Here is a 57,416-nt window from a genome sequence, read left to right on the forward strand (position 1 = left end):
ATGGTCCCGGGTGCTCGACCCGGTCCTTCGGAGGTTCCGCTCACCGCTGGCTCCCGCAGTGCATTCGAGTTGTGCAGAGGTAGTACGGAGGTGGCCGGGGTCTTCGGCCGGGTGGACGACGGCCTCAAGAGACCGCGTCCATGCTGGAAAGTGTGCCGATCATAGAGGTTGGCGCACGACGCGATCCAGCTTCACCGTCGTGATCAAGAGCACCCGGAGTTCCGTGTCGATCGTTGGCCGATCGTTTCTGCGCGGGTGTGGCCGGGCTCGGGCCCTCGGTGATCGGTCGTGACTTTGTGTAAGTCGTCGGGGTGTCGGCCCCCTCACCCTTCTGGGGCATCGAAACAGGGCATATTCGTATAAACCTGCACAAGGTGGGTGCGATGTCCCGCATCCCGCTCCCGGAGGTCGCCGTGCACGGTCAGCAGACACCCGGGGGAGTGGAGCATGTCCGGCTGCGCAGCGCGGCCGCGGCCCTCACCTCCCTCACGGCGCTCGCCGCCATCTCGCTGGTGTCCGGACCCGCGGTAGCAGCCAACGCGGAGGTGCCCTGCGCCCTGCCGAGGACGGACGCCCACCACTCGCTCGGCGTCGACACCTGGAACACCGCCTACCCGCGCCCGGTGCGCGCCCTCAAAGCGGTGATGGTCTTCCTGTCCTTCCCGGACGCGCAGCCCGCCACCGCCCCGAAGGACCTGGCCGCCGACTACTTCCCCGCCACCAGCCGCTTCTTCGAACAGGCCTCGTACGGCAAGTTCCGGCTCGACGCCGAGCCACAGCAGCAGTGGGTGCGCATGCCGGCCGCCTCGACCTCGTACCGCATAGAGCGGGACTGGGACCCGCGTCAGCGCACCCGCTATCTCAAGGACGCGATCCACGCGGCCGATCCGACGACGGACTTCTCCCGGTACGACATCGTCTATCTGGTCGCCGACCCGGACGCGCCCGGCGTCGACTCGGACGCCACGAAGGTGGTCAACTTCGACCGGCCGGTGCGCGCGGACGGCCGTGACATCAACCGGGCCGTGACGGTCTTCGAGCACCATCCGCCGGACCGCAACGTGCTGGCCCACGAGACCGGGCACGTCTTCGACCTGCCGGACCTCTACCACCGGCCGCAGGACGGCAAGAGCGGCGACTGGGACACCTACGTCGGCGACTGGGACGTGATGGGCAGTCAGTTCGGGACGGCCCCCGACCTGTTCGCCTGGCAGAAGTGGAAGCTCGGCTGGATCGACCGGCGCGAGGTCAGCTGCGTGACGGGCGACGGCACGACCAGGATCACCCTGGAGCCGCTGTCCGCGTCCCCCGCGAAGGCGGGCGCCACGGGCAAACGGCTCGCTGTGGTCCGCACCGGCGAGGACCGCGCGATCGCCATCGAGGTACGCGAACCGGCGGGCCTCGACCGGGCGAGCTGCGCCTCGGGGCTCCTGGTCTACCGGGTCCGCAGCGGGTCCGCGTCCGGCGGCGGCCCGGTCGAGGTGCTCGACGCGCACCCGGACACGGAGGGGTGCTGGGAGAAGTCGGTGTACCCGGCGCTCGCGGACGCGCCGGTGGGCGCGGGCGAGACGTTCACCGTGCCCGGCGAGGGCATCAAGATCGAGGCGGAGGGGCGGACGAAGTCGGGGGCGTGGACGGTCAAGATCTCGCACTGAAGGTCTCGCACTGAAGGTCTTTCGCGGGAATGTCCCACCGGCACGGGAATGTCCCACCGACACCCGGCGTCCGCCCTGGTCGGGACACGAAGAAGCCCCCCGCTTGCGCGAGGGGCTTCTTCCGTCTGTGCGCCGCCAGGGACTCGAACCCCGGACCCGCTGATTAAGAGTCAGCTGCTCTAACCAACTGAGCTAGCGGCGCCTGCTGACGTCGTAGACATTAGCACCCTGATCCGCGCGAGGAAAAATCGATATCCCGGGAACGTCCGCGGGCTCGTTCCGCGCGGCCCGGACGCAGGCCCACAGCAGGACGTCGGGTCCGGGCAGCCAGGGGCGGCGGGTGTCGGGGGCGACCAGCCAGCGGGCCGCGCCGGAGTTCTCCCGCTCCGGGCGCACCAGGGCCGGGACGGTGACGGCGTCGCCGGCTCCGTGGCACAGGAGCGGCGGCACCGGGGCGTCGGGGCGGTGCCACTCCTCCCACTCCAGGAGCGAGGGCAGGCGCTGCGCGGTCCCGGGCGCCGCGAACAGGAGCATGCGGCCGCGGTGGATCGCGACGGGGCCCGAGCCCGGACCCTCGGCCCATAAGCGGTCCAGCATGCGGCGCCCGAACATCGACGGCACATTGACCACGTCGAACACCGAGCCGCAGGGCAGAACGCCGGGTGCGGTCGGCCGGGCCTCCCACAGGGCGAGGGTGCTGCGCGGGTGGCCGGACGCGGACGACAGCCAGGCGGCGCCCGCCGCGGTCACCTCGCCTGCCTGGTGGCCTCCCTCGTCGCGCAGGACGGAGAAGATGTCCAGGGCGCCGTCGCCACCGGCCTGCCCGCCGCGCCGGCTCACCGCCGTGAGGGGTCCGCCACCCGTCTTCGTCTGCCGCACGCCACTGCTCCCGCCGTCGCCATCGCCGCTGCTCATGCTCTACGTCTACCGGGCGGGCGGACGCCGCCCCGGTGGCTTGGCGGAATCCGGGACAGGGCGGGGAGGGAAGGCGTATCTTGCGCCCCGGCATATGCCCCGGGCGCGTGGGTGAATCTCGGGGCGGGGCGGGGCGGGGCGGGGCGGGGCGGGGCGGGGACGGTGCCGGGCGGCGCTAGGGCGTGTCGGCGTCGCGCAGCAGGTCGCGGCCGAACTCGATCATCTTCTTCGCGTAGTCCTCGGTCCACTGCGCCCGCTCCGCCACGTCGGCCGGGGTCAGCCGGTCGAAGCGGCGCGGGTCGGCGAGCTGGGCCGCCGCGATCGCCTGGAACTCCACGGCCCGGTCCGCCGCGGCCCGGAAGGCCAGGGCCAGCTCCGTCGAACGGGTCAGGAGCGCCCGGGGGTCGTCCATGGACTCCAGGTCGAAGAAGTGCTCCGGGTCGGCGGTCGCCTCGGAAGGCTCGAAGAGCAACGGCGCCGGCCGCAGCTGCTGCCGCTCCTCGTTCCGCTCGTGCTCCGGCATGTCTGTCCTCCCAGGGCAGGTCGACACTCAAGGCTCCGGGCGCCCCGGGCCACCGTCCATTCTCCCGCCCCCGCGCAAGAGGGCCCCGCGGGGGCGATGCCGGAACCCGGACATGGGCGGCCGGGGCGGGCGCCGCGAGCCCCGGTCAGGGGCGCCAGGGGATGCGGTGTTCCGCGAGGTGGGAAAGGACCGCGTGGTTCGCCTCCCAGCCGTCCGGGAATTTCACCGTCACGCCGAGCTGGACCGGTTCCGTCGAGGGGTGGTCGTCCAGGAGGTCGGTCACGCCTGCGCGGCAGACCACGATGCAGGCGTGCCGGTGGCGCGAGGCCAGGACGCACAGGCGGCCCGTCTCCAGGTGGAAGGCCGTCGCGTCCGGGCGGCCCGAGAGCGGGTGCAGGACGACCGTCACGTCGAACTCCCTGCCCTGGAGCCGGTTCGCCGTGTCGACCGCCACCCCGCTCACGCCCAGCTCCGTGAGCGCCGCCCGGATCGAGGCGGCCTGGTCGCGGTGCGCGGTGCCGACCGCGATCCGGTCCGCGGTGAGCGGGGCCGGGTCGGGGGAGCGCTCGCTGGTCGCGGCGCCGCCCCGGTCGAGGAGGCGGCGTACGACGAGCGCGACCGCGTGCACCGCCTCCGGGTCGGTGCGCGGGGTGTGCCGGGCCGGCAGCTCCAGCAGGGCCCAGCCCGACCGGGCGGCCTCGTCGACGGCGCGGTCCGCCGCCGAGCCGTCCGGCGCGACGCCGAAGGCGAGCCGGCGGTCGCCGTGGCCGGTGCCGCTGCGGAACGGCGTGAACGGATAGAACGCGTCCGACACCAGCGGCGCCGCCGACGCGGGCAGGCGCCAGGAGACGGGCAGCCGGTGCTGCGGCAGCTCGGGGTTGTGCGCGAGGAGCGTGGAGACCGCGCTCGCCGACGGGTCGTACGACAGGCCCGCCCACTGCTCGGCGTCGGCGATCGCGAACGGGTCGAGCTGGCCCGGGTCGCCCACGAACAGTGCCCGCTCGAAGAGCCCGGCCACCGCGAGGAGGGCGTCCGAGCGCATCTGGTACGCCTCGTCCACGATCGCGTGCCGCCACGGCTCGACATCCTTCACGTGCGCCCACTTCGCGGACGTGGAGATCACCACGTCGAGACCCGCCAGGTCGCCCGCCTTCGACGACTTCCGCACGTTCTCCAAATCGTCGAGGGCCTTGTCGTACGGGTCGCTGTCGCTGCTGTGCAGACGGCCGACCGGCAGGTCCGGGGCCTTCTCGGCGAGGCGGACCACGAGGTCGTCGACCTGGGAGTTGGTCTGGGCCACCACCATCAACGGCCGTCCCGCGGCGGCGAGTTCGAGCGCGGCGCGCACCACGAGCGTGGACTTTCCGGCGCCCGGCGGCGAGTCGACGACGACGCCGCGCGACGTGCCGTGCAGGGTGTCGGCGAGGATCGCGTCGGTGGCCGCGGTCGCCGCGGCCCCGGGATCGAAGGCGGTCACAGGAGGTCCTCGGGGGTGAGCGGGTCGGGCTGCTCGGCGGTGACGGAACCGGGCGGGCCGCCGTGGGTCCAGGGGGTGGCTTCCGGGTCGGGCAGCTTGGCGGCGCCCCGCTGGTCGTGCTCGAAGAGCGTCCAGCACAGCCGGTCGCCCTTCTCGGGCACCGACCCGGGCGCGGGGTCCTTACCGCGCCCCATCTTGTCCAGGACGCGCAGCACGAGCGTGCGCTCCCCGCCGGCGCCCTCTTCCCCATCTCCCGCCGCCGACTCGTACGCGACGAACTCGGCCTTCTGCGGCTTGCCGTCCAGGGTGCGGTAGACCTTCGCGCCCTCGGCGAGATGCGGGGCGTCGTCCGTGCGCAGGCTGATCAGGGGGCGCGGGCTCGGGCGTTTGGACTCCGACCACGCCGGGGTCACCTCGACCACCTCGCCCGCGAACGCCTCGCCCGCGAGCCTGCGGCCCGCCATCACCAGCGGGTCGTCCAGCGCCTCGCCCGCTTCCAGCTCGGCCTGGGCGCGCTCGCGGCGCAGCAGCTTGGTGGCGGCGGTCACCGCGTCGTCGCGGCGCGGCTGGGGCGGCTCGCCGGCGGTGATCCGGTCGCGGTGGCCGGTGAACGACCAGCGGTCGCTCGTCCAGCGCGCGGCGGCCCGCTCGCCCTCGGGCAGCTCCCGCAGCAGGTCGAGGGCGTGCCACACCGCCGACCAGGTGGGCATGAGCTGGGCCGCGAGCAGGCGGCGGATCTCCCGCTCCGCCGAGGCCAGCCGGCCGAGCCGCTCGTCCGCGGCCAGGCCGTCCTCGGCCGTCTGCAACGCCTGGCGGGCCCGGTCGTAGCGCTCCACGGCCGGTGCGAGCAGCCCGTTGTCGAACGCCGGGTCGGTGGCCGGGCCGGCCGGCGGGCACAGGAGCTGGCCGTCGGCGCCCCGCGCCAGCTCCGCGCGCAGCGCCGCATCGGCCCCCGACGCGCCGGCGGGCGGGTCGATCCAGGCGAGCAGGGCGCCCAGGTGCTGGTCCTCCAGGCTGGACTGGCCGGTCGCCCAGTGCCGGTTCAGGAGGTCGGTGGCGGCGAGCAGCAGCGCGGCGCCGGGGGTGCGGGCGCGCTCGCCGTAGTGCGTGAACCAGCGGCCCAGCAGGGGGACCCGGGGCGGCGCAGGATAGGGCGCGTCCGGATCCTGCTCGACGGTGCGGCGAAAGCGCATCGAGCGGCCGAGCAGGCGCACGAAGTCGATGCCGGCCCGGCCGGGGACGATCAACTGCGGCGCTTCCGCGCACAGTTCGACCTCGACCTTGGTCTTCTTGCCGGTCTCCGGATCGGTCTCGGAGCGTTCGGTGAGCTCGATGTCGGCGGCGTACCCGTCCAGGTACGGCAGGACGGCCTCGGCGAGATCGGCGAGGAAGGTGAAGCGCAGGTCGCGGTCGCGGGGCTGGGGGACCACCAGCAGCGTCGGGGTGTCGCGGTCGCTGCCGACCAGGGCGCCGAGCGGCGCGCCCGCCTCGCCCGCCGTGGTGAGCGGCACGAAGACGAGCGGGCGCTCGGACAGATGGCGGTGGCGGACGGTGGTCAGCGGCTGGGCTCGGCCGCACTCGACGGCCTCCAGGCGGGCCAGGGTGGAGATCAGCGACACGACGCTCCCTCCGGGGCGGCCGCTTCCGCGGGGGCCGGTTCGGGGATGGCGGTCGTTTCGGCGGCTGCCCGTTCCGGGACTTCGTCGGACGCCTCGTCCCGGGCGGCTTCCGCGGCCGCGCGCGGGGCGGTGGTCGGGCCCGTGCCGCACGCCTCCGCGCGCAGGGCCGCCGCGCGGCGCACCGCCGCCACCGTCGGATCGGTGGGGTCGCCCGCCTCGCCGCGCGCCGCCGCGAGGACCTCGCCGACGGTCGTCAGGGCGCCGAGCTCGCCGCGCAGCGGGCGGCCGAGCGCGGTCACCACGCCCTGCTCGCGGGCCCTGCCGCGGCAGTGGAAGGCCAGCTCGCAGGCGGACAGGCACTCCGGCGCGTACACCGCGGGCACCGCCTCGACCGCCGAGGCCAGGGCCGCGCCCGACTGGCCGTCGAGGTCGAAGGTGGTGCCCGGCGGCAGGGCGTCCGCGATGTCCTCGACATGGGTGAGACGGGTCAACTGGCGCCGGGTGACCGACAGTTGCTTGCGTACGTCGACCACCGACGCGGTCGGCAGGTTGGAGAAGTCCTTCGGGCAGACGAGCAGCACCGAGTGGTTCACCGACGCGCCGTCCGTGCGCTCCGCCACCCGCTCGAGGGCGAGGACGTACACCGCGGACTGGCGGGCGGCCGCGCCGACCTTCGACGCGTCGGCGGCCGCGTCGATCATGGGGAAGGACTTGATCTCGACGACCGTCCACCGGCCGTCGGGGTGCACCACCACCGCGTCCGGCTCCAGGTAGGCGGGGGAGCCGGCCACTTCGAGGGCGAGCATCGGATGGTCGAGCAGCGCCCAGGCTCCCGCGGCCGTGGCCTCGCGCAGGGCGAGCGCGGTGCGGGCCGCGCGGCCCTCGGGGCCGGCCGCCGTCAGGTCCGGGGAGACGGCGGGGCCGGGCGGCTCGGCGCCGGAGCCCATCCGCTCGTACAGCAGCCGGAGCAGCTCGGTGCCGCCGTCGCCCTTCACCTTCGCCTCGAAGGCGTTGCCCCGCATGAACGCGAACTGGGACTGGCCGAACGCGGCCGACGGCGAGCCGATCGCCTCCGCGAGGGCGCCCTTGTCCACCCCCGCGCCGTCGAGCAGGGCGCGTCTGCGGCATCCCGGGTTCGCGGCGAGGGCCGCGAGCGCTCGGGCGTCCAGCGGCCTGGCAGGGACCGCCGGGCCGCGTAGCTCAGCGAGCCTTCGACGGAGTGCCGTCGACGGCTTCTGCGGGGATGCGGGAGGAGGTCCGCTGCCCAGGGATTGGCTCACCCGGGGAAGTCTGGCATCCGGGACTGACAATCGGGGCACGGGTGGCGGAAGGGGCGGGCGCGAAGCGGGCGCGCACGCGCTCCGCGAGCCGCAGCAACGGCCTGGAGAGCAGCAGGCCGAGGCCCATCACGGCGACGCCGGCGACCGCGTCGAGGAGGTAGTGGTTGGCGGTGCCCATCACCACGAACGTGATGGTCAGCGGGTACACGACGGCGGCGATCTTCGTGATCCGACTGCCGCCGAAGCGCCACAGCATCACCCCGGACCACAGCGCCCATCCCACGTGCAGGCTGGGCATCGCTGCGAACTGGTTGGTCATCCCGCCCATGCCGCGCGGCGCGCTCGCCTCGCCGCCCCACCAGCCGTACGAGCCGTACTGCGCCATCGTGTCCGTGAAGCCCTGCACCGCGGGCAGCAGCCGGGGCGGGCACGTCGGCAGGAACGTGAAGCCGACGAGGCCGAGCAGGGTGGACGTCATCAGCCAGCCGCGGGCGGCCCGGTACTGCCACGGGCGCCGGCGGAACAGCCAGATCAGCACGGCCGGGGTTATGAGGTAGTGCAGCGAGGCGTAGACGAAGTCGGCGGGTATGCCCAGGGCCGGGGTGTGCGTGAACAGCCGGTTCAGCGGGTGCTCGGCGTTGAGGTGGAGCGACTTCTCCAGGCGCAGGATGGACAGGCCGTGCTCGGTGGCCCGCGCCTCGTCGCCCCGTACGATCAGCCGTCCCAGCGAGTACGCCGCGTAGATGATCGCGATCAGGGGGAGTTCGGTCCACCAGCGCGGTCGCGTGGCATGGTGCTGCGGCTGCATCCGGAAGGGTCCCCCCACTTGGTCATCGGGCTGCCCTCTGGGGGCCAACGGGTTTTCGACGTGCGTTCAACCGTACGGTGTAAGCGGTCGTCTTCGCACAGCACCCCGGTGTTGGGGTCAGACGTCGGGGCCGGGCCGCTGGTTGCCTCGGGGGATCCGGGCGCCGCCCGCCCTTGGGGGTGCGCGATGATGGACGGCGGAACATTTCGTACGGGATCGGGAGAGAACACCCATGGCAGCCGCCGCACCGCGCATCCTGCTGGCCCGGCACGGGCAGACCGAGTGGTCGCTCGCGGGCAAGCACACCGGCCGGACCGACATCCCCCTCCTCGACGAGGGCCGCCGCGGCGCGAAGCTGCTCGGGGAGAGGCTGCACCGGTCGCCCTGGGACGGGCTGCCCGGCGTCGAGGTCCGCACGAGCCCCCTCGTCCGGGCCGCGGAGACCTGCGAACTCGCCGGGTTCGGGGAGCGGGCCGAGCCGTGGGACGCGCTCATGGAGTACGACTACGGGGCGTACGAGGGCATGACGCCGCCCGAGATCCAGGCGGTGCGGCCCGGCTGGTTCATCTGGCGGGACGGGGTGCCGGACGGGGAGAGCCTGGCGCAGGTCGCCGCGCGGGCGGACGAGGTGGTGGCGTGGGCGCGGTCCGCGGGGCGGGACGTGCTGGTCTTCGCGCACGGGCACATTCTGCGGTCCATCGCGGCGCGGTGGCTGGGCGAGGACATCTCCTTCGCGGCGCGGGTCCGGCTCGATCCGACGTCGCTGTCGGTGCTTGGGTGGGCGTACGGGGAGCCGGCGGTCGAGCGGTGGAACGACACGGGCCACCTGGAGCGCTGAGCCCAGCCCCATGGGGTTGTCCCGGGCCGGCATCCAGGGCTCCCTGCGGCACGGTCCCCGCGGGCGGAGGCGGGTTGGGGCGTGCGGGGTTCAGGGGGCGGCGGGCTCCTACACCGCCACCGCCGCCCTCCGTTCCAGGAACGCCGCCACCTCCGGCGCGGCCCGGTGCGGGGTCAAAAGACGGGACGTGTCCGCCAGCATCGCGTGGATGCGGGTGGACCGGACCTGGTTCAGGAGGTCGAGGACCTGCTGGCCCACCGCCGCGGATTCGGCCGGCGCTCCCGCCCGCGCGAGATCGTCGGCGAGTTCCGCCCGGTACAGCGCGAGGTTCCGCGTGAAGTAGGGGTCCTGCAGCGCCCCCGCCCGGCGCGCGTGCCGGGCCGCCCGCGACCAGTCGCCCAGCGCCGAGAAGCACTGCGCCTGGAGCATTTCGAGCTCGGCCTCGACGAAGAAGCTCATCCACTCGGGGTCGGCGCCCGAGGCGCCCCGCGCGAACCGGCTGTGCGCCCGCCCGAGCGCCTCCTCGCACGCGGAGCGGTCGCCGAGCCCCGCCCATCCGCCCGCCTCGCGCAACGCCAGCAAAGAGAGCAGCCGGGCCGAGCCGAGCCCCTGCGCCGCCCGCTCGCCCGCCTGGGCCGCCCGCATCGCCTCGCGCGGCCGGCCCATGTCCCTGGCCAGGAACGACATGTTGCAGAACGCGTGCGCCTCCAGCGCGGGGTCGCCCGCGAGGCGCGCCGTGGCGAGCGCCTCCGCATAGTGCGAGCGGGCCTCACCGAAGCGGCCCGAGTCGTGCGCCAACCAGCCCACCGAGATGGCCAGTTCGCCCGTGCCGGCATGCAGCCGCTCGTGGGTGGAGCGCCGGGCGGCACTAGCGTCGAGCAGGGCGTAGGCGGTGCGCAGCGGCTGCGCGGCACGCTGGTAGAGCGTGTCCGCGCCGTGCCGGTCGTCCAGGAGTCTGATCCGGCGCACCGCATCCTCGACGGCGTTCACCTCGGCCTCGCCGACGCGCTGGACGGAGTGTGCGGGCACCGGGTCGAGGCCCAGTGAGACGGCCGCCATCGCGGCGGTGGAGCCCGTCATGAATGCGCGACGCAGCACGTCGCTCTCCTCGTCGTTCTGGTGGTTCCGGTGGTCGTGGTGGTCGTACAGCGGGGGGTGGTCCTGCGACGGCGGGTCGTTCGGGCCGTCCGGGTGGTCGGGGCGGGGTGCCAGGCGGATGAGGGGGGCGGCGGGGGCGGGGCGCGCCCCCCGGCCCCGTACCGACTCCCGTGCCGAGAACCCCAAGTCGGCCAGGGTCAAACCCGGGAACATGTGCCGGAAGACCCTTTCGTACGCATAGTTGGGGCAGCGGATCTCGCCGTTCTCCACCCGCCCGATGTAGCGGGCGTCACAGGCGACCTGCTCGCCGATCTCGCGGGCGGCGCGGCGCACCGCGGCCGCGAACTCGCCCGGTGACCTGGCGCCCCGCACCTGCCGGAACGCCGCGTTGGGTTCCCGCGTGAGCCGGCTCGGCGTCCGCGGAGTCCGCTCGCTCACCCGGGGGTCTGCCTGGGGATCTGGTGACGGCGCCATGGCTCGACAGCTCTCTCTGGCGGGGTGGTGCGGAGCAAGAACGTACCGTCTGTGACGGCCCGTTCACACAGCGTTTGCCTACAAAACGGATATCTCACCCGCGATCCGCCATGAACTGCCATCCTTTGCGGCGGCATGCCGCCGTTCCCCTTGACGCGCAAGGGCGTTGAACCATGCGGAGAGCGCCAGACACCGCTATGCGCGGAGGGCTTGCCTTGTTGGAGGACTGCGTGAACACCGACACCCCCACCGACTTCACCGTCTCCGGCCCGCAGACGACGGCCGTCCACCGCCCGAACGCACCGCGGGAGAACGCACCGCGGGCGAACGCGTCACGGCCGAGCGCGTCGCGGCCCGGCACCCCGCAGGTCCTCGCGTGCGGCGCCGAGGACGAGCCCTGCGACCTCGTGACCGTGCCCGCCCGCCAAGGCCTAGAGGCCGTCGACATCATCCGGCGCGGCGCCGCCCCCGCGGCCGTCGGGCCGGTCCTGCACGACGGGGCCTGCGACACCCTCGGCTTCCTGGTGCCCCCCGGCACCGCCGCCGCCTGGGACGTGCCGGGCAGTGCCTGTACGGAGACCAACGGGCGCGGGCTGCGCATGTCCGGGCTCCCCGTCGAGCCGCCCGTCACCGGCTCGGGCTGGCTGCTCCCGCCGGACACCACCGAGGTCACCGACCCGGGCCTGCTGCGGGCAGCGCTGGGGGAGGCGGCCCGGATGATCGAGGCGGCCGACGGCATCTGCGAGGCGGGTGCCCGCATCGTCTCCGTGCGGGAAGGCGGCACCCGCGCGACCGGTCGATAATGGCCGGATGGCGAAGAGCAGCAGGCGGCGGGGGTCGGGTCCGGAACCCGTCGTGGAGGCGGTGGACGGCGGGCTCGCGGAGCTCATACCCGACCGGGACCGTTCGGGCGGATGGACGCTGCTGCTCGACGGGGCGCCCCAGTCGCACGTCGACCTCGACGCCCCGGAGCGCCTGACCTTCGAGTACCAGCGCAGGCTCGGCCACGTCATCGATCTCGCGGCGCCGGCCGGCCGGCCCCTGAACGTCCTGCATCTGGGCGGCGGCGCCTTCACCCTGGCCCGCTACGTCGCGGCGACCCGGCCCCGCTCCAGCCAGCAGATCGTCGAGCTCGACGCCGCGCTCGTCCAACTGGTGCGCCGGGAGCTGCCGCTCGACCCCGGGGCCCGGATCCGGGTGCGGGGCGGCGACGCGCGGGCCGGGCTCGCCAAGCTCCCCGATGCCTGGGCCGACCTCGTGATCGCGGACGTGTTCAGCGGGGCCCGTACCCCTGCGCACCTGACCAGTGCCGAGTTCCTCGACGACGTGCGCAGGGTGCTCAAGCCGGACGGCACGTACGCCGCGAACCTCGCCGACGGGCCGCCGCTCGCCCATCTGAGAGGCCAGATAGCCACGGCCGCCGGGGTCTTCCCCGAGCTCGCGCTCGCCGCCGATCCCACGGTGCTGCGCGGCAAGCGGTTCGGCAACGCGGTGCTGGTCGGCTCCGCGGTGCCGCTGCCCGTCGCCGAGCTGACCCGGCGGATCGCGGGCGACCCGCACCCCGGCCGGGTCCAGCACGGGCGGGAGCTCGCCGACTTCACGGGCGGGGCGGCGGCGGTGCGCGACGCGAGCGCCAAGCCCTCGCCCGCGCCGCCCGCCTCGGCCTTCCGGTGAGCCGCACGCGGTGAGGCGCCCGTCGGGCCCGGCGTGCCGCCGGTCAAGTGTTGTTGATCTCCACCATGGGCGGATGCCCGTTCCAGGTGCAGAACACCGAGACGGTCTCGTCGCCGCGCGTGAACGTGACCCGTATCCACTGCGCCTGGATCCAGCGGTCCATCCGCCAGCCCGACGCGGGCGTGGCCGAGACCAGTTGGGCCGAGCTGGCGCCGAGGTCGAAGACGACCCGGCCGCCCGCGACGTTGTAGCCCCGCACCGCGCCCGAATTGGCGGAATCGCCCGAAGAGCTGGACGGCGAAGGCGACTTGCTCGGGCCCGACGGCGCGCGAGTGCCCGACGGCTTCCCGTCCCCGGGCCCCTTCGACGCCTTCGGCGATGCGGAGGGCGTCGGCGCGGGCGGGCTCTCCTTGGCGCCATGGGTCGAGGAGGCGTCCGGCCCGGAGTCCTGGGTGATGCGCGCCTCGCCGCTGATCGGCAGGGCGCGCGGCGGGTCGTACGCCGTGCCGGCCATCACCGTGTGGACACCCCACCAGGAGAGCGTCACCGCCGCTCCCGTGGCGAGCGACCACGCCAAACCGTGTACGAGTCCTCTGTGCATCCGGGCCATACTGCACCACGAGCCCCACCGGTGTCCCGCCACCTCCGACTCCACTCCCACGGGGGACCGCGATCATCCGCATGGCGTACGGTGCGGGCCATGGCAAGTGTGCTCGTGGTCGAGGACGACCAGTTTGTCCGCTCCGCCCTCATCCGCCACCTCACCGAGGCCTCCCACACGGTACGGAGCGTCGGCACGGCACTTGAGGCGCTGCGCGAAGTGGCCCATATCCGTTTCGACGTGGTCATCCTGGACCTCGGACTCCCCGATCTGGACGGGTCCGAGGCGCTCAAGATGCTCCGCGGCATCACCGACGTACCGGTGATCATCGCGACCGCGCGGGACGACGAGACGGAGATCGTCCGGCTGCTCAACGACGGCGCCGACGACTACCTCACCAAGCCGTTCTCCGTGGAACACCTCTCCGCGCGGATGGCTGCAGTGCTGCGCCGGGCGCGCGCCACGGCCGGGGCCGAACCGCCCTCGCGGGTGCTCCAGGTCGGCGGGCTCCGCGTCGACCCGCTGCGCCGCCAGGCCGAACTCGACGGCACCGGGCTCGACCTGACCCGGCGCGAGTTCGACCTTCTCGCCTTCCTCGCCGGCCGGCCCGGCGTGGTCGTGCCGCGCAAGGAGCTGCTCGCCGAGGTGTGGCAGCAGTCCTACGGCGACGACCAGACCATCGACGTCCATCTGTCCTGGCTGCGAAGGAAGTTGGGGGAGACGGCCGCCCGGCCCCGCTATCTGCACACCTTGCGCGGTGTCGGCGTGAAGCTGGAGCCGCCACGATGAGATGGGCGCTGGTCAAGGTCTGCCTCGCCGTGACCGTGATGGTGGTCGTCGCCTTCGCGGTGCCTCTCGGCATGGTCATCAAGGAGATGGCCCGCGACCGGGCGTTCTCCAACGCCGAACGCCAGGCCGCGGCGATCGGGCCCACGCTGTCCATCACCACCGACCGCGACGCCCTGGAGCGGGCCGTCGCCTCCACCCAGTCCGGTGCCGAGGGCCGGATGGCCGTGCACGTGCCGGCCGACCCGGCCGTGCCGGGCAGTGCGCCGGTGGACATCGGCACACAGCGGGCCGAGGGGCAGGACCTCGAAACCACCCGCAAGGTCATCAAGGCCTCGATCTCCGACGTCTCGGGCGGCTCCACGCTGCTCCAGCCGACCGCGCTCAGCTCCGGGCAGATCGCGATCGTCGAGGTCTTCGTGCCGGAGGCCGAGGTCAGCAACGGCGTGGCGACGGCCTGGCTGGTCCTCGCCGGGGTCGGCATCGCGCTGATCATCGGCTCGGTGGCCGTCGCCGACCGCCTCGGGGTACGTATGGTCCGCCCGGCCCAGCGGCTCGCCGGCGCGGCGCAGGACCTGGGCGAGGGGAAGCTCGGGGCGCGGGTCCCGGAGGAGGGGCCCACCGAACTGCGCCAAGCGGCGGTGGCCTTCAACTCCATGGCGGACCAGGTCGTCCAACTGCTCGCCAATGAACGGGAGTTGGCGGCCGACCTCTCGCACCGGCTGCGTACGCCGCTCACCGTGCTCCGACTGAACGCGGCCTCCCTCGGGGACGGGCCCGCGGCCGACCAGACGCGGGCCGCGGTCGAGCAGCTGGAGCGCGAGGTCGACACGATCATCCGCACGGCGCGGGACGCCAAGCCCAAGACCCAGCCGGCCGGGCCGGGCTCGGGCTGCGACGCCTGTGAGGTGATCCTCGACCGGATGGCGTTCTGGTCGGCGCTCGCCGAGGACGAGGGCCGCGAGGTGCGGCTCGCGGGCGTGGACCGGCCCATCCGCATCCCGGTGGCCCGGCCCGACCTCGTCGCGGTGCTCGACGCGCTGCTCGGCAACGTGTTCCGGCACACGCCGGAGGGGACGGCGTTCTCGGTGGACGTCCACAACGGGGAGGAGGCGGTGATCGTGCTGGTCTCCGACGCGGGGCCCGGCATCTCCGACCCCCGGGCGGCGCTGGCCCGCGGCAACAGCGGGGGGCGTCCCGGGTCGACGGGGCTCGGCCTCGACATCGTCCGCCGGGTCGCCGAGTCGACGGGCGGCGATGTCCGGATCGGTCACTCCGTGCTCGGCGGCACGGAGGTGCGCCTGTGGATCGGGCTCGGTGCGGCCACCCCGACCCGCCGAGGCCACCGCCTCCGCCGCCGCGGCGCCCCCGCCTGACCCGCCCTGGGGCTCCGCCCCAGACCCCGTTCGCGCGTTTTCCCACCCTCCCGCCCGTGCGGCTACTTGAGGGTGCGGCTCCCTGGGGCTCCGCCCCAGACCCCGTTCGCGCCTGAAGGGCGCTCGTCCTCAATCGCCGGACGGGCTGACTATGCCCATGCAGCCCGGCACCGAGTAGTTAAGGGGCGCGGGGAACTGCGCGAGACGCGGGCACGGTCCGCACACGAACGGGGGTTTTGGGGGCGCGGGGAGCTGCGCGAGAAGCGGGCACGGTCCGCACACGAAGGCGGGATTGAGGGGCGCGGGGAACTGCGCGAGCAAGCCGGCACGGTCCGCACCCGAAAGCCGGCCGTTCAAGGGGCGCGGGGAACTGCGCGAGACGCGGGCACGGCCCGCACACGAAGGCGGGGTCAAGGGGCGCGGGGAACTGCGCGAGACGCGGGCACGGTCCGCACACGAAGGCGGGGTTGAGGGGCGCGGGCTTAACCTCCCCCCATCGGATCCTTAAGGCGGGCCTAAGATCCCCAAGCCCCGCCCAGTACTGGGCATTTGTCCGGATCCCCCGGGCTAGCGTGCTGCCCGCACCCCGGAATTCCCCCGCAACGCAGAGGCAGGCACGGCATGGCCACCAGCACGCATCGCCGCACGACGAGCGGCAAGACCAAGGTGATCGGCGGTCTCGTCGCCGCGGCGGTCGTCGGCGGCGGAGCCCTCGCGCTCACCGGCACAGCCCAGGCCGCCTCCGTCGGCGCGGCGTACACCAAGACCAGCAGCTGGACCGGTGGTTACACCGGGCAGTACGTCATCACCAACGACACCGCCAAGCCCCTCACCGACTGGACCCTGGAGTTCGACCTGCCGGCCGGCACCACGCTCTCCTCCCTCTGGAACGGCGACCAGACCGTCAAGGGCCGGCACGTCACCGTGAAGCCCCCGAGCTGGAACAAGGGCGGGCTCGCCGCGGGCAAGTCGGTGACCATCGGCTTCGTCACCGCCGCCGCCGGTACCGCCGGCGACCCGACCGGCTGTCTCATAGACCAGGAGAAGTGTTCCGTCGACTCCGGCGCCACCCCGCAGCCCAGCGGACGCCCCACCGAGCGGCCCACCTCCCAGCCCTCCCAGCCGGCGAGCACCAAGCCCAGCTCCAAGCCGACCACCAAGCCGACCGCCACCCCGTCCAGGACGGCCACCGCGACGCCCACTCCGAGCAAGCCGTCGGGCAGCGGCACCGCGGGCGGCGGCGCCGGGTTCTCGCCGTACGTCGACACCTCGCTCTACCCGACGTACGACCTGGCCGGCACCGCCGACAAGACCGGCGTCAAGCAGTTCACCCTCGCCTTCGTCACCTCCGGCGGCGGCTGCGCCCCGCTGTGGGGCGGAGTCACCGACCTGCCGGGCGACAAGGTCGCCTCGCAGATCGGCGCGCTGCGCGCCAAGGGCGGCGACGTCCGGGTCTCCTTCGGCGGCGCCTCCGGCTCCGAACTCGGCCTGGTCTGCAAGAGCGCCGACGACCTGGCCGCCGCGTACGGCAAGGTCGTCGACGCCTACAAGCTCACCAAGGTCGACTTCGACATCGAGGGTGCCGCGCTGCCCGACACCGCCGCCAACACCCGCCGTGCGCAGGCCATCGCCAAGCTCCAGCAGTCCCACCCCGGGCTCGACGTCTCGTTCACGCTGCCCGTGATGCCCGAGGGGCTCACCCAGCCCGGCGTCGACCTCGTCGCCGACGCCAAGAAGAACGGCGTCAAGGTCTCCGCCGTCAACATCATGGCGATGGACTACGGGCCCTCCTACAGCGGTGACATGGGCGACTACGCGATCCAGGCCGCCACGGCGACCCAGGCCCAGATCAAGGGAGTTCTGGGTCTGACGGACTCCGCCGCATGGAAGGCCGTAGCGGTCACGCCGATGATCGGCGTCAATGACGTCAACGTCGAGAAGTTCACCGTCGCGGACGCCACCAAGCTCGTCGGCTTCGCCCAGTCCAAGGGCCTGGCCTGGCTCGCCATGTGGTCCGCCGCCCGTGACCAGCAGTGCTCCGGCGGCGCCAAGAACTCCGCCGACCCCACCTGCTCCTCGATCGCCCAGGAGCCGCTCGCCTTCACCAAGGCCTTCGGCGCCTACAAGTAGTCCCAGAAGAAGTAGTCCCAGAAGAAAGGGACTTGACCTCACTGGACCAGCGTCCCGGCCGGTACGCACCTTCCCCCACGTCGGCCGGGGCGCCGCAGTGCGTCCACGCCCGGGTCAGCAGGGCCAGCACGACGACCGCCGCCGTCACCGCGGCCACCACACCCCACCCGACCGTCCCGAACGCAGCGAGCGCGCACAGCAGCGGCACCACGATCAGCAGGTACGGCAGGAGCGAGTACCGGTTCATCCTCGGCCCGTTCATCCTCGGCCCGTTCGTCCTCGGCCCGTTCTTCTTCGTCCCGTTCATCGTGCCGCCTCCAGGTACTCCATCAGCCCGTCCCACTGCCCCGGCCTCGCCGACGCGTCCCCGGACAGCGCCGCCGGATCCTCGCGCCACGCGGCCCGCACGCCCGCCGAGAGCGTCCGGTCACCTCCGCCGAACAGCGCGCTCAACTCGTCCATCCGGGCCACAAGACCGCGTACGCGCGGATCGGTCGGCTCGGTGCCGGCCACCCTCAACTCCTCGGCCCGTCGGTACAGTTCGGGCCACTCGACCTCCAGGAGGTAGTGGGCGGCCGGGCCTGCCGCCGCGCCGTGCCGGCCGAGCGCCCGCATCTGCTCGTCGTCGAGGTGGCGGCGGACCGCCCCTTCCGCGGCGCCGGTCGCGCGCAGCGCGTCGAGGACCGCCGAGGTTGTCGGGGGCCGGCCGTCCGCCAGCTCCTCCTCGATGTCCGTGAGCCGGTCCCGCAGGGCGGTCAGCGCGGCGAGGTGCGCCTCGACGCTCTCGCGGTGGTCGCGCAGAACGCGCGCCGGATCGACCCCGGAGTCCAGACAGACGGCGATGGTGTCGAGCCCGAGGCCCAGGCCGCGCAGGGCGAGCACCTGGTAGAGGCGCCCGACGTCGGACTCCGTGTACGCGCGGTGGCCGCCCGCGGTGCGGCGGGACGGCGAGAGCAGGCCGATGGTGTCCCAGTGGTGCAGGGTGCGGACGGTGAGCCCACTGGCCTCCGCCAGGGGGCCCACCTTCCAGGTGGATTCACTCATGCCGTCACTGTGCATCCTCACGCCACGTGAGGTTCAAGCCCCGCGGCCCGCTCGCCGGACGCGTCACGCGCGCGACGTCCGCCACTCCTCCGCGTAGTCGTTGAAGATCGCCCGCAGGTGGTGGCCGATCTTCAAGTAGTCCAGGTCGTCGAGGTTGGCGAGCGAGACCCGTACCGACCACTGAGGTCCCTCGAAGCCGCCGCCGTTGAGCAGCACCACGCTGGTCTGCTCGGCCAGCCGGAACAGCGGGTCGACGGGCTCGTAGGTCTTCTCCAGGAAGGCCGCGAAGTCCTTGCCGTGGACGCGTTCGGCCTCGGCGAGCAGATCGAGCTCGATGTAGTAGCACGCCCGCTTCGGATCGTTCGCGATCTTCATCTGGGCGCCCTCCAGGAGGAGGTCGAGCCGCTGGTTGACGATCGCGCGGATGCGGTGCTTGTACGCCTGGCCCTCCTCCAGGAGGTCGAAGAGCGAGAACAGGCTCATCATCACCTGCTGCGGCAGCGAGAGGCCCGCGGTGTGGTTGAGGGCGACCTGGCGCGAGTCGGCGACCAGACGGTCGATGAACCGGATCTTGGACGGTTCCAGGGTCAGCGTCCCGTACCGCTTGTCCAGGCGCTCCTTCTCGGACCGCGGCAGCGCGGCGATCAGCTCGTCGATCACGTTGTCGTCGTGCAGCCCGATCACACCGAGCCGGTGGCCGGTGCAGCCGTAGTGCTTGGAGTACGAGTAGACGAGCAGGGTGTTGCGCGGCACCTCGGCGGCGATGGAGCGGAAGCCCTCCACGAAGGTGCCGTACACGTCGTCGGTGACGATGAGGAGGTTCGGGTTCGGCCCGGCCACGATCTCCTTGATCTGCTGGGTGACCCGGTCGCTCAGCGCCAGCGAGGGCGGGTTGGACGGGTTGACCAGGCACACCAGTTTCACGCTCGGGTCGGCGAGCTTGGCGACCTCCTCGGGGGGATAGCGCCACTCGCGCACCCCGCTCTCGGCGAACAGGCTCGCCTCGACGCGCACCACGTCGAACTCGTAGGTGTCGAGCTCGGGGATCTCGATGTACGGCGTGAACACCGGCACCATCAGGGCGATCCGGTCGCCCTTCTTCAGGATCCCGTTCTTCATCAGGGAGTCGAAGATGTAGCACATGGCCGCCGTGCCGCCCTCGGTCGCGAACAGCGACAGGGTGTCCTGCGGAGGCCGCTTGTCGAACATCTCGTCGGCGAGGTAGCCGCGCACGATCTTCTCGGCGTGCACCAGCATCCGGTCCGGCACCGGGTAGTTGTCGCCGATCGAGCTGTCGGTGAGCTCGTGCACGAACTCGTCCCGGTCGAAGCCGAACCGCTCGACGGCGTACGCGATGCACTTCTCCAGGAGCTCGATGCCGGGCAGGTCCGGGTGCTGGCGCACGTACGCGTCGAAGCGGCCGGCCGCGCCCTGCTTCTCGGGCATGCCGCCGAGGTTGTCGGCGGTCCACACCCGGCGGGACTCCGACAGGGCGAAGTAGCCGAGCGCGTAGAAGGCTTCGCGGGGGCCGGTGGCCACCCAGTTCGGGTTGCCGCGGCCCGCGTTCAGCATCTGCCGCGCGGACTTCTCCTTCTGGCCCGGCTCGTCCGCCTGTACCGCCTGGGCGATCTGGATGAACTTGTCCTTCAGCTCGAACGGCGAGAGCTGGGCGAAGGACTGGATTTCCTCACGGGTGAAGGTGGTCTTGGGCACGGGACTTCCTTACGTACGTCAGCGGTTGAGGCGTCGGACAGTGAGGCGCGTCAGTGGTTGAGGATGATGATCACGGCGCCCCAGATGGTGAGCAGGACGTTGCTCATCGCGTAGGGGATGGTGTAGCCGAGCGTCGGGATCTGGGATCTGGACGCCTCGTTGACCGCGCCGAACGCGGCCGTCGTGGTCTCGCCGCCCGCGAGGACGCCCATCAGGACCGGGAAGCGGATCTTCTGGATGTAGTGGCCCACCAGGAAGCCGACGAGCAGCGGCACGACGGTGACCACCACGCCCCACAGGAGCAGGCTCCAGCCCGCCGTGGACAGGCCGCTGGTGAAGCCGGGCCCGGCGTTGATGCCGACCACCGCGATGAACAGGCACAGCCCGAGGGTGTCCATGAACCACTGGGCGCCGGGCGGCACGTTGCCGTACGTCGGATACTTGGAGCGGATCCAGCCGAAGACGAGACCCATGATCAGCGCGCCCCCGGAGGTGGAGAGCGAGATCGGGACGCCGCCCGCCTTCAGGGCGGGGATGCCGATCAGCGCGCCGAGGAAGATGCCCAGGCACACCCACACCATGTCGGTGGCGAAGCTGGTCGGCACCGGCTTGCCGATCGCCTTGCCCGCCGGGCCCACCAGGCGCTTGGGCCCCGTCAGGATGAGGGTGTCGCCGCGCTCGATCGGGGTGGAGAGCCGGTAGGGGAACTCGGTGCCCGAGCGGTACAGCTTGTCCACGTACACCCCGACCATGAACGGCTCCTGCCGCAACTCGCCGATGGTCTTGCCCAGTTGGCTCTTCTCGGAGGCGACCACGTGCAGCGTCTCGGTCTGGTAGCCGAGCAGCTCCACGTCGTCGGCCTCGCCGCCGACGCGGGTGCGGGCGTCGTAGGTGACGAGGTCGCCGCGGATCGCGCTGATCGCGACGGTGTCACCCAGGTGCAGGACCGTCTGCTGGTCGTGGTCGAGGACCGTGCCGTCGCGCCGCACCCCGGTGATGTAGACGCGGCGGCCCAGCTGTTTCTGCTGCTGCTCGAAGTCGTCGATGGTGCGGCCCACGAGGTCGGGGCGCTCCACCTTGTAGGCGCGCAGCACCACCTCGTAGTAGCCGGCGCCCAGGTCGGGGTCGTTGCCGGGCGCGTCCAGCTCCTTGGCGAGCTTGGCGCTCTCCTCGGCGAGGTTCTTGCGGTAGAGCCGGGGCAGCACCGAGGCCAGGAGCAGGGCCGCGCACACGGTGCCGAGCGGATAGCAGACCGCGTAGCCGATGGCGACGAGGTTCTCCTCGCTCTTGACCTGGGCGGGGCTCAGACCCGGCAGGTTGCCGATGGCGTCCTGGGCGACACCGATCACGGCGGACTGGGTGAGCCCGCCGCCGAGCAGCCCGGCCGAGAGCCCGGGGCCGTAGCCGAGCATCGAGGCGAGGCCCCAGGACACCAGCAGGCCGGTGACGCAGACGATCAGCGCGTTGGCGACCTGCGGCAGGCCGTCCTTCTTCAGGCCGCGGAAGAACTGCGGGCCGACCCGGTAGCCGAGCGCGAACAGGAACATCGTGAAGAAGAGGTTCTTCACGGTCGCGTCGATCGGCACCTTGAACTGGGCCCCGAGGAACAGGCCCACGATCAGACAGCCGGTGACCGCGCCGAGCCCGATCGCCTTGTAGCGGACCTTCCCGAGCAGGAAGCCGAGCGCGATGGTGACGAACACCAGGAGCTCGGGGTGCGGATGGAAGATGTTCCGGTTGATGAAATCGATCATGTTCAGGCTCCGAGTACGCCGACGAGGACCGGGCCGGTCAGGGGGAGCAGGAAGTTGGAGAGCGTGTACGTGATCGTGTAACCGAGCATCGGTACGGAGCTCTGGGCGACCTGGGTGATGGAGGTGATGGCGGGGGTCGAGCACTGCTGGCCCGCGATCGCGCCGATGAGCAGCGGTTTCTCGATCTTCAGCAGGGCGCGTCCGACGACGAGCGACAGAGTGGCCGGGATCAGCACCATCGCGATCCCGGCGAAGGGGAGCAGCGCCCCGTACTGCTTGAGCAGCGGCCAGGCCTGCGGCCCCGACACGAGGCCGGTGCAGGCGATGAAGACCGCCAGGCCCATGTCCTTGAGGGTGGTCGCGGCCTGCGGAGGGAACGCGCCGAAGGTCTGCTTGCGCGAGCGGAACCAGCCGAAGACGAGCCCGGAGATCAGACAGCCGCCACCGGTGCCGAGCGACAGCGGGATGTCACCGGCCCGGACCACCACCTGCCCGAGCAGCGAGCCGCAGACGATGCCGAAGCCCAGATAGATGAAGTCGGTGGCGTCGTTCTTGACCACCGCGCCGATCTTCGCGACCAGCTTGGTGAGACCGGACCTGGCGCCGACCAGGGTGAGGACGTCGCCGCGCCGCAGCACGGTGTCCGGGGTGGCGGGCAGGTGCTGGTCGTTGCGGATCACATCGGTGACGTACACGCCCTGCTTGATGAACTCCGGGTGGTCGTGCTGGAGTTGATCGAGGCTCCTGCCGTCGGCGGACTTCTCGGTCATCGCGACCTGTGTGGTGGCCAGTGGCGAGTCGAGGCCCGGGATGCCGGGTGTCTCGGGGCCGATCTCGCGGCCCGCCTCGATGGTGTTGGCCCGCCGCCCGACGACCAGGACGAGATCGGACAGGGTCAGCTCGACGTGCGGTTCGGGGGCGATGGCGCGGCTGCCGCGGCGCAGCGCCTCGATGGTGATCCGCCCGCCGAGCGAGGACTCCAGGTCGCCGATGGTGCGGCCGTCGGCAAGCGTCACCAGATAGGTGCGGCCCACCAGGCCCGGCAGCGCCTCGCGCTCGTCGGCCTCCAGGCCGTGCTCGCCCCCGCCGCCGCGCATCTTCTCCCACAGCTGCCGCGAGGCGTCGCGCAGGTTGATGCGCAGCATCATCGGCATGATCTGGCTGGTGTAGATGACGATGGTGATGAGGCCGAAGAGGTAGCAGACCGTGTACGCGGTGGCGACGTGGCCCTGGTAGTCGCTGACCTGGGCCGGGGTGAGGCCGCTCAGCTTGCCGATGGCCTCGGTGGCGGTGCCGACGACCGCGGACTCGGTGGCGGCGCCGGCCAGGATGCCGGACGCGGTGCCGACGTCGAGCCCGAAGGCCTTCGCCAGGCCGTACGCGATGCCGAGCACGCAGACCAGCTCGATCAGGCACAGCGTGAAGAAGCGCAGGCTGCCGCGGTTGAGGTTGGCGAAGAACTGCGGGCCCGCGAGATAGCCGAGCGAGAAGATGAACAGGGCGAAGAAGACCGTCTTGACGTCGCCCGAGACCTGCACCTTGGCCCACGCGCCCATCAGGAGCGACACGATCAGGGTGCCGCAGATCCCGCCGAGCGTGATGGGCCCGGCGCGCAGCTTGCCGACGAGGTAGCCGAGCGCGAGGCAGAGGAAGAGGGCGAGCTCCGGGTGATCCTTGAGGATGCCCATCGCGGCTCAGCCGAGCCGGGGTGCGACGTTTATGGACAAAAGGCGCATAGAGGCGAAATTAACAGCGGTCGGGGGCGGCGGCACCCCGGTCCGTCACCCCCGCCACCATCCGCGCACCGCCCCCGCGCCGCCCCGCCGTGGTGTCAGTCCCCGGGCGCCGGAGGCAGTTCACCCGTACGGGCCAGCTCCGCGTACCAGCGGGCGCTCGACTTCGGGGTGCGGGCCAGCGTCGCGTAGTCCACGTACACCGCGCCGAACCGCTTGCCGTACCCGAACGACCACTCGAAGTTGTCCATCAGGGACCACAGGTAATAACCCCGCACGTCCGCGCCCGCCTCCATCGCCCGGCGCACCGTCGCCAGGTGGCCGTGCAGATAGCGGATGCGGTCCGGGTCGTGCACGGCCCCGTCCGGGCCCGGCTCGTCGTCGCAGGCCGCGCCGTTCTCGGTGATCAGGAGCGGCAGGCCCGGTGCCTCCTTGGTGTAGCGGAGCAGCAGGTCGTACAGGCCCGACGGGTCGATGGTCCAGCCCATCGCGGTGCGCTCGCCGGGCGGCTGGTGGAAGGCGACCCCGTCGGCGCCGGGCCACGGCGAGTGCGCGCTCGCGCCGTGGCCGTCGGCGCGGGCGCCCGCAACGTCGGCGTCCGCCGCGGACACCAGCGAGGTCGTGTAGTAGTTGAGACCGAGCGCGTCGAGCGGCTGGTGGATCGCGCGCAGATCGCCGTCGTGCACGAACGACCAGTCGGTGACGGACGCGGTGTCCGCGAACAGCCGGTCCGGGTAGGCGCCGTGCAGCATCGGCCCGTGGAAGACGCCGTTGGCGAGGTCGTCGATCCGGCGCGCCGCCTCCAGGTCCGCCGGTTCCTGGGAACGCGGCCTCACCACGGCCGAGTTGAGGCTGACGGCGATCCGGTTGCGGGCCGGCATCGCGGCACGCAGCGCCGAAGTCGCCTCGCCATGAGCGAGGTTGAGATGATGCGCGGCGCGCAGCGATGCCGCGGGTTCGGTGCGCCCCGGTGCGTGCACGCCCGACGCGTACCCCAAGAAGGCGCTGCACCAGGGCTCGTTGAGGGTGATCCACTGCTCGACGCGGTCGCCGAGCGCGGCGCCGACGAGCGCTGCGTACTCGGCGAAGCGGTGCGCCGTCTCGCGGGCGGGCCAGCCGCCCGCGGCCTCGAGCTCCTGGGGGAGGTCCCAGTGGTAGAGGGTGAGCGCGGGCTGGATGCCGTGGTCGAGCAGCGCGTCGACCAGGCGCCGGTAGAAGTCGAGGCCGAGCTGGACGGCGGGCCCGCGCCCGGTGGGCTGCACCCGCGACCACGACACCGAGAAGCGGTACGCGGTCAGGCCCATGTCCGCCATCAGCGCGACGTCCTCGCGCATGCGGTGATAGTGGTCCACGGCCACGTCCCCGGTGTCCCCGCCGTCGGTCCTGCCCGGGGTGTGGCTGAAGGTGTCCCAGATCGAGGGGGTGCGGCCGTCCTCGGCGGCCGCGCCCTCGATCTGGTAGGCGGAGGTGGCGGCGCCCCAGAGGAACCCGGGCGGAAAACGGTCGGACATACGACACTCCCAACGAGCTGATGTGTAAGGGGAATTGGGACCGCCCGGTGGGGATCAGCCCTTGACCGCGCCCTGCATGATCCCGCCCACGATCTGCCGCCCGAACAGGACGAACGCGAGCAGCAGCGGAAGCGTGCCGAGCAGAGCACCGGCCATGATGACCGACTGGTCGGGGATGTAGCCGCGGCCGAGCCCGGTCAGGGCCACCTGAACGGTGGGGCTGCCGTTCTGGGTCAGCGCGATGATCGGCCAGAAGAAGTCGTTCCACGCCATCACGAAGGTCAGCATCCCGAGCACCGCCATGGCCGGCCGGGCCACCGGGAACACGATGTGCCACACCACCCGCCAGCTGCTCGCCCCGTCCACCCGGGCCGCCTCGACCAGCTCGGTGGGCAGCGCCTCCACGAGGTACTGCCGCATGAAGAACACCCCGAACGCGCTGACCAGGGTGGGCAGGATGACGGCTTGCAGCTGGTCGGTCCAGGACAGCTTCGCGACCATCATGTACAGCGGTACGACGCTGAGCTGCGGCGGCACCATCATCGTGCCGATGACCAGGATCATCAGCAGGTTCTTGAAGCGGAACCGCAGCTTGGCGAAGGCGAAGCCGGCCAGGGTGGAGAAGAACACCGTGCCGGCCGCGATGGAGCACGCCACGATCGTCGTGTTGAGCAGGGCCGTGCCCATGTTGGCGTCGGTCCAGGCGATCCGCAGGTTCCTGAACAGGTTCCCGCCGAACCAGAACGGCGGCGGTGTCTGGGCGAGCCGGGTGTTGGTGCGCGACGCGGCGACCGCCGTCCAGATCAGCGGGAAGAGGGATCCGGCGGTGAACACGGTCAGTACGGCGTAGGTGAGGCGGCCGCCGTGCAACTGGCGGCCGGCACGCTGGGCCATCAACTCGTCTCTCCCTTGCGCATCATGCGGGAGACGAACCAGTTCACCGCGCCGATGAGGAGCAGGATCAGGAACATCGCCCAGGCGATCGCCGAGGCCCGGCCCAGGTGCAGGTTCACCCAGCCCTGTTCGTACAGGTAGAGGCCGAGCGTCTGGAACTGGTGGTCCGAGCCGCCGGTGGCGCCCGCGGCGCCGTTGAACAGGAGCGGCTCACCGAAGAGCTGGGTCGCGCCGATGGTGGAGACGACCGTGGTGAACAGGATCGTCGGGCGCAGCGCGGGGATCGTCACATGGCGGAACTGCTGCCACCGCGAGGCCCCGTCGAGCGCGGCCGACTCGTACAGGTCGGCGGGGACCGCCTGCATCGCGGCGAGATAGATCAGCGCGTTGTAGCCCGTCCACCGCCACACGACGATGGTGGAGACGGCGAGTTGCGAGGTCCAGGTGCCGTTCTGCCAGTCGACGGGCCCGAAACCGACCAGCCCGAGCGCCCAGTTGATCATTCCGTAGTCGCGCCCGAAGAGCAGCACGAACACCAGGGTCGCCGCCGCCACGCTCGTGGCGTACGGGGTGAGGACGGCGACCCGGAAGAACATCGAGCCGCGCAGCTTGTAGTTGAGCAGATGCGCGATGCCGAGCGCGACCATCAGCTGCGGCACGGTGGACAGGATCCCGATGGTGACGGTGTTGCGCAGCGCGTTCCAGAAGAAGTCGTCCGAGAGCAGCCGCGAGAAGTTCCGCAGACCCACCCACGTCATGTCGTCCGGCGCGGTCAGCTCGACCTGGTGCAGCGAGGCCCACCCCGTGTAGAGCAGCGGGAACAGGCCGAACGCCGCGAAGAACAGGAAGAAGGGCGCGACGAACGCGTACGGACTCCAGCGCATGTCCCGCCGGTAGCGGCGGCTGCGGCGCTCCTCGGCGCCGGCGCGGCCGGGGGCCGTGCCCTCCTGCCCGGGAGCGGGGGAGGGCACGGCGGCCGTGGTGTCGCTCGCCATCGTCACTGATCCAGGGCGTTGTCGATCGCCTTCACCGCGGCGTTCCAGCCCTGCTGCGGCGACGTGCCCTTCTGGTCGACCTGGAGCATGCCGACGTCGGAGAGGTTCTGCTGGATGATCTGGTCCTTGGGCCCGAGGATCTGCACCGGGGTGCCCTCGGCGGCCTTCGCGAAGATCTGCCCGATGGGCGCGCCCGCGAAGTAGTCGTGCTTGGCGTTGGCGACGGCGGGCAGTGCGTACGCCGCCTTCGCGCTGGGGAAGCTGCCGCGCTTCTCGAACAGGACGGCCTGCTGGGCGGGCGCCGTCAGCCACGCGGCGAGCTTGGCGGCCTCCGCCTTGTGCTTGCCGGCGGACGGCACGGTCAGGAAGGAGCCGCCCCAGTTGGAGGGCTTGGGGGCGGCGGCCACGTCCCACTTGTCCTTGCCGGCCGCGCCCGCCTTGTCCTGGATGTAGCCGAGCATCCACGCCGGGCAGGACACGGTGGCGAAGGAGGCGTTGGCGAAGCCCTGGTCCCAGGTCGGCTGGAACTGCTGGAGCTTGGCGGTCAGACCGTCGGTCGCGAACGAGGCCGCGGTGTCCCAGGCCTGCTTGATGGCCGGGTTGGTCTTGTAGACGACCTTGCCGTCGGCGTCGTAGTAGCGGGTGGCGCTGGACCCGGTGATCGAGTTCAGCACGCCGGACGCGGAGTCGACGAAGGCGGCGCCCGAGGGGACCTTCGCCTTGAACTGGCGGCCCACCTCCAGGTACTTGTTCCAGTCACCCGCCCACAGCTTGCCCACGGCATCCCGGTCGGTGGGCAGCCCGGCCTTGGCGAACAGGTCCTTGCGGTAGCAGATGCCGGTCGGCCCGGTGTCGGTGCCGAGGCCCACCGTCTTGTTGTCCTTGGTGGTCGCCTCGGCCCACTTCCAGGGAAGGAAGTCGTCCTTGTTCACCCCGGACGCCTTCCCCAGATCCTCCAGCTTGCCGCTCTGCGTCGCGGTGACCTCGGCGATGTTGCTGACCTCGACGGCCTGGATGTCGGCGAGCCCGCTGCCGGAGCCGAGGTGGGTCAGGAGCTGGGGGTAGTAGTTCTCGTTCCGCTCGATCGACGTCTGCTTGATCGCGATGTCCGGGTGCAGCTTCATGTACGCGTCGTAGAGCCCGGCCTCCTTCAGGCCGAACGCGCCGAAGACGCCGACGGTGAGGGTGGTCTTCGCGCCGCCGCCCCCGCCCCCGCCGGAGGAGCCGCCGGCCGCCGGGTCCTTGCCGTCGTCGGCGCAGCCGGCGAGCAGCCCGGTACCGAGCGCGGCCACGGCCGCGAGAGCCGCGAGGCGTCTGGACATACGTGTACGCGTGCGCATGTGCTTCCTCCAACTGTCGTCCGGGCCAAGCCCGTTGGGGCGGTCGGCGCGGGCGGAAGGGATGCGAAAGGTGTAGGGACCTACTACTGTGGGAGCGCTCCCAGCCGTGATGTGTTGAAGGTTCGCGGCTCACTGTTGGACTGTCAAGGGACCGCGCAATGAATGGGGATGGCGTTCCCGGCCCGGCGGGGGCTGTTACTTTCACCGTCAGTTGCGCGAGTTGGGGAGGCAGACGTGACAGCAGCTCGCACGGCCAGGGGCCGGAGCGCGGGGCGGCCCACCCTCGAAGAAGTGGCGGCCAGGGCCGGCGTCGGCCGGGGCACCGTGTCCCGGGTGATCAACGGCTCGCCCCGGGTCAGCGAGGAGACCCGCGCCGCCGTCGAGGCCGCCGTCGCCGAACTCGGCTACGTACCCAACCGCGCGGCCCGCGCGCTCGCCGCCAACCGCGCCGACGCCATCGCCCTGGTCGTCCCCGAGCCCGAGGCCCGCTTCTTCGCCGAGCCGTACTTCTCCGACATCGTGCGCGGGGTGGGCGCCGCCCTCGCCGACACCGAGATGCAGCTCCTGCTCACTCTGGTCGGCGGCGACCGGGAGCGGCGCAGGCTCGCCCAGTACCTCGCCTCGCACCGGGTGGACGGTGTCCTGCTCGTCTCGGTCCACGCCGACGACCCGCTCCCCGACCTCCTGGAACAGCTCGGCATCCCCGTCGTCATCAGCGGCCGCCGCAGCGAGGACGAGCCGCTCGCCTCGGTCGACTCCGACAACTTCGAGGGCGCCCGCACCGCCGTCGCCCACCTCGCCGCCCGGGGCCGGCGCACCATAGCGACGATCGCCGGGCCCCTCGACGTGTACGGCGCCCGCCGCCGCCTCGACGGCTACCGGTCGGCCCTGGCGGAGGCTGGCCTGGCCGAACTCACGGCCCACGGCGACTTCACCGAGGAGGGCGGCCGCCGCGCGATGACCGAGCTCCTGGCCCGCGCCCCGCACCTCGACGCGGTGTTCGCCGCGTCCGACCTGATGGCCTCCGGCGCCCGCCAGGTCCTGCGCGAACACGGCCGCCGCATCCCCGACGACACGGCCCTGGTCGGCTTCGACGACTCCTCGATCGCCCGCCACATGGACCCGCCCCTGACCAGCGTGCGCCAGCCGATAGAGGACATGGGCCGAGCCATGACCGAACTGCTCCTGACCGAGATAGCCGCCACCGCCCCGACCCGCCGAAGCCTGATCCTGCCCACGGAACTGGTGGTGCGGGCCTCGTCGTAGGCGGGCAACGCGAAGAGGGCGGGCAACGCGAAGAGGGCGGGCAACGCGAAGAGGGCCCGCTCCGTTGTCACGGAGCGGGCCCTCTTCGTTCAGGGTGAGTAACGGGACTCGAACCCGCGACATCCTGGACCACAACCAGGTGCTCTACCATCTGAGCTATACCCACCATGCATGACCGGACTGTTGTGGTCTTGGGAAGTCCCTGGGGGCTTCCCTACCGGCCGAGAAAAAGTGTACAGGGTCCGAGGGGGTGCTCGCGCACATGTTTCGCGGCACCCTCCCGGGCCCCCTGGGGAGCGTTACTCCGCAGGCAGGACGTACTTCGCCGCGATGGTCTTCGCGGTGTCGGAGTCCGGGCCCGGCTGCGGGACGAAGACCGCCTCGCGGTAGTAGCGGAGCTCCGCGATGGATTCACGGATGTCCGCCAGCGCCCGGTGGTTGCCGTTCTTGTCCGGGCTGTTGAAGTACGCCCGCGGATACCAGCGCCGGGCGAGCTCCTTCACGGAGGACACGTCCACGATCCGGTAGTGGAGGTGGGACTCCAGGCTCGGCATGTCCCGCAGGAGGAAGCCGCGGTCGGTACCGACCGAGTTCCCGCACAGCGGCGCCTTGCCCGGCTCCTTGACGTGTTCACGTACGTACGCCAGGACCTGCTCCTCGGCGTCGGCCAGCGTGGTGCCGCCGGCCAGCTCGTCGAGGAGCCCGGAGGAGGTGTGCATGGTGCGCACCACCTCCGGCATGGTCTCCAGGGCGGCGTCCGGGGGACGGATCACGATGTCCACCCCTTCGCCGAGTACGTTCAGCTCCGAGTCGGTGACCAGTGCGGCCACCTCGATGAGTGCGTCGTCCGCCAGCGAGAGCCCGGTCATCTCGCAGTCGATCCACACCATGCGGTCGTTCATGTGTCTCACCCTACGGGGCGCTCCGCTGGCCGGGCAGACTCGGACGCCCACCGGTGTAGCCGGAGGCGTACAGATCGGAGCTGGGCTTTCCCGCGTCCGGCACGGTGTGCGAGGTCGCGGAAGGGCCCATCACCGCACTGGCCGCCGCCGTCCGCCGGACCTGGGGGAGCGCCTGGGACGGCACGGTCTCCGGCACGGGGGCCGGCATGGCCACCGCGACGGGGCTCCCGTTCGGTTCCGGTTGCGGACGCCGTGCCCGGTAGGCCGCCCGGTAGGAGGCCGGGGACGAGCCGAGCTGGCGGCGGAAGTGCCCGCGCAGCGCGACCGGCGAGCGGAAGCCGCAGCGGCCCGCCACCTCGTCCACCGAGTAGTCCGACGTCTCCAGGAGACGCTGGGCCTGCAGGACCCGCTGGGTGATCAGCCACTGGAGGGGGGGCCGACCCGGTCAGCGAGCGGAAACGACGGTCGAAGGTGCGGCGGCTCATGTACGCCCGCGCGGCCAGGGTCTCCACGTCGAACTGCTCGTGGAGGTGCTCCAGCGCCCAGGCGACGACCTCGGCCAGCGGGTCGGAGCCGATCTCCTCGGGTAAAGACCTGTCGAGATAGCGCTCCTGTCCGCCGCTCCTGCGGGGCGGCACGACGAGCCGGCGGGCCAGCGCGCCGGCCGCCTCACTGCCGTGGTCCGTCCGCACGATGTGGAGACAGAGATCGATTCCGGCCGCGGTCCCGGCCGAGGTGAGGACGTCCCCGTCGTCGACGAAGAGCTCCCTCGGGTCCACGTGGACCGACGGATACCGCTTGGCCAGTGTCGGCGCGTACATCCAGTGCGTCGTCGCCGGACGGCCGTCGAGGAGACCGGCCGCCGCGAGCACGAACGCGCCGGTGCACAGCCCGACGATCCTCGCCCCTTCCTCGTGTGCCCGGCGCAGCGCTTCGAGCGCGGCGGCGGGGGGCGGCGAGGTGATGGAACGCCACGCGGGCACCACCACTGTTCCCGCCCTGCTGATTGCCTCCAGGCCGTAGGGCGCGGTGAGTTCGAGTCCCCCTGTGGTCCGCAGGGGTCCCTCCTCGCCGGCGCACACCAGCAGCCGGTAACGCGGAACTCCCGCGTCCTGACGGTCGATGCCGAACACGGAGAGCGGAATGGAACTTTCGAAGATGGGGCCGCCACTGAACAGCAGCACGGCGACGACTTCCCGTCGTCGGCGGCCGGCCAGCTTCCTTGCGGTCTCCGGTGATGCGGCAGCGGAGTCCTGGCTCATGGCGCTAAGCCCCCCTCGGTGTTCGCGGCTCCCCGTTCTTGTCGGGCTTGTCGCTCCTGCACTTTTCCCCTCGGTTTTGCACGAGTCCCCAGCCTTCGATAGGCAAGATCGAATCTACTGCGTCCCGTGGCGCCGGCGTGACAAATCCGGCACTCAGCGCTATGTCGACAAGGCAACTTGGCGCGAAGCTTTCGATCACGAGCGTTTCACCCGTGGGCCCCGTAGGGGAAGTGCGCCTGCTGGGGATGGCCCGTACCCGTAGGGTGCCGGAGCCCGCATGAACCCTTTCCTCCCTGGTGGCAAGGGGGTTGGCAGGCCATTTGGCCAAGCGATCCGCCACCCGGGGAAGTTGGCCGAAAACAGATGGGTCCAGTTGTGCGATCGACTCACCCTTCGGGTGTACAGCCCCCGCCGTGACGCCGCCCGTGGTGCCCCGTGGGGGCCCCTCGGCCGCGTCGGGTCTGCGCCATAACCGACCGCAGTGCCCGTTCTTCGGCGGCCGCCCGCTCGGACTGCCGCAAGAGCAGGCGGCACACGGCCGTCACGGCCGTGAGGCCCGCCGCGGAGCCGGCCGCTCCGGCGAACGAGGACCCGTAGACGACGAGGACCACGGGCACGAGCAGACAGCTGAACACCGCCCAGCGCAGGACGTCGCCCGCCGGGTCGCCCGACGACCCTGTGGTGGCGGACCATACTGGTTCGGTGTTCACGGACCGGTTGGTACGTACGGTTTCAGCCGCGGACGGCGATCCTGGCGACCGGTGTCGGGAGCCGGCCGGGTTGGCGGAGGCGGACGGAGGGGCGACCGGGGGAGGGGGCACGAGGGGGTGCTTCCTGGATCGGGGTCTGGGTGATCGCGTGGCTAACGCGGAAGCGGCCGCTCCGGTCACTGGAAGATCATCAGTATGGAGGCGCCACGGAGGCTCCATGGGGGAGCCATGGGGGTGTCATGGGGGCCGTCGGGCGGGTCCTGTCCGGTCCGCGCGGAACCGGCCGTGGCCGAGGCTCCGGGCGGCCCGGGGCGCCCGGCGGGGGACGGCTGTACAGGGCAACGGGCATTGCCATCCGGGGCCGCCTCGTGCATGCTCCGGGGAACGCCGAGTAGGTTCGGCGGCCCTGGGCAGGAGAGGAGTGTCGCCGTACCCTTGGGGGTATGGGGTCGGGAAGAGGATTCCCGGACACGGCTCCCCCGGACACAGCTACGCCGCCGACTCGTTGTTGCTCACCAGTCCCCGCTGTCCCTCGACTGAGGATCTCTTTCGCCGAGACACCCATGGCCGGTCACGAATTCTCCGAACCCGCGGACCGCAAGCAGGTAGCCGACCCCACGGCGGACCTCCAAGCGGCGACAGAACCACGTCATTCCTGCGATCCCGCCTTCCGTCACGGCGTCGTCGTCGGCTTCGACGGCTCGACGTCCAGTGAGCGGGCCCTCGCCTACGCCATCGGCATGGCCAAGCGCTCCGGCTCCGGACTGATCATCGTCCACGTGGCCAACCGGCTGCCCACCACGGTGTGGGCGGGCTGCGAGCCGCCGGTCTTCGTGGACGTGCCGGACCACCGCACCGAGGTCCTCGGCCTCGAACTCGCCTGCGCCGACTACCTCGCCGAGGTCCCCTGGATCCTGGTCGAGCGCGGCGGCGACATCTGCCACGAACTGGAAGAAGTCGGGCGGGAGTACGCGGCGGACGCGATCGTCGTCGGCTCCACGCACGGCCTCGTCGGGCGGATCTTCGGCTCGGTCGCGGGCCGCCTCGCGCGCCGGGCGCAGCGCCCCGTCGTCGTCATCCCGTAATCACGCGGTGCATCCCGTCATCGCGCGGTGCACCCCGTAGTCACACGATGCATCCCGTCATCGCGTGGCGCATCCCCTCATCACGCGCTGCCCCGGTCGAGACCCGGGACGGGTTCGGCCGGCGTTTTACTGACGTGACGTCAACTCCCTTGCGCCGTGGCCGAATCTACCCGCGCGTAGGGGTGGATTGTGTACTTGTGAAGGGTAGATAAGGGTCGCTGGGAAGCAGCACAAGCGCACCTGAAGGGAGCCCGCCGTGGACAATGAAGTTCCCGCGGGAAGCATCACCTCCACCCTCGGCCACCTCGCACTCGGTCTCACCCTGCTGGCCTTCGGCATAGGCAACACGCGCGTCGTCCACGGCGTGACGGTGGCCGACTCGGTCTCCGTCGCCACCTACGTCGGCGGCATCGGCCTGTTCGTCCTCGGCGTCCTGGCCTTCCGCGACCAGGACGCCTTCACCGGCACCGCCTTCGCCGGCCTCGGTGCCTTCTGGTTCACCTGGGCGGCGGGGGGCGACACCAAGGTCTCGGCCAACGCGGCCGGCCTCTTCCTCGTCCTGTTCGCCCTGCTCGCGCTGAGCCTCGCCGCGGGCTCGGTGGGCGCCGGGATCTTCCGGCAGGGCACGTACGGACTGCTCTTCCTGGCCCTGGTGCTGCTGGCGATCGGCCAGTTCGCCGGGAGCGCCTCGCTCGGCAAGGTGGCCGGCTGGGTCGCCGCGGTCGCGGGCGCCGTGGCCTGGTACGGGGCCACGGCCGCGCTCGCCAAGTGGCCGACCGCCATGCCGCGACGCGCCGCCGGCCGGGGAGTGACGGCCACCGGCTGAACGGCGGCCGCGTGCCGGTGCGTGGGCAGCACGGGCACGCACGAGGGCGACCCCCGCCGAGAGGCAGGGGTCGCCCTTTTCCGTGCGCGGTGCCGGTCCGTACGGACTATTCGACGGTGACCGACTTCGCCAGGTTGCGCGGCTTGTCGATGTCGCGGCCCATCGCCAACGCCGTGTGGTAGGCGAAGAGTTGGAGCGGGATGCCCATGAGGATCGGGTCCAGCTCGTTCTCGTTCTTCGGCACGACGATGGTGTGGTCGGCCTTCTCCTGGTTCTGGTGCGCGACCGCGAGGATGCGGCCGCTGCGGGCCTTGATCTCCTCAAGGGCGGCGCGGTTCTTCTCCAGGAGGTCGTCGTCCGGGACGATCGCGACCGTGGGCAGTGCCGGCTCGATCAGCGCGAGCGGGCCGTGCTTCAGCTCGGATGCGGGGTAGGCCTCGGCGTGGATGTAGGAGATCTCCTTGAGCTTCAGGGAGGCCTCCAGGGCGACCGGGTAGCCCCGCACACGCCCGATGAACATCATCGACTGGGCGCCCGCGTACTCCTGGGCCAGCTTCTCGATCTCCGGCTCCATGGCCAGGATCTCCTCGATCTGGCCGGGCAGCTTGCGCAGGCCCTCGATGATCCGCTTGCCGTCGGCGACCGACAGGTCGCGGATGCGGCCGAGGTGCAGGGCGAGCAGCGCGAACGCGACGACCGTGTTGGTGAAGCACTTGGTGGAGACCACGCAGACCTCGGGCCCCGCGTGCACGTAGGTGCCGCCGTCCGCCTCGCGGGCGATGGCCGAGCCGACCACGTTCACGACGCCGAGGACGCGGGCGCCCTTGCGCTTGAGCTCCTGCACCGCCGCGAGCACGTCGTACGTCTCACCGGACTGCGAGACCGCGATGTACAGGGTGTCGGGGTCCACGACCGGGTTGCGGTAGCGGAACTCGGAGGCCGGCTCGGCGTCCGCGGGGATGCGGGCCAGCTCCTCGATGAGGCCGGCGCCGATCATGCCCGCGTGGTACGAGGTGCCACAGCCGAGGATCTTGATGCGGCGCACGCCGCGGGCCTCGCGGGCGTCCAGGTTCAGGCCACCGAGGTGAACGGTCGAGAACCGGTCGTCGATGCGGCCGCGCAGGACGCGGTCGACGGCCTCGGCCTGCTCGCTCATCTCCTTGTGCATGTACGTGTCGTGGCCGCCCATGTCGAAGGAGGCGGCCTCCCACTCGACGGTTTCGGGGGTGGCGTTGGTGAGCGTGCCCGACGTCGTGTACGTCCGGAAGTCGTCGGCCTTCAGGGTCGCCATCTCGCCGTCGTTGAGGGTGACGACCTGGCGGGTGTGGGCGATCAGGGCGGCCACGTCGGAGGCGACGAGCATCTCCTTCTCGCCAATGCCGAGGATGACGGGCGAGCCGTTGCGGGCGACCACGATGCGGTCGGCGAAGTCGGCGTGCATCACGGCGATGCCGTAGGTGCCCTCGATGACCTTGAGCGCCTCGCGGACCTTCTCCTCCAGGGAGTCGGCGGGCGAGCGGGCGATCAGGTGGGTGATGACCTCGGTGTCGGTCTCGGAGGCGAAGACGACGCCCTCGGTCTCCAGCTTGGCGCGCAGGTCGGCGGCGTTGTCCACGATGCCGTTGTGGACGACGGCGACCTTGTTCTCGGGGTCGAGGTGCGGGTGCGAGTTCACGTCGGAGGGGGCGCCGTGGGTGGCCCAGCGGGTGTGGGCGATGCCCGTGGTGCCGGCGAAGCGCTTGGGGACGCGGGCCTCCAGGTCGCGGACGCGGCCCTTGGCCTTGACCATCTTCAGGGCCCCGGACTTGGGGGTGTTGACGACCATGCCGGCGGAGTCGTACCCCCGGTACTCCAGCCGCGCCAGGCCTTCCAGCAGCAGCGGAGCCACATCACGCTTACCGATATAACCGACGATTCCGCACATAAGGTCTCTGCCCCTCCATCGACGTACAACGTTCGTGTGTGCCGCTCGGCCGCGGGCCGCCTCAGCCGTAGACGATGCGGCGCAGCTGCCGGAGCGAGAGCTCCGGTGGCGCCACGGCCCGGTGCGGCAGCTCGGCCGCGATCCGTTCGAAGATCTCCGCGTTGACCGCGCCGCCGGACTGCAGTTCACGGTGGCGGCGGCGGACGAATTCCTCGCACGTCTCGTCGAAATACGCCAGCACATCGAGCACCACCCGGGCCGCTTCACCGCGCGGGAGCGCGGTGCTGCGCACCAGATGATCTACGAGGTCGTCGTGAGACGACGGGCTGCGGCGTTCGAGCACCCGTCGATATTGCGGGCTATCGGGTCCTTACGCAAGAATCCTGCCCGATTCCGGGCAGGATTCGCATGATCACGCTCATGGTCTGGACCAGGGTGGCCCCGGTGGCCGTCTCACAGCCGCTTCAGGACCGCCCGCTTGGCCATCGCGAACTCCTCCTCCGTCAGGACCCCGCTCTGCCGCAGCTCGCCGAGCTCACGCAGACGGCGCAGCAGCACGTCGTGGTCCTCGGCGGGCGGGGCCGCCGGCCCTTCGAGCGCCCCGACCGGCGCGGCGGACTCCAACTGCCGCCGCGGCGCGTGCGGATGCGGCATCCGCGCCACCACGGCCGAGGCGAGCAGCGCCATCAGCGGATCCTTCTTGAAGCCGTTCAGCTCCACCGCGAGCGGGTCGCTGCCGGGGGCGAGCCGTGGGGCGTTCGGCGTGGTCACGAAGCGCAGGTACCCGTCCACCAGTCCCCGTGCGGGCTGCCAGTGCACCGCCTTCACATCCTCCAGGTCGAGGCTGACCGGGCCGGCCGCGGTCTTCTTGTCGTCGGTGTGCCAGGTCCACTCCAGGCGTATCGTGCGCCCGTCGAAGCTGACCGTGCCGTCGCCCGCGCCCACCGTCATCGGCAGCGCGGGCCCCGGCAGGAGATAGCCGTCGACCGGGCCGTCCGGCACCCCGTCGAGCAGCAGCGCGGTGCGCACCTCGTCCACCAGGTACTCCGCCACCGCCGCCGTCCGCGTCTCCACCGCCAGGACGTACGGGTCCGAGCCGTCCGGCAGCTTGCCCGCGGTGACCTGGGTCAGCGGGCACGCGCCGTCCCGCAGCCGCAGCCTGAGCCGCCCGCTCCTGCGCCCCGGCTCGTACGCGATGCCCGCGAGCGCCCCCAACGGCACGGCTGTTTCGCCGAGCGTCCGGCGCAGCAGACCGACCGACTTGTCGCTGCCCGGCACGATGCGCAGCGTGTCGCCGTCGAACGCCCAGGTGCCGTCCTTCTGGATGATTTCCGCCATGGCAGGATTCTTCCACCGCACGATGAGGCGATGATCGCCTTACGGACGTCCTGCCGTGCGAGCCTGCCCCTGCCCTCCGGCCGGTCCGCACCTTGACCCCGGACGGGGTAGCCGGGTCCCATGGAACGTGTTCGGTTGCTCGGCCCCCACAGTTGCGTGCGCCCTTGGAAGGGAACCGCTTGTGAGACAGAGACAGCGCAGGACATTCGCCCGGCTCTTCGGCTCCCTGGTCCTGGTGGCGGCCGCCGGGCTCACGAGCGTCGGAACGTCGGCGGGCCCCGCCGCGGCGGCCGGACCCCGCCCGCTCGGCCAGATCGTGCCCGCCCCCGCCGACGTCTCGGCGGGCGGCACCCCGTACACCATCGGCTCCGCCACCCGGATCAGGGTCACCCCGGGCTCGCCCGAAGTGCAGCGCATCGGCGCCTACCTGGCGGGCGTCCTGCGCCCCTCCACCGGGTACGCCCTGCCGGTCACCGGCGCCGCGGGCGGGGACGGGATCCGTCTGCTGCTCGGCGCCGACGACGAGGGCCTCGGTGACGAGGGCTACCGGCTCACCTCGGCCAAGGGCTCCGTCACCGTCGCCGCGAACACCCCGGCCGGGCTCTTCCACGGCGTGCAGACCCTGCGCCAGTTGCTGCCCGCGGACATCGAGAAGAAGACGAAGCAGACCGGCCCCTGGAAGATCGCGGGCGGCACCATCACCGACGCGCCGCGCTACGCCTACCGGGGCGCGATGATCGACGTATCGCGGCACTTCTTCACCGTCGCCCAGGTCGAGCGCTACATCGACCAGCTCGCCCTCTACAAGATCAACGAGCTGCATCTGCACCTCAGCGACGACCAGGGCTGGCGCATCGCCATCGACTCCTGGCCCCGGCTGGCGACCTACGGCGGCCAGACCCAGGTCGGCGGCGGCAAGGGCGGCTCGTACACGAAGGCGGACTACCGGGCGATCCTCGACCACGCCGCCTCCCGCTACATGGAGGTCGTGCCCGAGATCGACACCCCGGGCCACATCAACGCGGCGCTCGCCTCCTACGCCGAGCTCAACTGCGACGGCGTCGCGCCCCCGCTCTACACCGGCACCCACGTCGGCTTCAGCTCGCTGTGCGTGCCCAAGGAGGTGACGTACAAGTTCTTCGACGACGTGGTGCGCGAGATCGCCGCCATGACGCCGGGGCGCTACGTCCACATCGGCGGTGACGAGGCGCAGTCCACCTCGAAGGAGGACTACGACACCTTCATGACCCGGGCCCAGCCCGTTGTCCACAGGTACGGCAAGACCGTGATGGCCTGGCACCAGATCGTCGACGCCACCCCGATCCCGGGCGCCGTCGCCCAGTACTGGGGCACCACCGGCGACGAGGCGGAGGTCGCCGCTGCGGCACAGGCCGGCACCAAGCTGGTGATGTCACCCGCGAACCGCGCGTACCTCGACATGAAGTACGACGCCAAGACGCCGCTCGGCACCAACTGGGCCGGCTACGTCGAGGTCGACAAGTCCTACTCGTGGGATCCGGACACCTTCGTCCAAGGGGTACCCGCCAACGCGGTGCTCGGTGTGGAGGCGCCGATCTGGTCGGAGACGCTCAGCACCAGCGCGCAGATCGAGTACATGGCCTTCCCGCGGCTCCAGGGAATCGCCGAACTCGGCTGGTCGCCGGCCTCGACGCACGACTGGACGGCCTACAAGACCCGGCTCGCCCAGCAGGGCCCCAGAATGACGGCACTCGGCATCAACTACTACCGCTCGCCGCAGGTGCCCTGGGTGTGATCCCGGCCCGTGCGGCCCGAAAGGTACTGGGGCCGGCAACAAGGGCCCCGCCCCGGACCCGAGGAGCGCGCCCCGCGGGCGTGGACGGCGGCCCCCGCTACGCATACGTCGTAGCGGGGGCCGCCGTCCAGCAACTGCCATTCGCCCCCCACTTCGACGAGGCCCAGGAACGCGTCGAGTGCTCCGGCCGCCGGTGGGCCCGGGGCCCGCAGGCCCGTCGCAAGCGCTCTTCGAGCACTGTTCTCACTCACGTATTGTTCTGACGGTCATATGAACGAGTGGATGGCCTGGGCGAAAAGGGTGAATGGGAAAGTGTCGGCAATCGTGCCTGAGGTGAAGGCGTCAGCGCCGTCCACCCCGGATGCTTTCGCGGTCAGGCCTCGTGGCCGGATCTACGTGCTCGACGGGCTGCGACTGCTGGCGGCCCTCATGGTCGTCGTCTACCACTTCGTCGCTCGCCAGGGCGGCTGGTCGGTGGACGCGAAGACCCTGTTCCCCGGCGTGTTCACACCCGCCGCGTACGGCTGGCTCGGTGTCCAACTCTTCTTCCTGATCAGTGGCTTCGTCATCTGCATGAGCTGCTGGGGCCGGACCCTGGGTGACTTCTTCACCTCGCGGGTCATACGGCTCTTCCCCGCTTACTGGTTCGCGGTGCTCGCCACGGCCGCGGTCCTCACGCTCACTCGTGGGAATGGTCCCCGGCTGTCGTTGAGTACGGTCCTGACCAACTTGACGATGCTCCAGGAGCCGCTCGGTGTCGACCACGTCGACGGGGTCTACTGGACGCTCTTCGCCGAGATGCGCTTCTATCTGCTGTTCGCGGCGCTGGCCTGGTGGGGCCTCACGTACCGCCGGGTGCTCGTGTTCTGCTGGGCATGGGTAGTGGCGAGCGCGATCTTCTGGCAGTACGACGACGGTCCGGTACGGCTGCTCGTGATGCCCGACTACAGCTGGTACTTCATCGGCGGCATCGCCTTCTATCTCATCCACCGTTTCGGCCTGAACCTGCTGCTCGCGGGACTGGTGCTCGTCTCCTTCGGGGGCGCACTGCCCGCGCTGCACTCCAGCTGGAGCCATGTGCCGGGATACGTCGGCCACGCGCTGCCCTACTGGCCGACCATGATCATCCTGGCCCTGTTCTTCGCCGTGATGGCGCTCGTGGCGACCGGCGGGCTGTCCTGGATCACGTGGCGCTGGCTGCCGTATGCCGGTGCGCTCACCTACCCGCTGTACCTGCTGCACGAGGACATCGGGCGGAAGATCATCCAGGGGCTGGAGCCGCATCTCTCGCCGTACGCGGTCCTCGCCTTCACCATCGCCGTCATGCTGGTGGCTTCGTGGCTGGTGCACAGAGCCGTGGAACGGCCGTTGGCGAAGAGGATCAAACGAGGACTGACCCAGGCGCTGTCCCAGGTGCGGGCCGAGGCGTCCTGACGCCCCGTTCGTTCCTCCCGCCCGAGGAATTCCGCGGACCCCGTGCTGACCACCTCGTGCGGGTGTTCGCGCTCCTGGGGGAGGGCCGGAACGCGGCCGGTCCACCATCCCCGGTCATTCACGCAGTGCCTCCGCGGCAGCCCGCATTTCGGGCGCCTTTCCCGTGATCCATAGGTGCGGAGCAGTGGCGGTTTCGGCAGGCTGGTGTCAGGCGACCCTCTTGGCGTTCTCGATGGTCCGGGCGAGGGCGTCGATGATGGGGGCGACCCGTGCGTAGGAGTAGATCGGCTCGGTCAGGCGGGGCACGATCTGCTGGGCCTTGACGGCGGGCAGTTGCGCCCAGGTCGGCTTGGAGCCGAGATCGGCGGGCTGGAGGGTGCCGGTGCGGTTGTCCATGAGGATCAGGTCCGCCGGGTACTTGCCGACGTTCTCCCAGCTGAGCGACTCGAAGAAGCCCTGCGAATCGACCTTCGGGGTGACGAACCGGACGCCCAGTTCCTGGAAGTAGCGGGTGTCGCAGCTCCGCTTGGCCTCGGAGACGTAGAAGAGGTCGGGGCTCGCGGAGCCGAGCAGCACCTTGAGGCCGGGGTTGGCCTTGGTGGCGGCGCGCAGTCGGGCGGAGGCCTTCTCGAAGGCGGCCTTGGCGTCGGTGACCTTCTTCGCGTCGAGGTCCGCGCCGAGCGACTTGGCGAGGTCCGCGCGGCGCTGGAGCGCGGCGGGCATGCTCTCGTCGGCGGCCCACAGGGCGACGCTGGGCGCCAGCTCGAGGATCTTGTCCTTGCTGTTGTCCGGCACGTACCAGAGGACGTCCTTCTGCCACATGTCCGTGATCAGCACGTCGGGCGCCAGGGCCGCGTACTTCTCGACGCTGAACTCGCCGTAGACGTTGCCGATGATCTCGACCTTGCCGATGTCGAGGCCGCCCGCCTGCACATCGGGCTTGCCGTCCTTGGTCTTCGTCGGGCCGAAGACGCCCTTGACCTGGATGCCGTAGTCGAAGAGGGCGGCGGCGGTGCCGGTGTAGGCGACGATGTTCTTCGGCAGGGACTTGGTCTTCGCGGTCCGGCCGCGGTCGTCCGTGAACGACCAGGGCCCGGACGTGCCGGCCCCCGCGGTACCGTCCGCCGACCCGCTCTTCCTGTCGCCGCCACCGCAGGCGGCAAGGGCGGCACCGATGCCGATAGCACCGCCCATGGCCAGCAGGCCGCGGCGGGTGGGCAGGGACGCTCGGGGGTGGGGCATGACGGTGTCCACTTTCCTACGTACGTGCCGGGAACCGGCCACTGACTGGGTGCGAAGGTAAGCCTACCCTTAGCTTTGCTGTGGCCCCGGCCCTCGGTGCCCCGCCCCCGATGCGGCCGCCGCCCGGCGTGGCCGTTCGCGCCGTTCCCCGCGCCCCCCGGCGGAGCCGGGGCCGGACCGCCTTGGCATCGGGAGTCCAGCCGGCCTCTGCCCCAGGGGCCCTACGCCCCGAACTCCGCCCGGCACGCGTCGAGTCCCTCGATCCGGACCTCCACCGTGCGAAGGCGCTCCCACTCCGCGCGCTCGAGGCGCAGCCGCTGGAGGGTGACCGGCCGGTCCTGGACGACGGCGGTGGTGAGCCCGTCGTTGCGGTAGCCGAGCTGGCGCGAGACGCCGAGCGAGCGCGGGTTGTCGGTCATCGCGGCCGAGACGGCGGCCCGCGCTCCCAGGCCGGCGAACGCCACATGCAGGGCCGCCGCCCGCATTTCGGTGCCGATGCCCCGGCCCTGATGGGCGGTGCCGAGCCAGGAGCCCGTCTCCACCTCGCGGGCCACCGCGAAGCGGGTCGCCGCCATGTCCTGCCGGCCGACCACGACCCCCTCGTGCAACACGGCGAGGCTCAGCGTCCAGTCGTCCGGCGACCACGCGGCGATGGTGCCGAGGACGTGCTGCCACACCGCCCGGCCGCGCTCGGCGGGTGAGCCGTCGCTCCACGGCACAACGAACGGCATACGGTCCGCCGCGTGCACCCCGGCCGCCGCCACTCCCGCGAGTTCGCCCAGCAACTCCAGGTCGGGGAGCCGCAGTTCGAGCCGCGGCGTGCGAATGCGCAGGGCGTAGAGGGGCCACCAGGCCTGGGCCGGTTCCATGCACCGACTGTGCCGTGCGCCTTCAGCGCCTGTCGAACGAATTGGCCCTGGGGGAGTCCCGGGCGGGGGCGCAGGGGGGCGAGCCCCTGGGCAAGGAAGGGTGCGGGGTGCAGCGCCCCCGGGCAGGGGTGCGGGGGGTGGAGCCCCAGGGCAGGGGTGCGGGGGGGGGTGGAGCCTTGGGCGGGGGTGCAGGGGGCGGAGCCCCCGCCGGGGTTCGAGGGGCGGAGCCCCTCGGGGGGTCTGGGGCGCAGCCCCAGGGAGCCGCACTCCTCAAGTAGCCGCACGGGCGGGAGGGTGGGGAAACCCGTCGGGGTCTGGGGCGCAGCCCCAGGGAGCCGCACTCTCAAGTTGCCGCACGGGCGGGAGGGTGGGGAAACCCGTCGGGGTCTGGGGCGCAGCCCCAGGGAGCCGCACTCCTCAAGTAGCCGCACGGGCGGGAGGGTAGGCAAACCCCCAGGGAGCCGGGGCCGGGGCCGGGCCCGCCAAGCCGGCCTAGCCCAGGAGCGGCACCTGCCTCCGCAACGGCGCATACGTGAAGCGCACCTTGTGCGACGCACTCGGCTCGTACGCGCGCAGGCACAGCCCACAGTGCCAGTGCCAGCGATCCGCGGCACCCGGCGCCGTCGTCGAGGTGTCCTTCCACAGCGGTGGACGGCTCGCGCAACTGGGGCAGGTCGGGGGATTCACCCTGCCAGGGTGCGGCCCCGGCCCCCCACCGCGGCGCCGACGCGAGCGGCACCACTCCATCGGGGGACCCGGGGCCCAGGGAGCGCGAAGAGCGGGCGCGAACGTCAGGCGGGCAGCCCCAGTTCGCGGGCGATCAGCATCCGCTGCACCTCGCTCGTGCCCTCGCCGATCTCCAGGATCTTGGAGTCGCGCCACATGCGGGCCACCGGATACTCGTTCATGAAGCCGTAGCCGCCGAAGATCTGCGTGCCCTCACGGGCGTTGTCGACCGCCACGGTCGAGGAGTACAGCTTCGCGAGCGCCGCCTCCTTCTTGAACGGCTCTCCGTGCACCAGGCGGGACGCGGCGTCGCGCCAGCCGACCCGCGCCATATGCGCCCGCAGCTCCATGTCGGCCATCTTGAACTGAATGGCCTGGTTCTCGCCGATCGGCCGGCCGAACGCGTGCCGCTCCTTGGCGTACTTCACCGACTCGTCCACGCAGCCCTGTGCGAGCCCGGTCGCGAGCGCCGAGATCGCGATGCGGCCCTCGTCCAGGATGCGCAGGAACTGCGCGTACCCGCGGCCCTCCTCGCCCAGGAGGTTGGCCGCCGGGACGCGCACGTCCGAGAAGGACAGCTCGCGGGTGTCCGACGCGTTCCAGCCGACCTTCGAGTACGGTGCCGCGACCGTGAAGCCCGGCGTGCCGGACGGCACGATGATCGAGGAGATCAGCGGGCGGCCGTCGTCCTTGCGGCCGGTGACCGCCGTGACGGTGACCAGGCCCGTGATGTCCGTACCGGAGTTGGTGATGAAGCACTTCGAGCCGTTGATGACCCACTCGTCGCCGTCGCGCACCGCGGTCGTCCGCGTGCCGCCCGCGTCCGAGCCGCAGTCCGGCTCGGTCAGGCCGAACGCGCCGAGCATCTCGCCCGAGCACAGCTTCGGCAGCCACTCGCGCTTCTGCTCCTCCGTACCGAACCGGAACACCGGCATCGCGCCGAGCGAGACACCGGCCTCCAGGGTGATGGCCACCGACGAGTCGACCCGGGCCAGCTCCTCAAGGGCGATGCCGAGCGCGAGGTAGTCGCCGCCCATGCCGCCGTACTCCTCGGGGAAGGGCAGCCCGAACAGGCCCATGCGGCCCATCTCGCGGACGATCTCGTACGGGAACTCGTGGCGCTCGTAGAAGTCGCCGATCTTCGGGGCGACGACGTCGTGGGCGAACTCCTCGACGGTTCGGCGGAGTTCCTCGTGCTCGGAAGTGAGACGGTGGTCGAGGGGCATGGCTACGACTCCTGGTGGGAGAGGGCACGTACGGTGCGGGAGGGGCTGGGGCGGCCCAGCTGTCCGGCCATCCACACGCTGGTGGCGGTGAGCAGGCCGAGGTCGACCCCGGTGTCGACACCGAGGCCCTTGAGCATCCACACGAGGTCTTCGGTGGCGAGGTTTCCGGTCGCGGACTTCGCGTACGGGCAGCCGCCGAGGCCGCCCGCCGACGCGTCCACGGTGCTCACTCCGTGCTGGAGCGCGGCGAGGGTGTTGGCGAGCGCCTGGCCGTACGTGTCGTGGAAGTGCACGCCGATGGAACTGGTCGGCACGCCCTGTTCGTTGAGCGCGGCGAGCAGGGTCCCGACATGGGCGGGGGTGGCGACCCCGATGGTGTCGCCCAGGCTCAGCTCGTCGCAGCCCATGTCCATGAGGGCCTTCGCGACGCGCACCACCTGCGCCACCGGCACCGCGCCTTCCCACGGGTCGCCGAAGCACATCGACAGATAGCCCCTGACGTGCGCCCCTTCCGTCTTCGCGCGGGTCACCACCGGCTCGAACATCGCGAGCGACTCGTCGACCGTGCGGTTCAGATTGGCCTTGGCGAAGGACTCGGTGGCGCTCGCGAAGACCGCGATGCGGCGGGCACCCAGCGCGAGAGCCCGGTCCAGACCCCGCTCGTTCGGTACGAGGACCGGCAACTCCACGCCGTCGAGGTCGCCAAGGAGCGGGAACAGGGCTTCCGCGTCGGCGAGTTGGGGAACCCACGTGGGGCGCACGAAGCTCGTCGCCTCGATGGTGGTCAGGCCGGCGGCCGCGAGGCGGTGCACGAACTCGGCCTTGATCTCGGTCGGCACGACCGACTTCTCGTTCTGCAGCCCGTCGCGCGCGCCGACCTCGTGGATGCGGACCCGGGCCGGAAGGCCCTGCGCCGGTACGACCATGGGCAGGTCGGTCATGAGGTCTCCTGGGGGGCTGTGGCGTCGGCGGCCGGGGTGACGACGGCCAGGACCTGGTCCATGGCCACGGTCGAGCCGGCAACGACGTCGAGCTCGGTGACCGTGCCGGCGTGCGGCGCGGAGATCACGTGCTCCATCTTCATCGCCTCGACCACCAACAGGCTCTGCCCGGCGTCGACTTCGTCGCCGACCGCGACCTTGACGACGGTGACCGTGCCCGGCATGGGCGCGGCCAGGGTGTCGGCGCCGCCGTGGCTGCGGCCGGACAGGGCGGCCTCCACGGCGTCGTGGTCGACCACGTGCCAGCTGTCGCCGTCCCGGCCGAGCCAGTTCTTGGCGCGGTGGAAGGTGTGCGTGATGCCGTCGAGCTCGACGGTGACCCGGTCGGAGGTGACGGCCGCCCCGGCGGGGGCGGTGCGCGTCACGGGTTCGAGTCCCGTCACGCGCAGCGGGAACGCCGGAGCGGTGGGCTCGCCGCCCATGCGCCAGCCGCTCGGCACCGAGAACGGGTCGGTCCAGGCGTCGTCGGAAGCGGGCAGCAGTCCGTCAAGGCGTACGGCGGCCGCCGCCGCGTACACCTCCTCGGGCACGCCGTCGGGGACCAGCCCGTCCGCCTCGCGCTCGACGAGGCCGGTGTCCAACTCGCCTTCCACCACGGCCGGGTGGGCCAGCAGGCGGCGCAGGAACCCGGCGTTGGTGGGCACGCCGAGGGTCACGGTGTCGGCGAGCGCGGCGCGCAGCCTGCGCAGTGCGGTCGCCCGGTCGGGCCCGTACGCGATGACCTTGGACAGCATCGGGTCGTACAGGCTGCCGACCTCGGTGCCCTCGCTCAGGCCCGAGTCCGTGCGCACTCCGTCGCCCTGCGGCTCGCGCAGCGCCAGGACCGTACCGCCGGACGGCAGGAAGCCGCGGGACGGATCCTCGGCGCACAGGCGGGCCTCGATGGCATGGCCTGTGAGGGTGATGTCCTTCTGTTCGTACGGGAGTTGCTCACCCGAGGCGACCCTGAGCTGCCACTCCACCAGGTCGATGCCGGTGATGAGCTCGGTCACCGGGTGCTCGACCTGGAGGCGGGTGTTCATCTCCATGAAGTAGTACGAGGACGGGTCGCTGCCCGGCACGATGAACTCGACGGTGCCCGCGCCCGAGTACCCGCACGAGCGGGCCGCCTGGACGGCCGCCTCGCCCATCGCGGCGCGCGTCTCCTCGTCGAGCAGGACGCTGGGCGCCTCCTCGATGATCTTCTGATGGCGGCGCTGGAGCGAGCACTCGCGCTCGCCGAGGTGGATCACGTTGCCGTGGCCGTCGGCGAGCACCTGGATCTCGATGTGGCGCGGCCGGTCGATCCACCGCTCCACGAGCAGCGTGTCGTCGCCGAAGGAGGACCGGGCCTCGCGGCGGGCGGCCGCGATCTCTTCGCCGAGCAGGGCCTCCTCGCGCACCAGGCGCATGCCCTTGCCGCCGCCGCCCGCGCTCGGCTTGAGCAGCACCGGCATGCCGATCTCCCGTGCCGCGTCGGCCAGTTGGGTGTCGGTCAAGCCGCTGCCGGAAGAGCCCGGAACGACCGGGACGCCCGCCCGCTGCACGGTCTCCTTGGCGCGGATCTTGTCGCCCATCAGGGAGATCGCGTCGGCGCTCGGCCCGATGAAGACCAGGCCGGCGTCGGCGCAGGCCGCCGCGAATCCCGCGTTCTCCGCGAGGAAGCCGTAGCCCGGATGGACGGCCTGGGCGCCGGTGCGCAGCGCCGCCTCGATGAGCCGCTCGGGACGCAGATAGCTCTCCGCGGCGGCCGCCGGGCCGATGCGGACCGCCGTGTCCGCCTCCCGGACGTGGCGTGCCTCGGCGTCCGCGTCGCTGAACACGGCGACCGAGCGGATGCCGAGCTGTCGCAGGGTGCGGATGACGCGGACCGCGATCTCGGCCCGGTTGGCGACGAGCACTGTCGTGAACATGGAAGCCCTCAACGTAGAAGTCGACGCGGATGTCGTCCCGGGTGTCTCAGCCGTCATGTCCGTCACATCCGGAAGACGCCGAAGGCGGGGTCGGCGAGCGGGGCGTTGGCGCAGGCGGTCAGGGCGAGCCCGAGGACCTGGCGGGTGTCGATCGGGTCGATCACTCCGTCGTCCCAGAGGCGGGCCGTCGCGTAGTAGGCGTTGCCCTGGGTCTCGTACTGCTCGCGGATGGGGGCCTTGAAGGCCTCCTCGTCCTCGGCGCTCCAGTCGTCGCCCAACTGGTCGCGCTTGACGGTCGCGAGGACGGACGCGGCCTGTTCGCCGCCCATCACCGAGATCTTGGCGTTGGGCCACATCCACAGGAAGCGGGGGCTGTAGGCCCGGCCGCACATCGAGTAGTTGCCCGCGCCGTACGACCCGCCGACGACGACGGTCAGCTTCGGCACCCGGGTGCAGGCCACCGCCGTCACCATCTTCGCGCCGTGCTTGGCGATGCCGCCCGCCTCGTAGTCACGGCCCACCATGAAGCCCGAGATGTTCTGCAGGAACACCAGCGGAATGCCGCGCTGGTCGCACAGCTCGATGAAGTGGGCGCCCTTCTGGGCGGATTCGGAGAATAGGATGCCGTTGTTGGCGACGATCCCGACCGGGTGGCCGTGGATCCGCGCGAAGCCGGTCACGAGCGTCTGCCCGTACTCCGCCTTGAACTCCTGGAAGCGCGAGCCGTCGACGACCCGGGCGATCACTTCCCGCACGTCGTAGGGGGTGCGTGAGTCGACCGGCACCGCGCCGTAGAGCCCGAACGGGTCGGCCTTCGGCTCCTCGGCCGGCTCCACCGACCAGGGCAGCGGGCCGCGATCGGGCAGGGTGGCCACGATGTTGCGGACGATCCGCAGCGCGTGCGCGTCGTCCTCGGCCAGGTGGTCGGTGACGCCGGAGACCCGCGAGTGGACCTCGCCGCCGCCGAGCTCCTCGGCCGTGACGACCTCGCCGGTCGCCGCCTTCACCAGCGGGGGGCCGCCCAGGAAGATCGTGCCCTGGTTGCGGACGATCACGGCCTCGTCGCTCATCGCGGGCACATACGCGCCGCCCGCCGTGCACGAGCCGAGCACGGCCGCGATCTGCGGGATGCCGGCGCCCGACATCCGGGCCTGGTTGTAGAAGATCCGGCCGAAGTGCTCGCGGTCGGGGAAGACCTCGTCCTGCATCGGCAGGAACGCGCCGCCCGAGTCGACCAGATAGAGGCACGGCAGCCGGTTCTCCAGGGCCACCTCCTGGGCCCGCAGGTGCTTCTTCACGGTCATCGGGTAGTACGTGCCGCCCTTGACCGTGGCGTCATTGGCGACGATCACGCACTCGCGGCCGCTCACCCGCCCGATCCCGGCGATCACACCCGCGGCGGGCGCCTGCCCGCCGTACATTCCCTCGGCGGCCAGCGGAGCCAGTTCGAGGAAGGGCGAGCCCGGGTCCAGGAGCGCGTCCACGCGGTCCCTCGGCAGCAGCTTGCCGCGCGCCACGTGCCGGGCGCGGGACCGCTCACCTCCGCCGAGCCGGGCCGCGGCGAGCCGGGCCCGCAGCTCCTCGCCGAGCGCGTGGTGCGCGGCCTCGTTGGCCCGCCAGGCCTCGGAGGCGGGATCGTCCCCCAGGGAATCCGTCCCGGGGGGACCCCCAGCACTCCCCAGCACCGGTGCCTGCTGCATCGTGTCGAGCCCCCTTGCCCGTGCGCGGCGACGTCAACGGAGGTTAATGGCCGTTAACTCGTTTCGTTCAGGTTAACGAGCGCTAACCCCATTGTCTAGAATGACTTCCCATGAGCACCCGTACCGACGCCCCGACCCGCCGCGAGCAGATCCTGCGCGAGGCCGCCCGGCTCTTCGCCGAACGCGGCTTCCACGGCGTCGGCGTCGACGAGATAGGGGCCGCCGTCGGCATCAGCGGCCCCGGCCTGTACCGGCACTTCGCGGGCAAGGACGCGATGCTGGCCGAGCTGCTCGTCGGCATCAGCGGGCGGCTGTACGACGGCGGGCGCAAACGAGTCGCCGAGGCCGAGGGCGACCCCGAGCGGCTGCTCGGCGCGCTCATCGACGGGCACATCGACTTCGCCCTCGACGACCGGTCCCTGATCACCCTGCACGACCGCGAGCTCGACCGGCTCCGCGACAGCGACCGCAAGCTGGTGCGCCAGCTCCAGCGGCAGTACGTCGAGCTGTGGGTCGGCGTGGTGAGCGAGCTGTATCCGCCGGTGCCGGAGGCGGAGGTGCGCGGGGCGGTGCACGCGGTGTTCGGGCTGCTCAACTCCACCCCGCACCTCGGTACGCACGGCTCCGGGCTGCCCGGCCGGGCCGGCACCGAGGCGCTGCTCCGCCGTCTGGCGCACGGCGCGTTCGCCTCCTTGGACGCACGCTGAGCCCGCTGCGCCGCCCCCGGCGGCCCGTCCGCGGCTCGGGACGCACCGGCCGTGCGCGGCGCGGGCGGGGCAGAATGGGCGGCATGCCGATACCCAGCCGTGCCGCCCTTGTCGACCACCTAGTCCGCACCCGTATCGCCGGCGACGTCGCCACGCCCCGCGACAACAACCTCTCCCACTACCGCAGGCTCGCCAACGGCGACCGCCACTACTGGCTGGGCCTGGAGCTGGGCGACCGCTGGGCCGACGAGCAGGACGTGCTCGCCGTCATGGCCGAGCGCTGCGGCGTCGTCGACGACCCCGAGCACCGCGCCGGTCAGGACACCATCGACCCGGAGCTCACGGTCGACGGCCTCGACCGGATGGCGGCGCGGCTGCGCAAGGCGGCGGCGGGGCGGCAGCGGGTCCTGTTCGCGACCGGGCACCCGGGCGCGCTCCTGGACGTCCACAGCCGGACCGCGGCGGCGCTGCGGGCGGCCGGCTGCGACATCGTACGGATCCCCGGCGGGCTCACGGCCGACGAGGGGTACGTCGTGCAGTTCGCGGACGTGGCCGTGTTCGAGCGGGGCGCGTCGCTGTGGCACACCCACTCGCCGGAGCCCATGCGGGCGATTCTCGGCGCCCTCGAAACGCCGCCGGACCTCGTGGTCGCGGATCACGGGTGGGCGGGGTGCGCGGGGCAGCTCGGGGTCGACGCGATGGGGTACGCGGACTGCAACGACCCCGCGCTCTTCATCGGCGAGGCGGAGGGGTCGCTCCAGGTGACGGTGCCGCTGGACGACCACGTCCTGGACCCCCGCTTCTACGAGCCGATGACGGCATACCTGCTCGACGCGGCGGGCCTCTCGGCCTGACCCCGGGGCGTGTTCACCCACCTCCCGCCCGTGCGGCTACTTGAGGGGTGCGGCTCCCTGGGGGCTCCGCCCCCAGACCCCCGTTCGCGCCTTAAGGGCGCTCGTCCTCAATCTCCCCCAAGGCCTTAAGGGCCAGGGGGGACCCCCATGACGGGCTGAGGATGTCCATGCTGCCCGGCACCGAGCAGTTAAGGGGCGCGGGGAACTGCGCGGGAAGCGGGCACGGTCCGCACCCGAAAACCGGCCGTTCAAGGGGCGCGGGGAACTGCGCGCACCCGGGGTTCGCACGCCGGGTGGGGCTCAGCGGGGGATCCGGACGACGCCCTCCTGGATCACCGTGATCGCCAGACGGCCGTCCTGGGTGTAGATGCGGGCCTGCCCCAACCCCCGCCCGCCGGAGGCGGACGGCGACTCCTGGTCGTACAGGAGCCATTCGTCCGCCCGGAACGGCCGGTGGAACCACATCGCGTGGTCCAGCGAAGCGCCCACCACGTCACCCACGGTCCACCCGCCCCGCCCGTGCGCGAGCAGCACCGAGTCGAGCAGCGTCATGTCGGAGACGTACGTCGCGAGGCAGACATGGAGCAGCGGATCGTCCGCGAGCTTGCCGTTCGTGCGGAACCACACCTGCGAGCGCGGCTCGCGCGGGGTGCCGACCGTGCCCCAGGGCGGGGCGTCCACGTACCGCAGGTCGACCGCCGCGCGGGCTTCGAGGAGGCGGTCCACGACACCGGGGTCGTGGAAGGCACCGGCGTATCGCGGCAGCATCTCCGCGGCCGTCGGCAGCGACTCCGGGTCCGGCGCGGGCGGCATGTCCGCCTGGTGCTCCATGCCCTCCTCGTACCTCTGGAACGACGCCGAGAGGTGGAAGATCGGCTGGCCGTGCTGGATGGCGACGACGCGCCGGGTCGTGAAGGAGGCGCCGTCGCGGATGCGGTCGACCGTGTAGACGATCGGCGCGCCGGGGTCGCCCGCCCGCAGGAAGTACGCGTGCAGCGAGTGCGCGAGCCGCTCGGCGGGGACGGTGCGGCCCGCCGCGACCAGGGCCTGCGCGGCCACCTGGCCACCGAAGACGCGGGGGACCACCGCCGAGCGGGAGCGTCCCCGGAAGATGTCCTCCTCGATCCGCTCCAGGTCGAGCAGATCGAGGAGGTTCTCAAGTGCCTGATGCATGACGCTAGTTGTATCCGACCGCCGCCGTGACGGGCCCTTACAGGCCCATGTTCTTGGCGATGATCGACTTCATGATCTCGCTGGTCCCGCCGTAGATCCGGTTCACCCGGTTGTCCGCGTACAGGCGGGCGATGGGGTACTCGTTCATGAAGCCGTAGCCGCCGTGCAGCTGGAGGCAGCGGTCGATGACGCGGTGCGCGACCTCGGTGCAGAACAGCTTCGCGGACGCGGCCTCGGCCGGCGTCAGCTCGCCCGCGTCGAGCGCTTCGAGCGCGCGGTCGGCGACGGCCTCGGCGGCGTCCACCTCGGCCTGGCAGGCGGCCAGTTCGAACTTGGTGTTCTGGAACGAGGCGACCGTCTTGCCGAAGACCGTACGGTCCTGGACGTACTCCTTGGCGAACCGCACCGCCGCCTTGGCCTGGGCGTACGCGCCGAACGCGATGCCCCAGCGCTCGGACGCGAGGTTGTGGCCGAGGTAGTAGAAGCCCTTGTTCTCCTCGCCGAGCAGGTCCTCGACGGGCACCTTCACGTCCACGAACGCCAGCTCGGCGGTGTCGGAGGTCTTCAGGCCCAGCTTGTCGAGCTTGCGGCCGACCGAGTAGCCCTCGGACTTGGTGTCCACCGCGAACAGCGAGATGCCGTGGCGGCGGTCCTCGGCGGTGGGCGCGTCGGTGCGGGCACAGACGATCACGCGGTCGGCGTGGACGCCGCCGGTGATGAACGTCTTCGCGCCGTTGAGGACGTAGTGCGAGCCGTCCTCGGAGAGCTTGGCGGTGGTCTTCATGCCCGCGAGGTCGGAGCCGGTGCCGGGCTCGGTCATCGCCAGCGCCCACATCTCCTCGCCGGTGACGAACTTCGGCAGGAAGCGCTTCTTCTGCTCGTCGGTGGCGAGCATCTTGATGTAGGGCAGGCCGAGCAGCACGTGCACGCCCGAGCCGCCGAACTGGACGCCCGCGCGGGCCGTCTCCTCGTACATCACGGCCTCGAACTTGTACGAGTCGATGCCGGCGCCGCCGAACTCCTCGTCCACGCGGATGCCGAAGATCCCGAGGTCGGCCAGCTTGGAGTAGAACTCGCGCGGCACGATGCCCGCGGCGAACCACTCGTCGTAGGCGGGCACGACCTCGGCCTCGATGAAGGCGCGCAGGGTGTCCCGGAACGCCTCGTGGTCCTCGTCGAAAACGGTACGGCGCACGGACGCCCTCCTCGGGTGGCAGTTTGGCCAAGCATTGGCTAAGCGCTTGCTCAGGTTGAATAACGAAGTTACCCGGCGGTCACCGGCGCTGTCCAGGGGTCCGGAGTGAGACGCCCCACTCTGGACCGCCATCGCACGAGAGCCTCGCGCCCATGGCTACGGAAACCGAAGGTGGGGGAGCTGCCCGGCCCCCGGCCCGGACGGGGTGTGACCCGCAGACCGCGTCGCGCAGCCGGCGCAGCCGGGTCACCCCTGCTTCAGGGCCAGCCACAGCTCCGTGCGGACGTCCATGTCGTCCAGGTCGGTGCCGAGCAGTGCCGCGCAGCGGCCGATCCGCTGGCGGACGGTGTTGCGGTGCACGCCGAGTGCCACCGCGCTGCGGTCCCAACTCCCGTGCAGCGAGAGCCAGGTGCGCAATGTGGCGCGCAGGGTTTCGGTGAGCGGGGCGAGCAGTTCGCGGGCGTACGCGGCGGCCTCCTCGGGGTCCACGAGCGCCCCGAATCCGGCGGGGCGGTGCCGGGCGAGGGTGACGCGGGTCGCCTCCGCGCGCTCCAGGGCGCGGGCGGCCTGCGTGTCGGCGACGGTCAGCCCGTCGAGCCCGGCCGGGGCGCTGATGCCCAGGGTCCAGCCCGGGTGCGGGGTGACCTCGCGGTCGGCCGGCACGAGGGCGCGTACGCGGTGGTCGTCCGCCTCGACCAGCGGCGTCCCGAGGTCGGGCGCCGGACCCTGGCCCCGGGCGTGCACGACGCACCACGGTCCCGCGCCGAGCAGCGCCCCGGCCTCTTCCGGGGCGGCGCCCAGCAGCATCCGTACCAGCGCGGCCGAACGGGCCGCCTCGTCGGCGCCCTGGCGCTCGGCGGTGAGCAGGGTGAGCAGCACGGCCGCGACCCCGGCGATGGTGTGGTCGCCGGGGGTGCGGTGGGGGGTGGCGAGCGCGAGCACGCGGGGCCCCGCGAGGGCGTACGCGGTGAGGTGGGCGCCGGCCGCGGTGTCGCTTGCGGTGAGCGCGCTTCCCCCGCCCCGCCCCTTCCCGCTGCGACACTCAGCGGCTTCGCCCCCGGACCCGCGCTCCTCGAACGCCGGAGGGGCTGGGGAATGCAGCCCCTCCGGCGTTCGAGGAGCGGGGTCCGGGGCGGGGCCCCGTGTCCACCGGCCGTCGGCCGGATCCGCCGGAGGCTTTCGGGAAGGGGCGGGGCGGGGAAGATCCGTCGAAGGCGCCACCACCCGCACCAGCCCCCGCACCCCCGCCCCCACGGCGTCGGACGGTTCCGGCCCCGCCGAATCCAGCACCGACCCCGCCGGGGTCATCAGGGCCGCCCACCCCCCGACCCGCCCCGCGAGGACCCGCAGGACCGCTCCCACCGGATCGAGCCGGGCCGCAGCCGTGGCCAGCGCCCGCTGCCCCTCGCTCACCCGCCGCAACTCGTCCTCCCGAGCCCGCGCCATCAGCAGCCACACCGCCCGCGCCACCCCGGAGAACGTCGTCTGCGGCGGCACCTCCAAGAGGGGGAGGCCGTGGCGGGCACAGGCCTCCACCAGCGCCGGCGGCACCGCGTCGTACACCGGGGCCACGCCGAAGCCGAGGGCCGCCGCCCCCGCGGCCGCCGCCCGGGACACGTAGACCTCGGGGTCGGGGAGCTGCACCCCCGCCGTCATCAGGAGCTCGCCGCCGAGCAGGTACGGGAACGGGTCGGCCATCTCCGAGGTGTGCACCCAGCGGATGGACGCGTCCGGTGGCCCCGCGAGCTGCCGCAGGCCGAGGTCGGCGCGGGCGAGCAGCGCGATGAGCGCGATGGGCGGGGTGGGGGGAGCGGTCGGTGCGGTCGGGGTGGGCGGCGTGGTCGAGTCCGGCATGGTGGACGATCCATCCATCGGCAGCGTCAGGAGTGGAGGAAACGTACACTTCAACGTTGCTTTCCGGCCACCTAAGGTCGTGCCGAACCGAAGGCCGCGGGTACGGGCGGATGTCCCCGCGAACAGCCGACGGACCCTCGATGTCTCCCCCGAGCCTCGACAACCCCCTGCACGACACGCCACCGAGTGAGCGCGAAGGAGGGCCCCGCATGGCCGTCGACTACACAGTGATCGTCGTCTATCTCGCCGGGATGCTGGCGATGGGCTGGTGGGGCATGCGCCGCGCCCGGTCGAAGTCCGAATTCCTCGTCGCGGGGCGACGGTTGGGGCCCGCGATGTACTCCGGGACGATGGCCGCCATCGTGCTCGGCGGCGCCTCCACCATCGGCGGCGTGGGCCTCGGCTACACGTACGGCCTGTCCGGCGCCTGGATGGTGTTCACCATCGGCCTCGGTCTTCTCGCGCTCTCCGTCTTCTTCTCCGCCCGCATCGCCCGGCTGCGCGTCTACACCGTCTCCGAGATGCTGGACCTGCGCTACGGAGGCCGGGCCGGGCTCATCTCCGGACTCGTGATGTGGGCCTACACGCTGATGCTCGCGGTCACCTCGACCATCGCCTACGCCACCATCTTCGACGTCCTCTTCGATCTGAACCGCACGGTCGCGATCGTCCTCGGCGGCGCCATCGTCGTCGCGTACTCGACGCTCGGCGGCATGTGGTCCATCACCCTCACCGACATGGTGCAGTTCGTCGTCAAGACGATCGGGGTGCTGCTGCTCCTGCTGCCCATCGCCGTCGTCAAGGCCGGCGGCTTCGGCGCGATGAAGGCGAAGCTGCCCACCGGCTACTTCGACCCGCTCGGCATCGGCGGCGAGACGATCTTCACGTACGTCCTGATCTACACGTTCGGCATGCTCATCGGGCAGGACATCTGGCAGCGCGTGTTCACCGCGCGCAGCGACAAGGTCGCCCGGCTCGGCGGCACCGTCGCCGGGACGTACTGCCTGGTGTACGCCGTCGCGGGCGCCGTCATCGGCACCGCCGCCAAGGTGCTCTACCCGAACCTCGGCAGCGCCGACGACGCGTTCGCCACCATCGTGAAGGCCGAACTCCCCGTCGGTGTAAGGGGGTTGGTGCTCGCCGCCGCCCTCGCCGCCGTGATGTCCACCTCCTCCGGCGCGCTCATCGCCTCCGCCACCGTCGCCAACAATGACATCTGGGCGCGGCTGCGCGGCAGGTCCGGGCAGGCCGGCACCGACCACGACGAGGTGAAGGGCAACCGGGTCTTCATCCTCGTCATGGGCCTCGTCGTGATCGTCATCGCGACCCGCCTGAGCAGCGTCGTCGAGGGCCTCACCGTCGCCTACGACCTGCTCGTGGGCGGGCTGCTCGTGCCGATCCTCGGCGGGCTGCTGTGGAAGCGCGGCACCGCCTCGGGCGCGCTCGCCTCGGTGGTCGTCGGCGGCCTCGCGGTCGTCGCGCTCATGGTGCGCTACGGCATCCTCGCCAACGAGCCCGTCTACTACGGGCTGCTCGCCTCGCTCCTCGCGTACGTCGTCGTGTCGTACGCCACCGAGCCGACCGACGCCGCGGTGCTCGCCGTCTGGCGCGAGCGGCTGGCCGGGCGCGGACCGGATCCCGAGGGGCCGGATCCCGAGGGGCCGGATCCCGAGGGGCCGGCTCCCGACGGACCGGATCCCGACGAGCCGGCGGCCGCCGACGCGGCACCGGCGCACAGCTAGAGTCACACTGATAAAGCGCATAAACGCTGAAACGAAGGGCAATTCAGATGAGCAGCAACGAAACGCCGCGCGGTCCGATCGACTCGTCCCGCATTCCGCGGTACGCCGGGCCCGCGACCTTCGCCCGGCTGCCCCGCCTCGACGAGGTCGGCACCGCCGATGTCGCCGTGGTCGGCGTGCCCTTCGACAGCGGTGTCTCCTACCGGCCCGGCGCCCGCTTCGGCGGCAACGCCATCCGCGAGGCCTCCCGTCTGCTGCGCCCGTACAACCCCGCCCAGGACGCCTCGCCCTTCGCGCTCGCCCAGGTCGCCGACGCCGGTGACATCGCGGCCAACCCGTTCAACATCAACGAGGCCGTCGACACGATCGAGGCGGCCGCCGACGACCTGCTCGGCACCGGCGCCCGCCTCATGACGCTCGGCGGCGACCACACCATCGCGCTGCCGCTGCTCCGCTCCGTCGCCAAGAAGCACGGC

47 protein-coding genes, 2 tRNA genes and 1 pseudogene (2 of these 50 only partly in view) are annotated in these 57,416 nt (G+C 71.8%); 16 read left to right on the forward strand and 34 right to left on the reverse strand.

Translation table 11 applies throughout. From position 1 onward, the window contains the following. On the reverse strand, positions 1-44 hold the 5' portion of the coding sequence (locus OG432_RS21965; RefSeq protein WP_328312662.1) for a putative bifunctional diguanylate cyclase/phosphodiesterase. The gene continues 1,864 nt to the left of window position 1, outside the view; the window shows 44 of its 1,908 coding nt (coding positions 1-44); its start codon is at positions 42-44; the stop codon falls past the left edge of the window. Between the two features lie 339 nt (positions 45-383). Between OG432_RS21965 and OG432_RS21970 the strand changes: the two genes are divergently transcribed. Further along, positions 384-1,655 carry a M6 family metalloprotease domain-containing protein gene (locus tag OG432_RS21970; RefSeq protein WP_328312663.1) on the forward strand — a complete coding sequence of 424 codons (1,272 nt, stop codon included), beginning with the start codon at positions 384-386 and terminating at the stop codon, positions 1,653-1,655. Between the two features lie 128 nt (positions 1,656-1,783). Here the strand turns inward: OG432_RS21970 and OG432_RS21975 are convergent. The 7 genes from OG432_RS21975 to OG432_RS22005 all read right to left on the reverse strand — a co-directional run bounded on the left by OG432_RS21975 (position 1,784) and on the right by OG432_RS22005 (position 8,277). After that, positions 1,784-1,857: transfer RNA gene (locus tag OG432_RS21975), tRNA-Lys, on the reverse strand. Continuing rightward, the gene (locus tag OG432_RS21980) at positions 1,848-2,570 is read right to left on the reverse strand and encodes a bifunctional DNA primase/polymerase (RefSeq protein WP_328312664.1); all 723 of its coding nucleotides are present in this window, start codon (positions 2,568-2,570) and stop codon (positions 1,848-1,850) included. The genes OG432_RS21975 and OG432_RS21980 overlap by 10 nt, the downstream gene beginning before the upstream one ends. Positions 2,571-2,745: 175 nt before the next feature. Continuing rightward, entirely contained in the window at positions 2,746-3,093 is a 348-nt protein-coding gene (locus OG432_RS21985; RefSeq protein WP_328312665.1) for a hypothetical protein, read from the reverse strand. A 145-nt stretch (positions 3,094-3,238) separates the two neighbouring features. Beyond that, positions 3,239-4,570, reverse strand: a complete 1,332-nt coding sequence (locus tag OG432_RS21990; protein WP_328312666.1) for an AAA domain-containing protein — start codon at positions 4,568-4,570, stop codon at positions 3,239-3,241. Beyond that, positions 4,567-6,189: a hypothetical protein gene (locus OG432_RS21995; protein ID WP_328312667.1), complete on the reverse strand. Its 1,623-nt coding sequence runs from the start codon at positions 6,187-6,189 to the stop codon at positions 4,567-4,569. Before OG432_RS21995 ends, OG432_RS21990 begins: the two co-directional genes overlap by 4 nt. Then, entirely contained in the window at positions 6,180-7,469 is a 1,290-nt protein-coding gene (locus OG432_RS22000) for a hypothetical protein (protein WP_328312668.1), read from the reverse strand. The genes OG432_RS21995 and OG432_RS22000 overlap by 10 nt, the downstream gene beginning before the upstream one ends. After that, entirely contained in the window at positions 7,390-8,277 is an 888-nt protein-coding gene (locus tag OG432_RS22005; protein ID WP_328312669.1) for a phosphatase PAP2 family protein, read from the reverse strand. Before OG432_RS22005 ends, OG432_RS22000 begins: the two co-directional genes overlap by 80 nt. A gap of 232 nt (positions 8,278-8,509) precedes the next feature. On the opposite strand from OG432_RS22005, the gene OG432_RS22010 reads away from it, so the two are divergent. Beyond that, positions 8,510-9,115: a histidine phosphatase family protein gene (locus OG432_RS22010; protein WP_328312670.1), complete on the forward strand. Its 606-nt coding sequence runs from the start codon at positions 8,510-8,512 to the stop codon at positions 9,113-9,115. Between the two features lie 108 nt (positions 9,116-9,223). On the opposite strand, the gene OG432_RS22015 is transcribed toward OG432_RS22010, so the two are convergent. Beyond that, positions 9,224-10,687: a tetratricopeptide repeat protein gene (locus OG432_RS22015; protein WP_443058432.1), complete on the reverse strand. Its 1,464-nt coding sequence runs from the start codon at positions 10,685-10,687 to the stop codon at positions 9,224-9,226. A 230-nt stretch (positions 10,688-10,917) separates the two neighbouring features. Between OG432_RS22015 and OG432_RS22020 the strand changes: the two genes are divergently transcribed. Together OG432_RS22020 and OG432_RS22025 are read left to right on the forward strand one after the other, a co-directional pair. Then, positions 10,918-11,490 (forward strand): hypothetical protein, encoded by a 573-nt coding sequence (locus OG432_RS22020; protein WP_328312672.1) that lies wholly within the window; start codon positions 10,918-10,920, stop codon positions 11,488-11,490. 7 nt (positions 11,491-11,497) lie between these two features. Beyond that, the gene (locus OG432_RS22025) at positions 11,498-12,361 is read left to right on the forward strand and encodes a spermidine synthase (RefSeq protein ID WP_328312673.1); all 864 of its coding nucleotides are present in this window, start codon (positions 11,498-11,500) and stop codon (positions 12,359-12,361) included. Positions 12,362-12,404: 43 nt separating this feature from the next. Here OG432_RS22025 and OG432_RS22030 read toward each other — a convergent pair whose 3' ends face one another. Continuing rightward, positions 12,405-12,962 carry a hypothetical protein gene (locus tag OG432_RS22030; RefSeq protein ID WP_328312674.1) on the reverse strand — a complete coding sequence of 186 codons (558 nt, stop codon included), beginning with the start codon at positions 12,960-12,962 and terminating at the stop codon, positions 12,405-12,407. 99 nt (positions 12,963-13,061) lie between these two features. Here OG432_RS22030 and OG432_RS22035 point away from each other — a divergent pair, with 99 nt between their 5' ends. The 3 genes from OG432_RS22035 to OG432_RS22045 all read left to right on the forward strand — a co-directional run bounded on the left by OG432_RS22035 (position 13,062) and on the right by OG432_RS22045 (position 17,254). Further along, positions 13,062-13,751 (forward strand): response regulator transcription factor, encoded by a 690-nt coding sequence (locus OG432_RS22035; RefSeq protein WP_328312675.1) that lies wholly within the window; start codon positions 13,062-13,064, stop codon positions 13,749-13,751. Then, positions 13,748-15,124 (forward strand): sensor histidine kinase, encoded by a 1,377-nt coding sequence (locus OG432_RS22040; RefSeq protein ID WP_328312676.1) that lies wholly within the window; start codon positions 13,748-13,750, stop codon positions 15,122-15,124. Before OG432_RS22035 ends, OG432_RS22040 begins: the two co-directional genes overlap by 4 nt. 621 nt (positions 15,125-15,745) lie before the next feature. Next, entirely contained in the window at positions 15,746-17,254 is a 1,509-nt protein-coding gene (locus OG432_RS22045; protein ID WP_328312677.1) for a cellulose binding domain-containing protein, read from the forward strand. A gap of 303 nt (positions 17,255-17,557) precedes the next feature. On the opposite strand, the gene OG432_RS22050 is transcribed toward OG432_RS22045, so the two are convergent. The 8 genes from OG432_RS22050 to OG432_RS22085 all read right to left on the reverse strand — a co-directional run bounded on the left by OG432_RS22050 (position 17,558) and on the right by OG432_RS22085 (position 28,220). Then, positions 17,558-18,298 carry a MerR family transcriptional regulator gene (locus tag OG432_RS22050; RefSeq protein ID WP_328312678.1) on the reverse strand — a complete coding sequence of 247 codons (741 nt, stop codon included), beginning with the start codon at positions 18,296-18,298 and terminating at the stop codon, positions 17,558-17,560. Positions 18,299-18,361: 63 nt separating this feature from the next. After that, positions 18,362-20,011, reverse strand: coding sequence for a bifunctional aspartate transaminase/aspartate 4-decarboxylase (locus tag OG432_RS22055; RefSeq protein WP_328312679.1), 1,650 nt, complete (start codon positions 20,009-20,011; stop codon positions 18,362-18,364). A gap of 50 nt (positions 20,012-20,061) precedes the next feature. Next, complete coding sequence (gene aspT / locus OG432_RS22060) at positions 20,062-21,765, reverse strand: aspartate-alanine antiporter (RefSeq protein ID WP_328312680.1); 1,704 nt, start codon at positions 21,763-21,765, stop codon at positions 20,062-20,064. Between the two features lie 2 nt (positions 21,766-21,767). After that, entirely contained in the window at positions 21,768-23,453 is a 1,686-nt protein-coding gene (gene aspT, locus OG432_RS22065; protein ID WP_328312681.1) for an aspartate-alanine antiporter, read from the reverse strand. Positions 23,454-23,596: 143 nt separating this feature from the next. Further along, a complete protein-coding gene (locus tag OG432_RS22070) occupies positions 23,597-25,009 on the reverse strand; it encodes a GH1 family beta-glucosidase (protein ID WP_328312682.1) in 1,413 nt (470 codons plus the stop codon). Between the two features lie 54 nt (positions 25,010-25,063). Beyond that, positions 25,064-25,903, reverse strand: a complete 840-nt coding sequence (locus OG432_RS22075) for a carbohydrate ABC transporter permease (protein ID WP_328312683.1) — start codon at positions 25,901-25,903, stop codon at positions 25,064-25,066. Beyond that, entirely contained in the window at positions 25,903-26,898 is a 996-nt protein-coding gene (locus OG432_RS22080; protein WP_328312684.1) for a carbohydrate ABC transporter permease, read from the reverse strand. The genes OG432_RS22075 and OG432_RS22080 overlap by 1 nt, the downstream gene beginning before the upstream one ends. A 2-nt stretch (positions 26,899-26,900) precedes the next feature. After that, positions 26,901-28,220 carry an ABC transporter substrate-binding protein gene (locus OG432_RS22085; RefSeq protein WP_328312685.1) on the reverse strand — a complete coding sequence of 440 codons (1,320 nt, stop codon included), beginning with the start codon at positions 28,218-28,220 and terminating at the stop codon, positions 26,901-26,903. A 252-nt stretch (positions 28,221-28,472) separates the two neighbouring features. On the opposite strand from OG432_RS22085, the gene OG432_RS22090 reads away from it, so the two are divergent. Then, positions 28,473-29,504: a LacI family DNA-binding transcriptional regulator gene (locus OG432_RS22090; protein WP_328312686.1), complete on the forward strand. Its 1,032-nt coding sequence runs from the start codon at positions 28,473-28,475 to the stop codon at positions 29,502-29,504. Between the two features lie 93 nt (positions 29,505-29,597). Here OG432_RS22090 and OG432_RS22095 read toward each other — a convergent pair. The 4 genes and pseudogenes from OG432_RS22095 to OG432_RS22110 all read right to left on the reverse strand — a co-directional run bounded on the left by OG432_RS22095 (position 29,598) and on the right by OG432_RS22110 (position 32,378). Next, positions 29,598-29,670, reverse strand: a tRNA-His gene (locus OG432_RS22095). A gap of 133 nt (positions 29,671-29,803) precedes the next feature. Next, positions 29,804-30,406, reverse strand: a complete 603-nt coding sequence (gene orn, locus OG432_RS22100) for an oligoribonuclease (RefSeq protein ID WP_161254616.1) — start codon at positions 30,404-30,406, stop codon at positions 29,804-29,806. Positions 30,407-30,416: 10 nt separating this feature from the next. After that, positions 30,417-31,668: pseudogene (locus OG432_RS22105) on the reverse strand (helix-turn-helix domain-containing protein). 386 nt (positions 31,669-32,054) lie between these two features. After that, positions 32,055-32,378: a hypothetical protein gene (locus OG432_RS22110; protein ID WP_328312687.1), complete on the reverse strand. Its 324-nt coding sequence runs from the start codon at positions 32,376-32,378 to the stop codon at positions 32,055-32,057. Positions 32,379-32,941: 563 nt separating this feature from the next. Between OG432_RS22110 and OG432_RS22115 the strand changes: the two genes are divergently transcribed. Together OG432_RS22115 and OG432_RS22120 are read left to right on the forward strand one after the other, a co-directional pair. After that, on the forward strand, positions 32,942-33,463 hold the full coding sequence (locus OG432_RS22115; RefSeq protein WP_328312688.1) for a universal stress protein: 522 nt from the start codon (positions 32,942-32,944) through the stop codon (positions 33,461-33,463). 256 nt (positions 33,464-33,719) lie between these two features. Further along, entirely contained in the window at positions 33,720-34,289 is a 570-nt protein-coding gene (locus tag OG432_RS22120) for a GPR1/FUN34/YaaH family transporter (RefSeq protein ID WP_328312689.1), read from the forward strand. 106 nt (positions 34,290-34,395) lie between these two features. Here the strand turns inward: OG432_RS22120 and glmS are convergent, their stop codons facing one another. From glmS to OG432_RS22135, 3 genes are all read right to left on the reverse strand, one after another. Then, entirely contained in the window at positions 34,396-36,213 is a 1,818-nt protein-coding gene (glmS, locus tag OG432_RS22125) for a glutamine--fructose-6-phosphate transaminase (isomerizing) (RefSeq protein WP_328312690.1), read from the reverse strand. Positions 36,214-36,274: 61 nt separating this feature from the next. Next, positions 36,275-36,556 (reverse strand): hypothetical protein, encoded by a 282-nt coding sequence (locus tag OG432_RS22130; protein ID WP_328312691.1) that lies wholly within the window; start codon positions 36,554-36,556, stop codon positions 36,275-36,277. A gap of 110 nt (positions 36,557-36,666) precedes the next feature. Then, positions 36,667-37,551 carry a DUF4429 domain-containing protein gene (locus OG432_RS22135; RefSeq protein WP_328312692.1) on the reverse strand — a complete coding sequence of 295 codons (885 nt, stop codon included), beginning with the start codon at positions 37,549-37,551 and terminating at the stop codon, positions 36,667-36,669. 181 nt (positions 37,552-37,732) lie between these two features. On the opposite strand from OG432_RS22135, the gene OG432_RS22140 reads away from it, so the two are divergent. Next, on the forward strand, positions 37,733-39,325 hold the full coding sequence (locus tag OG432_RS22140; RefSeq protein ID WP_328312693.1) for a beta-N-acetylhexosaminidase: 1,593 nt from the start codon (positions 37,733-37,735) through the stop codon (positions 39,323-39,325). Between the two features lie 324 nt (positions 39,326-39,649). Next, on the forward strand, positions 39,650-40,759 hold the full coding sequence (locus tag OG432_RS22145; RefSeq protein ID WP_328312694.1) for an acyltransferase family protein: 1,110 nt from the start codon (positions 39,650-39,652) through the stop codon (positions 40,757-40,759). Positions 40,760-40,966: 207 nt separating this feature from the next. Here the strand turns inward: OG432_RS22145 and OG432_RS22150 are convergent, their stop codons facing one another. The 6 genes from OG432_RS22150 to OG432_RS22175 form a co-directional block, all read right to left on the reverse strand. Next, positions 40,967-42,001 carry an ABC transporter substrate-binding protein gene (locus OG432_RS22150; protein WP_328312695.1) on the reverse strand — a complete coding sequence of 345 codons (1,035 nt, stop codon included), beginning with the start codon at positions 41,999-42,001 and terminating at the stop codon, positions 40,967-40,969. 221 nt (positions 42,002-42,222) lie between these two features. Then, on the reverse strand, positions 42,223-42,870 hold the full coding sequence (locus OG432_RS22155) for a GNAT family N-acetyltransferase (protein ID WP_328312696.1): 648 nt from the start codon (positions 42,868-42,870) through the stop codon (positions 42,223-42,225). A 791-nt stretch (positions 42,871-43,661) separates the two neighbouring features. Beyond that, complete coding sequence (locus OG432_RS22160; RefSeq protein WP_328312697.1) at positions 43,662-44,822, reverse strand: acyl-CoA dehydrogenase family protein; 1,161 nt, start codon at positions 44,820-44,822, stop codon at positions 43,662-43,664. A gap of 2 nt (positions 44,823-44,824) precedes the next feature. Next, positions 44,825-45,763: a hydroxymethylglutaryl-CoA lyase gene (locus OG432_RS22165; protein ID WP_328312698.1), complete on the reverse strand. Its 939-nt coding sequence runs from the start codon at positions 45,761-45,763 to the stop codon at positions 44,825-44,827. Then, positions 45,760-47,715: an ATP-binding protein gene (locus OG432_RS22170; RefSeq protein ID WP_328312699.1), complete on the reverse strand. Its 1,956-nt coding sequence runs from the start codon at positions 47,713-47,715 to the stop codon at positions 45,760-45,762. Before OG432_RS22170 ends, OG432_RS22165 begins: the two co-directional genes overlap by 4 nt. A 62-nt stretch (positions 47,716-47,777) precedes the next feature. Then, a complete protein-coding gene (locus tag OG432_RS22175) occupies positions 47,778-49,415 on the reverse strand; it encodes a carboxyl transferase domain-containing protein (RefSeq protein ID WP_328312700.1) in 1,638 nt (545 codons plus the stop codon). Between the two features lie 110 nt (positions 49,416-49,525). Here OG432_RS22175 and OG432_RS22180 point away from each other — a divergent pair, with 110 nt between their 5' ends. Both OG432_RS22180 and OG432_RS22185 read left to right on the forward strand, forming a co-directional pair. After that, positions 49,526-50,122, forward strand: coding sequence for an SACE_7040 family transcriptional regulator (locus OG432_RS22180; RefSeq protein WP_328312701.1), 597 nt, complete (start codon positions 49,526-49,528; stop codon positions 50,120-50,122). An 83-nt stretch (positions 50,123-50,205) separates the two neighbouring features. Further along, positions 50,206-50,976: a phosphatase gene (locus OG432_RS22185; RefSeq protein WP_328312702.1), complete on the forward strand. Its 771-nt coding sequence runs from the start codon at positions 50,206-50,208 to the stop codon at positions 50,974-50,976. A 300-nt stretch (positions 50,977-51,276) separates the two neighbouring features. Here the strand turns inward: OG432_RS22185 and tesB are convergent, their stop codons facing one another. From tesB to OG432_RS22200, 3 genes are all read right to left on the reverse strand, one after another. Continuing rightward, positions 51,277-52,149, reverse strand: coding sequence for an acyl-CoA thioesterase II (tesB, locus tag OG432_RS22190; RefSeq protein WP_328312703.1), 873 nt, complete (start codon positions 52,147-52,149; stop codon positions 51,277-51,279). A 37-nt stretch (positions 52,150-52,186) separates the two neighbouring features. Beyond that, positions 52,187-53,344 carry an acyl-CoA dehydrogenase family protein gene (locus tag OG432_RS22195; RefSeq protein WP_267053096.1) on the reverse strand — a complete coding sequence of 386 codons (1,158 nt, stop codon included), beginning with the start codon at positions 53,342-53,344 and terminating at the stop codon, positions 52,187-52,189. A 246-nt stretch (positions 53,345-53,590) separates the two neighbouring features. Continuing rightward, positions 53,591-55,198 carry a PucR family transcriptional regulator ligand-binding domain-containing protein gene (locus OG432_RS22200; RefSeq protein ID WP_328312704.1) on the reverse strand — a complete coding sequence of 536 codons (1,608 nt, stop codon included), beginning with the start codon at positions 55,196-55,198 and terminating at the stop codon, positions 53,591-53,593. A 209-nt stretch (positions 55,199-55,407) separates the two neighbouring features. Here OG432_RS22200 and OG432_RS22205 point away from each other — a divergent pair, with 209 nt between their 5' ends. Further along, positions 55,408-56,940, forward strand: a complete 1,533-nt coding sequence (locus tag OG432_RS22205) for a sodium:solute symporter (RefSeq protein ID WP_328312705.1) — start codon at positions 55,408-55,410, stop codon at positions 56,938-56,940. Positions 56,941-56,987: 47 nt separating this feature from the next. Further along, on the forward strand, positions 56,988-57,416 hold the start of the coding sequence (gene speB / locus OG432_RS22210; RefSeq protein ID WP_328312706.1) for an agmatinase. It continues 537 nt past the right edge of the window; the window shows 429 of its 966 coding nt (coding positions 1-429); it begins with the start codon at positions 56,988-56,990; its stop codon lies beyond the right edge, outside the window.

Source organism: Streptomyces sp. NBC_00442, from assembly GCF_036014195.1.
Classification (GTDB): domain Bacteria; phylum Actinomycetota; class Actinomycetes; order Streptomycetales; family Streptomycetaceae; genus Streptomyces.

Excerpts from the sequence above, each read along its gene's own strand:
- OG432_RS21970 (WP_328312663.1), top strand. The coding sequence starts at position 384 with ATGTCCCGCATCCCGCTCCCGGAGGTCGCCGTGCACGGTCAGCAGACA.
- OG432_RS21980 (WP_328312664.1), bottom strand. The coding sequence starts at position 2,570 with ATGAGCAGCGGCGATGGCGACGGCGGGAGCAGTGGCGTGCGGCAGACG.
- OG432_RS21985 (WP_328312665.1), bottom strand. The coding sequence starts at position 3,093 with ATGCCGGAGCACGAGCGGAACGAGGAGCGGCAGCAGCTGCGGCCGGCG.
- OG432_RS22005 (WP_328312669.1), bottom strand. The coding sequence starts at position 8,277 with ATGCAGCCGCAGCACCATGCCACGCGACCGCGCTGGTGGACCGAACTC.
- OG432_RS22010 (WP_328312670.1), top strand. The coding sequence starts at position 8,510 with ATGGCAGCCGCCGCACCGCGCATCCTGCTGGCCCGGCACGGGCAGACC.
- OG432_RS22015 (WP_443058432.1), bottom strand. The coding sequence starts at position 10,687 with ATGGCGCCGTCACCAGATCCCCAGGCAGACCCCCGGGTGAGCGAGCGG.
- OG432_RS22025 (WP_328312673.1), top strand. The coding sequence starts at position 11,498 with ATGGCGAAGAGCAGCAGGCGGCGGGGGTCGGGTCCGGAACCCGTCGTG.
- OG432_RS22030 (WP_328312674.1), bottom strand. The coding sequence starts at position 12,962 with ATGCACAGAGGACTCGTACACGGTTTGGCGTGGTCGCTCGCCACGGGA.
- OG432_RS22035 (WP_328312675.1), top strand. The coding sequence starts at position 13,062 with ATGGCAAGTGTGCTCGTGGTCGAGGACGACCAGTTTGTCCGCTCCGCC.
- OG432_RS22040 (WP_328312676.1), top strand. The coding sequence starts at position 13,748 with ATGAGATGGGCGCTGGTCAAGGTCTGCCTCGCCGTGACCGTGATGGTG.
- OG432_RS22045 (WP_328312677.1), top strand. The coding sequence starts at position 15,746 with ATGGCCACCAGCACGCATCGCCGCACGACGAGCGGCAAGACCAAGGTG.
- OG432_RS22050 (WP_328312678.1), bottom strand. The coding sequence starts at position 18,298 with ATGAGTGAATCCACCTGGAAGGTGGGCCCCCTGGCGGAGGCCAGTGGG.
- aspT (WP_328312680.1), bottom strand. The coding sequence starts at position 21,765 with ATGATCGATTTCATCAACCGGAACATCTTCCATCCGCACCCCGAGCTC.
- aspT (WP_328312681.1), bottom strand. The coding sequence starts at position 23,453 with ATGGGCATCCTCAAGGATCACCCGGAGCTCGCCCTCTTCCTCTGCCTC.
- OG432_RS22070 (WP_328312682.1), bottom strand. The coding sequence starts at position 25,009 with ATGTCCGACCGTTTTCCGCCCGGGTTCCTCTGGGGCGCCGCCACCTCC.
- OG432_RS22075 (WP_328312683.1), bottom strand. The coding sequence starts at position 25,903 with ATGGCCCAGCGTGCCGGCCGCCAGTTGCACGGCGGCCGCCTCACCTAC.
- OG432_RS22080 (WP_328312684.1), bottom strand. The coding sequence starts at position 26,898 with ATGGCGAGCGACACCACGGCCGCCGTGCCCTCCCCCGCTCCCGGGCAG.
- OG432_RS22085 (WP_328312685.1), bottom strand. The coding sequence starts at position 28,220 with ATGTCCAGACGCCTCGCGGCTCTCGCGGCCGTGGCCGCGCTCGGTACC.
- orn (WP_161254616.1), bottom strand. The coding sequence starts at position 30,406 with ATGAACGACCGCATGGTGTGGATCGACTGCGAGATGACCGGGCTCTCG.
- OG432_RS22115 (WP_328312688.1), top strand. The coding sequence starts at position 32,942 with ATGGCCGGTCACGAATTCTCCGAACCCGCGGACCGCAAGCAGGTAGCC.
- glmS (WP_328312690.1), bottom strand. The coding sequence starts at position 36,213 with ATGTGCGGAATCGTCGGTTATATCGGTAAGCGTGATGTGGCTCCGCTG.
- OG432_RS22135 (WP_328312692.1), bottom strand. The coding sequence starts at position 37,551 with ATGGCGGAAATCATCCAGAAGGACGGCACCTGGGCGTTCGACGGCGAC.
- OG432_RS22150 (WP_328312695.1), bottom strand. The coding sequence starts at position 42,001 with ATGCCCCACCCCCGAGCGTCCCTGCCCACCCGCCGCGGCCTGCTGGCC.
- OG432_RS22155 (WP_328312696.1), bottom strand. The coding sequence starts at position 42,870 with ATGGAACCGGCCCAGGCCTGGTGGCCCCTCTACGCCCTGCGCATTCGC.
- OG432_RS22160 (WP_328312697.1), bottom strand. The coding sequence starts at position 44,822 with ATGCCCCTCGACCACCGTCTCACTTCCGAGCACGAGGAACTCCGCCGA.
- OG432_RS22165 (WP_328312698.1), bottom strand. The coding sequence starts at position 45,763 with ATGACCGACCTGCCCATGGTCGTACCGGCGCAGGGCCTTCCGGCCCGG.
- OG432_RS22170 (WP_328312699.1), bottom strand. The coding sequence starts at position 47,715 with ATGTTCACGACAGTGCTCGTCGCCAACCGGGCCGAGATCGCGGTCCGC.
- OG432_RS22175 (WP_328312700.1), bottom strand. The coding sequence starts at position 49,415 with ATGCAGCAGGCACCGGTGCTGGGGAGTGCTGGGGGTCCCCCCGGGACG.
- OG432_RS22180 (WP_328312701.1), top strand. The coding sequence starts at position 49,526 with ATGAGCACCCGTACCGACGCCCCGACCCGCCGCGAGCAGATCCTGCGC.
- OG432_RS22185 (WP_328312702.1), top strand. The coding sequence starts at position 50,206 with ATGCCGATACCCAGCCGTGCCGCCCTTGTCGACCACCTAGTCCGCACC.
- tesB (WP_328312703.1), bottom strand. The coding sequence starts at position 52,149 with ATGCATCAGGCACTTGAGAACCTCCTCGATCTGCTCGACCTGGAGCGG.
- OG432_RS22200 (WP_328312704.1), bottom strand. The coding sequence starts at position 55,198 with ATGCCGGACTCGACCACGCCGCCCACCCCGACCGCACCGACCGCTCCC.
- OG432_RS22205 (WP_328312705.1), top strand. The coding sequence starts at position 55,408 with ATGGCCGTCGACTACACAGTGATCGTCGTCTATCTCGCCGGGATGCTG.